This is a genomic window from Rahnella selenatireducens (assembly GCF_046449555.1).
GTDB classification, from domain to species: domain Bacteria; phylum Pseudomonadota; class Gammaproteobacteria; order Enterobacterales; family Enterobacteriaceae; genus Rahnella; species Rahnella selenatireducens.
In genome coordinates this window covers 1-56,183 of record NZ_JBKEZJ010000003.1, presented here as the reverse complement: position 1 = coordinate 56,183, position 56,183 = coordinate 1, and the positions used below count along the sequence as shown (strand labels likewise).

The 56,183-nt window shown below is 53.6% G+C and carries 53 protein-coding genes, 6 tRNA genes and 1 other RNA gene (1 of these 60 running past the window's edge); 39 read left to right on the top strand and 21 right to left on the bottom strand.

Annotation, left to right across the window (positions count from 1 at the left end; all coding sequences use genetic code 11):
* The 10 genes from ACLBVC_RS06085 to ACLBVC_RS06040 form a co-directional block, all read left to right on the top strand.
* Window positions 1-457, top strand: partial view of a respiratory chain complex I subunit 1 family protein gene (locus ACLBVC_RS06085; protein WP_410148892.1) — the 3' portion only. The gene continues 497 nt to the left of window position 1, outside the view; 457 of the gene's 954 nt are visible here — the last part of the coding sequence; its start codon lies off the left edge, out of view; its stop codon occupies window positions 455-457.
* 44 nt (window positions 458-501) lie between these two features.
* Window positions 502-2,226, top strand: coding sequence for a hydrogenase large subunit (locus ACLBVC_RS06080; protein ID WP_410148891.1), 1,725 nt, complete (start codon window positions 502-504; stop codon window positions 2,224-2,226).
* A 15-nt stretch (window positions 2,227-2,241) separates the two neighbouring features.
* Window positions 2,242-2,799, top strand: coding sequence for a formate hydrogenlyase complex iron-sulfur subunit (locus ACLBVC_RS06075; RefSeq protein WP_410148890.1), 558 nt, complete (start codon window positions 2,242-2,244; stop codon window positions 2,797-2,799).
* Window positions 2,796-3,593 (top strand): NADH-quinone oxidoreductase subunit B family protein, encoded by a 798-nt coding sequence (locus ACLBVC_RS06070; protein WP_410148889.1) that lies wholly within the window; start codon window positions 2,796-2,798, stop codon window positions 3,591-3,593. Before ACLBVC_RS06075 ends, ACLBVC_RS06070 begins: the two co-directional genes overlap by 4 nt.
* Entirely contained in the window at window positions 3,593-4,072 is a 480-nt protein-coding gene (locus ACLBVC_RS06065; RefSeq protein WP_410149148.1) for a formate hydrogenlyase maturation HycH family protein, read from the top strand. The genes ACLBVC_RS06070 and ACLBVC_RS06065 overlap by 1 nt, the downstream gene beginning before the upstream one ends.
* Window positions 4,065-4,550: a hydrogenase maturation peptidase HycI gene (gene hycI, locus ACLBVC_RS06060; protein ID WP_410148888.1), complete on the top strand. Its 486-nt coding sequence runs from the start codon at window positions 4,065-4,067 to the stop codon at window positions 4,548-4,550. The genes ACLBVC_RS06065 and hycI overlap by 8 nt, the downstream gene beginning before the upstream one ends.
* Window positions 4,551-4,766: 216 nt before the next feature.
* A complete protein-coding gene (hydN, locus tag ACLBVC_RS06055; protein WP_410148887.1) occupies window positions 4,767-5,312 on the top strand; it encodes an electron transport protein HydN in 546 nt (181 codons plus the stop codon).
* A gap of 23 nt (window positions 5,313-5,335) precedes the next feature.
* On the top strand, window positions 5,336-7,507 hold the full coding sequence (gene fdhF / locus ACLBVC_RS06050; RefSeq protein WP_410148886.1) for a formate dehydrogenase subunit alpha: 2,172 nt from the start codon (window positions 5,336-5,338) through the stop codon (window positions 7,505-7,507).
* Between the two features lie 180 nt (window positions 7,508-7,687).
* Window positions 7,688-10,039, top strand: a complete 2,352-nt coding sequence (gene hypF, locus ACLBVC_RS06045; RefSeq protein WP_410148885.1) for a carbamoyltransferase HypF — start codon at window positions 7,688-7,690, stop codon at window positions 10,037-10,039.
* Window positions 10,040-10,047: 8 nt separating this feature from the next.
* Entirely contained in the window at window positions 10,048-11,073 is a 1,026-nt protein-coding gene (locus ACLBVC_RS06040) for a HoxN/HupN/NixA family nickel/cobalt transporter (protein WP_410148884.1), read from the top strand.
* Between the two features lie 20 nt (window positions 11,074-11,093).
* On the opposite strand, the gene csgC is transcribed toward ACLBVC_RS06040, so the two are convergent.
* The 3 genes from csgC to ACLBVC_RS06025 all read right to left on the bottom strand — a co-directional run bounded on the left by csgC (window position 11,094) and on the right by ACLBVC_RS06025 (window position 12,531).
* Window positions 11,094-11,423, bottom strand: a complete 330-nt coding sequence (csgC, locus tag ACLBVC_RS06035) for a curli assembly chaperone CsgC (protein WP_410148883.1) — start codon at window positions 11,421-11,423, stop codon at window positions 11,094-11,096.
* A gap of 88 nt (window positions 11,424-11,511) precedes the next feature.
* Window positions 11,512-11,988, bottom strand: coding sequence for a curli major subunit CsgA (gene csgA, locus ACLBVC_RS06030; RefSeq protein WP_410148882.1), 477 nt, complete (start codon window positions 11,986-11,988; stop codon window positions 11,512-11,514).
* A gap of 54 nt (window positions 11,989-12,042) precedes the next feature.
* Complete coding sequence (locus ACLBVC_RS06025) at window positions 12,043-12,531, bottom strand: curlin (RefSeq protein WP_410148881.1); 489 nt, start codon at window positions 12,529-12,531, stop codon at window positions 12,043-12,045.
* Between the two features lie 878 nt (window positions 12,532-13,409).
* Between ACLBVC_RS06025 and csgD the strand changes: the two genes are divergently transcribed.
* From csgD to csgG, 4 genes are read left to right on the top strand one after another with little or no spacing between them, the layout of a single operon-like run.
* Window positions 13,410-14,060, top strand: coding sequence for a biofilm master transcriptional regulator CsgD (csgD, locus tag ACLBVC_RS06020; protein WP_410148880.1), 651 nt, complete (start codon window positions 13,410-13,412; stop codon window positions 14,058-14,060).
* 16 nt (window positions 14,061-14,076) lie between these two features.
* Window positions 14,077-14,460 carry a curli production assembly/transport protein CsgE gene (gene csgE, locus ACLBVC_RS06015; RefSeq protein WP_410148879.1) on the top strand — a complete coding sequence of 128 codons (384 nt, stop codon included), beginning with the start codon at window positions 14,077-14,079 and terminating at the stop codon, window positions 14,458-14,460.
* A 60-nt stretch (window positions 14,461-14,520) separates the two neighbouring features.
* Window positions 14,521-14,913, top strand: coding sequence for a curli production assembly/transport protein CsgF (gene csgF / locus ACLBVC_RS06010; protein ID WP_152324726.1), 393 nt, complete (start codon window positions 14,521-14,523; stop codon window positions 14,911-14,913).
* 32 nt (window positions 14,914-14,945) lie between these two features.
* Window positions 14,946-15,779, top strand: coding sequence for a curli production assembly/transport protein CsgG (csgG, locus tag ACLBVC_RS06005; RefSeq protein ID WP_410148878.1), 834 nt, complete (start codon window positions 14,946-14,948; stop codon window positions 15,777-15,779).
* A gap of 52 nt (window positions 15,780-15,831) precedes the next feature.
* Here csgG and ACLBVC_RS06000 read toward each other — a convergent pair whose 3' ends face one another.
* Window positions 15,832-16,284: a nuclear transport factor 2 family protein gene (locus ACLBVC_RS06000; RefSeq protein WP_410148877.1), complete on the bottom strand. Its 453-nt coding sequence runs from the start codon at window positions 16,282-16,284 to the stop codon at window positions 15,832-15,834.
* 216 nt (window positions 16,285-16,500) lie between these two features.
* Between ACLBVC_RS06000 and ACLBVC_RS05995 the strand changes: the two genes are divergently transcribed.
* The 3 genes from ACLBVC_RS05995 to ACLBVC_RS05985 all read left to right on the top strand — a co-directional run bounded on the left by ACLBVC_RS05995 (window position 16,501) and on the right by ACLBVC_RS05985 (window position 19,911).
* Window positions 16,501-18,276, top strand: a complete 1,776-nt coding sequence (locus ACLBVC_RS05995; protein ID WP_410148876.1) for a DUF4153 domain-containing protein — start codon at window positions 16,501-16,503, stop codon at window positions 18,274-18,276.
* A 144-nt stretch (window positions 18,277-18,420) separates the two neighbouring features.
* Entirely contained in the window at window positions 18,421-19,047 is a 627-nt protein-coding gene (locus ACLBVC_RS05990) for a YbhB/YbcL family Raf kinase inhibitor-like protein (protein ID WP_410148875.1), read from the top strand.
* A gap of 6 nt (window positions 19,048-19,053) precedes the next feature.
* The gene (locus ACLBVC_RS05985) at window positions 19,054-19,911 is read left to right on the top strand and encodes a helix-turn-helix transcriptional regulator (RefSeq protein WP_410148874.1); all 858 of its coding nucleotides are present in this window, start codon (window positions 19,054-19,056) and stop codon (window positions 19,909-19,911) included.
* Window positions 19,912-20,005: 94 nt separating this feature from the next.
* Here the strand turns inward: ACLBVC_RS05985 and alaC are convergent, their stop codons facing one another.
* Both alaC and ACLBVC_RS05975 read right to left on the bottom strand, forming a co-directional pair.
* A complete protein-coding gene (gene alaC / locus ACLBVC_RS05980; protein WP_410148873.1) occupies window positions 20,006-21,250 on the bottom strand; it encodes an alanine transaminase in 1,245 nt (414 codons plus the stop codon).
* 133 nt (window positions 21,251-21,383) lie between these two features.
* The gene (locus tag ACLBVC_RS05975; protein WP_410148872.1) at window positions 21,384-21,923 is read right to left on the bottom strand and encodes a GNAT family N-acetyltransferase; all 540 of its coding nucleotides are present in this window, start codon (window positions 21,921-21,923) and stop codon (window positions 21,384-21,386) included.
* 146 nt (window positions 21,924-22,069) lie between these two features.
* Between ACLBVC_RS05975 and ACLBVC_RS05970 the strand changes: the two genes are divergently transcribed.
* From ACLBVC_RS05970 to uraH, 3 genes are all read left to right on the top strand, one after another.
* Window positions 22,070-23,773 carry a LytS/YhcK type 5TM receptor domain-containing protein gene (locus tag ACLBVC_RS05970; RefSeq protein WP_410148871.1) on the top strand — a complete coding sequence of 568 codons (1,704 nt, stop codon included), beginning with the start codon at window positions 22,070-22,072 and terminating at the stop codon, window positions 23,771-23,773.
* Window positions 23,774-23,871: 98 nt separating this feature from the next.
* On the top strand, window positions 23,872-24,621 hold the full coding sequence (locus ACLBVC_RS05965; RefSeq protein WP_410148870.1) for a LytR/AlgR family response regulator transcription factor: 750 nt from the start codon (window positions 23,872-23,874) through the stop codon (window positions 24,619-24,621).
* 240 nt (window positions 24,622-24,861) lie between these two features.
* Entirely contained in the window at window positions 24,862-25,269 is a 408-nt protein-coding gene (gene uraH, locus ACLBVC_RS05960; RefSeq protein ID WP_410148869.1) for a hydroxyisourate hydrolase, read from the top strand.
* A gap of 62 nt (window positions 25,270-25,331) precedes the next feature.
* On the opposite strand, the gene glk is transcribed toward uraH, so the two are convergent.
* The gene (glk, locus tag ACLBVC_RS05955; protein ID WP_104921150.1) at window positions 25,332-26,297 is read right to left on the bottom strand and encodes a glucokinase; all 966 of its coding nucleotides are present in this window, start codon (window positions 26,295-26,297) and stop codon (window positions 25,332-25,334) included.
* A 318-nt stretch (window positions 26,298-26,615) separates the two neighbouring features.
* Here glk and ACLBVC_RS05950 point away from each other — a divergent pair, with 318 nt between their 5' ends.
* The gene (locus ACLBVC_RS05950; protein WP_410148868.1) at window positions 26,616-27,878 is read left to right on the top strand and encodes an ion channel protein; all 1,263 of its coding nucleotides are present in this window, start codon (window positions 26,616-26,618) and stop codon (window positions 27,876-27,878) included.
* Here ACLBVC_RS05950 and ACLBVC_RS05945 read toward each other — a convergent pair.
* Both ACLBVC_RS05945 and ACLBVC_RS05940 read right to left on the bottom strand, forming a co-directional pair.
* Window positions 27,875-28,573: an aspartate/glutamate racemase family protein gene (locus tag ACLBVC_RS05945; RefSeq protein ID WP_410148867.1), complete on the bottom strand. Its 699-nt coding sequence runs from the start codon at window positions 28,571-28,573 to the stop codon at window positions 27,875-27,877. The two genes, ACLBVC_RS05950 and ACLBVC_RS05945, sit on opposite strands and share 4 nt — an antisense overlap.
* Window positions 28,574-28,674: 101 nt before the next feature.
* A complete protein-coding gene (locus tag ACLBVC_RS05940) occupies window positions 28,675-29,148 on the bottom strand; it encodes a multidrug/biocide efflux PACE transporter (protein ID WP_152324494.1) in 474 nt (157 codons plus the stop codon).
* 133 nt (window positions 29,149-29,281) lie between these two features.
* Between ACLBVC_RS05940 and ACLBVC_RS05935 the strand changes: the two genes are divergently transcribed.
* Window positions 29,282-30,169, top strand: a complete 888-nt coding sequence (locus ACLBVC_RS05935; RefSeq protein ID WP_410148866.1) for a LysR family transcriptional regulator — start codon at window positions 29,282-29,284, stop codon at window positions 30,167-30,169.
* Here ACLBVC_RS05935 and ACLBVC_RS05930 read toward each other — a convergent pair.
* Window positions 30,158-31,816, bottom strand: a complete 1,659-nt coding sequence (locus ACLBVC_RS05930; protein ID WP_410148865.1) for an alpha-keto acid decarboxylase family protein — start codon at window positions 31,814-31,816, stop codon at window positions 30,158-30,160. The genes ACLBVC_RS05935 and ACLBVC_RS05930 overlap by 12 nt on opposite strands.
* A gap of 291 nt (window positions 31,817-32,107) precedes the next feature.
* Here ACLBVC_RS05930 and mgrA point away from each other — a divergent pair, with 291 nt between their 5' ends.
* Both mgrA and ACLBVC_RS05920 read left to right on the top strand, forming a co-directional pair.
* On the top strand, window positions 32,108-33,097 hold the full coding sequence (mgrA, locus tag ACLBVC_RS05925; protein WP_410148864.1) for an L-glyceraldehyde 3-phosphate reductase: 990 nt from the start codon (window positions 32,108-32,110) through the stop codon (window positions 33,095-33,097).
* Window positions 33,098-33,356: 259 nt separating this feature from the next.
* On the top strand, window positions 33,357-33,779 hold the full coding sequence (locus tag ACLBVC_RS05920; RefSeq protein WP_195816225.1) for a DUF2502 domain-containing protein: 423 nt from the start codon (window positions 33,357-33,359) through the stop codon (window positions 33,777-33,779).
* Window positions 33,780-33,856: 77 nt separating this feature from the next.
* On the opposite strand, the gene ACLBVC_RS05915 is transcribed toward ACLBVC_RS05920, so the two are convergent.
* Window positions 33,857-35,086, bottom strand: coding sequence for an Nramp family divalent metal transporter (locus tag ACLBVC_RS05915; RefSeq protein WP_410148863.1), 1,230 nt, complete (start codon window positions 35,084-35,086; stop codon window positions 33,857-33,859).
* Window positions 35,087-35,502: 416 nt separating this feature from the next.
* Between ACLBVC_RS05915 and ACLBVC_RS05910 the strand changes: the two genes are divergently transcribed.
* Complete coding sequence (locus ACLBVC_RS05910) at window positions 35,503-36,690, top strand: NupC/NupG family nucleoside CNT transporter (protein ID WP_195816223.1); 1,188 nt, start codon at window positions 35,503-35,505, stop codon at window positions 36,688-36,690.
* Between the two features lie 137 nt (window positions 36,691-36,827).
* Here the strand turns inward: ACLBVC_RS05910 and ACLBVC_RS05905 are convergent.
* Window positions 36,828-36,903, bottom strand: a tRNA-Ala gene (locus ACLBVC_RS05905).
* Window positions 36,904-36,976: 73 nt separating this feature from the next.
* A tRNA-Ala gene (locus ACLBVC_RS05900) sits at window positions 36,977-37,052 on the bottom strand.
* Between the two features lie 353 nt (window positions 37,053-37,405).
* Between ACLBVC_RS05900 and ACLBVC_RS05895 the strand changes: the two genes are divergently transcribed.
* Window positions 37,406-38,197, top strand: coding sequence for a formate/nitrite transporter family protein (locus tag ACLBVC_RS05895; protein ID WP_410148862.1), 792 nt, complete (start codon window positions 37,406-37,408; stop codon window positions 38,195-38,197).
* Window positions 38,198-38,294: 97 nt separating this feature from the next.
* Here the strand turns inward: ACLBVC_RS05895 and gltX are convergent, their stop codons facing one another.
* Window positions 38,295-39,713, bottom strand: coding sequence for a glutamate--tRNA ligase (gltX, locus tag ACLBVC_RS05890; protein ID WP_410148861.1), 1,419 nt, complete (start codon window positions 39,711-39,713; stop codon window positions 38,295-38,297).
* A gap of 263 nt (window positions 39,714-39,976) precedes the next feature.
* On the opposite strand from gltX, the gene ACLBVC_RS05885 reads away from it, so the two are divergent.
* The 5 genes from ACLBVC_RS05885 to ACLBVC_RS05865 all read left to right on the top strand — a co-directional run bounded on the left by ACLBVC_RS05885 (window position 39,977) and on the right by ACLBVC_RS05865 (window position 40,546).
* A tRNA-Val gene (locus ACLBVC_RS05885) sits at window positions 39,977-40,052 on the top strand.
* A gap of 46 nt (window positions 40,053-40,098) precedes the next feature.
* A tRNA-Val gene (locus ACLBVC_RS05880) sits at window positions 40,099-40,174 on the top strand.
* Window positions 40,175-40,217: 43 nt separating this feature from the next.
* A tRNA-Val gene (locus ACLBVC_RS05875) sits at window positions 40,218-40,293 on the top strand.
* Between the two features lie 7 nt (window positions 40,294-40,300).
* Window positions 40,301-40,376, top strand: a tRNA-Lys gene (locus ACLBVC_RS05870).
* Between the two features lie 44 nt (window positions 40,377-40,420).
* Window positions 40,421-40,546, top strand: a non-coding RNA gene (locus ACLBVC_RS05865) — RtT sRNA.
* 83 nt (window positions 40,547-40,629) lie between these two features.
* On the opposite strand, the gene eutC is transcribed toward ACLBVC_RS05865, so the two are convergent.
* Genes eutC through eat form a run of 3 tightly spaced genes read right to left on the bottom strand, consistent with a single transcriptional unit; the run spans window position 40,630 to window position 44,264 of the window.
* A complete protein-coding gene (gene eutC / locus ACLBVC_RS05860; RefSeq protein ID WP_410148860.1) occupies window positions 40,630-41,439 on the bottom strand; it encodes an ethanolamine ammonia-lyase subunit EutC in 810 nt (269 codons plus the stop codon).
* An 11-nt stretch (window positions 41,440-41,450) separates the two neighbouring features.
* Complete coding sequence (locus ACLBVC_RS05855; RefSeq protein WP_410148859.1) at window positions 41,451-42,833, bottom strand: ethanolamine ammonia-lyase subunit EutB; 1,383 nt, start codon at window positions 42,831-42,833, stop codon at window positions 41,451-41,453.
* A 21-nt stretch (window positions 42,834-42,854) separates the two neighbouring features.
* The gene (gene eat / locus ACLBVC_RS05850; protein WP_410148858.1) at window positions 42,855-44,264 is read right to left on the bottom strand and encodes an ethanolamine permease; all 1,410 of its coding nucleotides are present in this window, start codon (window positions 44,262-44,264) and stop codon (window positions 42,855-42,857) included.
* A 256-nt stretch (window positions 44,265-44,520) separates the two neighbouring features.
* Between eat and ACLBVC_RS05845 the strand changes: the two genes are divergently transcribed.
* Both ACLBVC_RS05845 and ACLBVC_RS05840 read left to right on the top strand, forming a co-directional pair.
* Window positions 44,521-45,069, top strand: a complete 549-nt coding sequence (locus tag ACLBVC_RS05845; RefSeq protein ID WP_410148857.1) for a nucleotidyltransferase family protein — start codon at window positions 44,521-44,523, stop codon at window positions 45,067-45,069.
* Window positions 45,070-45,185: 116 nt separating this feature from the next.
* A complete protein-coding gene (locus ACLBVC_RS05840) occupies window positions 45,186-45,524 on the top strand; it encodes a FlxA-like family protein (RefSeq protein WP_410148856.1) in 339 nt (112 codons plus the stop codon).
* Window positions 45,525-45,556: 32 nt separating this feature from the next.
* On the opposite strand, the gene ACLBVC_RS05835 is transcribed toward ACLBVC_RS05840, so the two are convergent.
* Window positions 45,557-46,483 (bottom strand): LysR family transcriptional regulator, encoded by a 927-nt coding sequence (locus tag ACLBVC_RS05835; RefSeq protein WP_410148855.1) that lies wholly within the window; start codon window positions 46,481-46,483, stop codon window positions 45,557-45,559.
* Window positions 46,484-46,581: 98 nt separating this feature from the next.
* On the opposite strand from ACLBVC_RS05835, the gene ACLBVC_RS05830 reads away from it, so the two are divergent.
* Window positions 46,582-47,571 carry a bile acid:sodium symporter family protein gene (locus ACLBVC_RS05830; protein WP_410148854.1) on the top strand — a complete coding sequence of 330 codons (990 nt, stop codon included), beginning with the start codon at window positions 46,582-46,584 and terminating at the stop codon, window positions 47,569-47,571.
* A 54-nt stretch (window positions 47,572-47,625) separates the two neighbouring features.
* Here the strand turns inward: ACLBVC_RS05830 and ACLBVC_RS05825 are convergent, their stop codons facing one another.
* The 3 genes from ACLBVC_RS05825 to zipA form a co-directional block, all read right to left on the bottom strand.
* Window positions 47,626-47,868 (bottom strand): DUF3820 family protein, encoded by a 243-nt coding sequence (locus tag ACLBVC_RS05825; protein WP_410148853.1) that lies wholly within the window; start codon window positions 47,866-47,868, stop codon window positions 47,626-47,628.
* A 1-nt stretch (window position 47,869) separates the two neighbouring features.
* Window positions 47,870-49,891, bottom strand: a complete 2,022-nt coding sequence (gene ligA / locus ACLBVC_RS05820; protein WP_410148852.1) for an NAD-dependent DNA ligase LigA — start codon at window positions 49,889-49,891, stop codon at window positions 47,870-47,872.
* A gap of 71 nt (window positions 49,892-49,962) precedes the next feature.
* Window positions 49,963-50,940 (bottom strand): cell division protein ZipA, encoded by a 978-nt coding sequence (gene zipA, locus ACLBVC_RS05815; protein WP_410148851.1) that lies wholly within the window; start codon window positions 50,938-50,940, stop codon window positions 49,963-49,965.
* A gap of 223 nt (window positions 50,941-51,163) precedes the next feature.
* On the opposite strand from zipA, the gene cysZ reads away from it, so the two are divergent.
* The 5 genes from cysZ to crr all read left to right on the top strand — a co-directional run bounded on the left by cysZ (window position 51,164) and on the right by crr (window position 56,141).
* Window positions 51,164-51,949 (top strand): sulfate transporter CysZ, encoded by a 786-nt coding sequence (gene cysZ, locus ACLBVC_RS05810; RefSeq protein WP_410148850.1) that lies wholly within the window; start codon window positions 51,164-51,166, stop codon window positions 51,947-51,949.
* 233 nt (window positions 51,950-52,182) lie between these two features.
* Window positions 52,183-53,148: a cysteine synthase A gene (gene cysK / locus ACLBVC_RS05805; RefSeq protein ID WP_410148849.1), complete on the top strand. Its 966-nt coding sequence runs from the start codon at window positions 52,183-52,185 to the stop codon at window positions 53,146-53,148.
* 401 nt (window positions 53,149-53,549) lie between these two features.
* The gene (ptsH, locus tag ACLBVC_RS05800) at window positions 53,550-53,807 is read left to right on the top strand and encodes a phosphocarrier protein Hpr (protein WP_013574433.1); all 258 of its coding nucleotides are present in this window, start codon (window positions 53,550-53,552) and stop codon (window positions 53,805-53,807) included.
* A gap of 49 nt (window positions 53,808-53,856) precedes the next feature.
* Window positions 53,857-55,584, top strand: a complete 1,728-nt coding sequence (gene ptsI / locus ACLBVC_RS05795) for a phosphoenolpyruvate-protein phosphotransferase PtsI (protein ID WP_195816211.1) — start codon at window positions 53,857-53,859, stop codon at window positions 55,582-55,584.
* 47 nt (window positions 55,585-55,631) lie between these two features.
* The gene (gene crr / locus ACLBVC_RS05790; protein WP_152324516.1) at window positions 55,632-56,141 is read left to right on the top strand and encodes a PTS glucose transporter subunit IIA; all 510 of its coding nucleotides are present in this window, start codon (window positions 55,632-55,634) and stop codon (window positions 56,139-56,141) included.
* Window positions 56,142-56,183 lie beyond the last annotated feature (42 nt).

Here is a 56,183-nt window from a genome sequence, read left to right as displayed (position 1 = left end):
GGGCGCGATTTCTGCCCGCGTGCTGCACTGGCCGGTATCGTCTTCCCTGACGCTCATTCTGGCCGGTCTGGCCTGCGCGTTTGCCACGTATATCGAAATGGGCAAATTGCCGTTTGATATGGCCGAAGCCGAGCAGGAATTGCAGGAAGGCCCGCTGACCGAATATTCCGGTGCCGCGCTGGGCGTACTGAAAATGGGCATCAGCCTGAAACAGCTGGTGGTGTTGCAGCTGTTTCTCGGCCTGTTCTTCCCGTTTGGGTTGGCAGAACACATCACGCCGGTGGCAATGCTGACTGCCGTGGTGCTGAGCCTGGTGAAGCTGCTGATCGCCGTTTTTCTGGTGGCGATTATCGAGAACAGCGTCGCCCGTCTGCGTTTTCTTAAAACCTCCCGCACCACATGGGCGGGCTTCGGGCTGGCATTTCTGGCGCTGGTTTCCTGGCTGGTCGCAGGCTGACCTGACATTTTTCTTATCCCGCCACGGTGGGAAGAGGCTTTGCAATGAGTGAGTTCAATACCGCATTAAATCAAAACCCGGTCGGCAAACATTATCTTGCCGCGCTGGCGAAGCAGTTCCCGTCAGCGATTTTAGGCAGCGAATGGCAGACCGATACGCAGGCGACGGTGACCATTAAGCTGAACGCGCTGCCGGAAGTGGTCGAGTGGTTGTATTACCAGCAAGGCGGCTGGCTTTCTGTGTTATTCGGCAATGATGAACGCACGCTGTGCGGCAACTATGCGCTGTATTACGTGCTGTCGATGGAACAAGGCGTGAAGTGCTGGATCACTGTGCGCGCCGAAGTGGATCCGGTTTCTCTGGAATTCCCGTCCGTGACGCCGCGCGTGCCCGCAGCAGTCTGGGGTGAACGCGAAGTTCGCGATATGTACGGTTTGCGCCCGGTCGGGTTGCCGGACGAGCGTCGTCTGGTGCTGCCGGATGACTGGCCGGATGATCTCTATCCGCTGCGCAAAGACTCAATGGATTACCGTCAGCGCCCGGCTCCGACCACCGACGACGAAACCTATCCGTTTATTTCGCAAGCCAAAGAAGGCAGCAAAATTGTGCCGATTGGCCCGCTGCACGTCACGTCTGACGAACCCGGACATTTTCGTCTGTTTGTCGATGGCGAAGACATTATCGATGCTGATTACCGTCTGTTTTACGTCCATCGCGGCATGGAAAAACTGGCCGAAACCCGCATGGGCTATAACGAAGTCACCTTCCTCTCCGACCGTGTGTGCGGCATCTGCGGCTTTACTCACAGCGTGGCGTATACCTCGTCGGTGGAAAATGCGATGGGGATTGTGGTGCCGGAACGCGCCCAGATGATCCGCTCAATTTTGCTGGAAGTAGAACGTCTGCACAGCCATTTGCTGAACCTCGGGCTGGCCTGCCATTTCGTCGGTTTTGACTCCGGCTTTATGCAGTTTTTCCGCATCCGCGAGCAGTCGATGAAAATGGCCGAAATCCTGACCGGTGCACGCAAAACCTACGGCATGAACCTGATCGGCGGGATCCGCCGCGACATCTTAAAAGACGACATGATCCAGACGATTGCGCTGGCGGGCAGCATGCGTCGTGACCTCGGTGAGCTGGTGGATATTCTGCTCAGCACGCCGAATACCGAACAGCGCAGCGTCGGCGTCGGCATTCTGGATCCGCAGGTCGCACGTGATTTCAGTAACGTCGGCCCAATGGTGCGCGGCAGCGGCCACCGCCGTGATATGCGTCTGGATCATCCTTATGCCGGTTACGCCAAACTGCCGTTTGAGATTTGCAGCGAAACCGGCAACGACGTCTATTCCCGTCTTAAAGTCCGCATCCACGAAGTTTATAACGCCCTGAATATGATTGAGTTTGGCCTGCAAAGCCTGCCGGGCGGCCCGCTGGCGGTGGAAGGGTTTACCTATATTCCGCACCGTTTTGCCCTCGGTTTCGCCGAAGCGCCGCGCGGCGACGACATTCACTGGAGCATGACCGGCGACAATCAGAAGCTGTTCCGCTGGCGCTGCCGTGCGGCGACCTACGCCAACTGGCCTACGCTGCGCTACATGCTGCGCGGCAATACGGTGTCCGACGCTCCGCTGATCATCGGCAGCCTCGATCCTTGTTATTCCTGCACCGACCGCATGACCGTGGTCGATGTGCGTAAGAAAACGAGCATCGTCGTGCCTTACAAAGAGATCGAGCGTTACGGCATCGAACGCAAAAATTCGCCGCTTTAAGGAATCACTTAAATCATGCTGAAACTGATTAAAAAAGTGCTGAAAACGGGCACAGCCACCGTGGGTTATCCGTTCACGCCGCTGGATCTGGCGCCAAATTTTCGCGGCAAGCCACAGTACACCGCGCAGCAATGCATTGCCTGCGGTGCCTGCGCTAACGCCTGTCCGTCAAACGCGCTGACCATGACCACGGCAGAAGACGGTGAAACCCTGCGCTGGCAGTTGTTTTTAGGCCGCTGCATTTTCTGCGCCCGCTGTGAAGAAGTTTGCCCGACGGCGGCCATTAAGCTGTCGCAGGAATTTGAACTGGCGGTATGGCGTAAAGAAGATCTCTACGAAACGGCGGATTTTCCTGTCTGCCATTGCCGTGAATGCGGCAAACCGTACGCCGTGCAAAAGGAAATCGACTTCGCGCTCAGCGTGTTGCAGGAAAGCGCGGCGCTGAGTGACCGGCAAATCGCCGATCGCCGCGTGCAGTACGAAACCTGCACGTCATGCAAAAAAATGCACAGTCTTTCTTCTACCGACCGTATCGATATCGGCCGCCATATGACCACGGAGGCCCATTCATGAGTCATAACCCGATTGCACCGCGCGACGAAAATGGCCTGCCGGTACCCGTCACGCTTGACGAAAGCATCGCAAAACTGAAATCCACTCTGCTGCACAGCATCCGCCGCTCCGCCTACGTTTACCGCGTGGACTGCGGCGGCTGTAACGGCTGTGAGATTGAGATTTTTGCGGCGATTTCACCGCTGTTTGACGCCGAACGTTTTGGCATCAAAGTCGTCCCGTCCCCGCGCCATGCCGACATTCTGCTGTTCACCGGCGCGGTCACCCGCGCCATGCGTATGCCCGCACTGCGCGCCTGGGATTCCGCACCGGATCCGAAAATTTGCATTTCTTACGGGGCTTGTGGCAACAGCGGCGGCATTTTCCACGACCTTTACTGCGTCTGGGGTGGCACCGACAAAATCGTGCCGGTCGACGTGTATATTCCGGGCTGCCCGCCGACACCGGCTGCCACCATTTACGGCTTCGCGATGGCGCTCGGGTTACTGGATCAAAAAATCAAAGGTCAGCAGCACGACGCCGCAGCAGCCGAACCGGCAGAATTACTGCATCCGGATCTGCCGCAGCCGTTGCGGGTGTTACTCGACCGTGAAGCGCGCCGCATGGCCGGTTACCGATATGGCCGCCAGATTGCCGATGAGTTTATGAATATCGTTGCTGCCCCCGGCCTGCAACCGGTGGAGCAACGGGTTTCAACCTACCTCAGTGAACGCGGCGACCTGCGCCTCACGGAAATTGTCGGCAACCTGCAACAGATTTATCAGCAGGTTCTGCGCGGAGAGGTGCGTCTGTGATGACCTCAGGAAACGACCAGCGCTACGCGCAGCATCAGCCTTTTTCCGGCCATCAGTCCGAAAAGAACAAAGTGATTTTTTACTCGCTGAGCAGCAAATTTGTCGACGAGAAAAGCGCGCAAAAGCGCAGCTCGCAGAAAGTGCAGGAAGTGGTGTATTACAGCCTGGCCATAGGCCATCACCTCGGGGTGATCGACTGCCTGAAATCCCGTCTCGAATGCCCGCTCACCGGCTACCAGCAATGGGTCAGTTGCCTGCCCGAACAGGGCGAAGCCTACCGTAAACTGGCAGGCGTGCAGCGTTTTGGTGAAATCAATATCGACAGCAGCCACACCCATTTACTGGCGCTGGCACTGCGCGATGCCCGCCCCAAAATGAATGAAGAACAGCAGGGCTGGAGCGACCAGCTCATCGCCCTGCTCGGACAAATCGAAAGCGACCCCGCGATGTACCTGATGGTCAGGAGATACGATGCCTGACTCAACTTCCCGCTACGCGCTGCTGTGCGTGGGCAACAGCATGATGGCCGATGACGGCGCCGGGCCCCGGCTGGCAGAACTGTGCGCAGAAAAACCGCTCAGCGGCTGGACGGTGGTTGACGGCGGTGCCGCGCCGGAAAACGACATCGGCTATTTGCGCGAGCTGCGCCCGACGCATCTGGTGATCGTGGACGCCACCGACATGGGGCTGATGCCCGGTGAGATGCGCATTCTCGAAGAAAGCGACATCGGCGAAATGTTCATGATGACCACCCACAATTTGCCGCTGACGTTTCTCATGCAGCAGCTGCGTGAGGATATCCCGCAAATCACGTTTGTCGGCATTCAGCCGGACGTTGTCGCGTTTTATTACCCGATGAGCGAGGCCGTGGAACAGGCCGTCATCCGTTTGCATCAGCTGTTACCGGCGCTGGAACAGGGTATGGGCATCGCGCCTTTTCAGGCCGAAACCGCCTGACCTTGCTGTCGACATAACTGTCGACGCGGTGACGACACAGACATGACGTCAGTGACACGCGTCGTCATCGGCAGGCAAGAGAACCATTAACTAATTGAAATACAGCTATAAAAATTAAAATCTAAAACTGGCATGGTTTATGTATTACCTGTTCAGCAATGTCGTCAGGCCGGTGTCATCCGGCTCCATAAGAAAATCCGGAATCAGGAGATTTACATGAACCGGTTCATCATCGCCGACCCTAAAAAATGCATCGGCTGCCGTACCTGTGAAATTGCCTGCGTCATGGCGCACAGCGATTCTCAGGATATCTCGCTGCTGAATGCCGCCACGTTCGCCCCGCGCCTGCACGTCATTAAAGGCGTGAACCTCAGTACGCCGGTGATGTGCCGCCAGTGCGAAGACGCGCCCTGCGCCAACGTGTGCCCGAATGGCGCGATCCTGCGCACCGGCGACCACGTTCAGGTCATGCAGGAACGCTGCATCGGCTGCAAAACCTGCGTCGTCGCCTGCCCGTATGGCGCGATGGAAGTGGTCACCAAACCGATTTTCCGCCAGAACGGTGCCGCAATGGTTGCCACGTCGGACAAAGCCGAGGCGCATAAATGCGACTTGTGCCACAACCGCGCAGAAGGCCCGGCCTGCATGGAAATCTGCCCGACCAAGGCGCTTTACGCCATCGACCGTAATCACTTACAGGAAATGAACGCAGAAAAACGCCGCCGCGCTGCGCTCGACAGCACATCTCCCCTGCTGTTTTAACTCCGGATAGAGGAAGTAATCACATGAAAAAAGTCACCACTGTCTGCCCGTATTGCGGGGCTGGCTGTAAATTGAATCTGGTTGTGGATAACGGAAAAATCATTCGCGCCGAAGCCGCCAACGGCGTCACCAACCAGGGCGAACTCTGTCTGAAAGGCTATTACGGCTGGGATTTCCTTAACGATACCAAATTGCTGACCCCGCGCCTGACGCAGCCGATGATCCGTCGCCAGAAAGGTGGAAAATTTGAAGCCGTCAGCTGGGATGAAGCCATTCGCTATACCGCGCAGCGCCTGAAAGAAATCAAACAAAAACACGGCCCGCGCGCCATCATGCACACCGGTTCTTCCCGCGGTACCGGCAACGAAACCAACTATGTGATGCAGAAATTTGCCCGTGCGGTCATCGGCACCAATAACGTCGACTGCTGCGCCCGCGTGTGTCACGGCCCGTCCGTCGCCGGTTTGCAGGCAACGCTCGGTAACGGCGCGATGAGTAACTCCATCGGCGATATCGAGAATTCAAAATGTCTGCTGGTGATCGGCTATAACTGCGCGGACTCCCACCCGATCGTCGCGCGCCGCGTGATCAAAGCTAAAGAAAAAGGCGCACAGATAATCGTCTGTGACCCGCGCCGCATCGAAACCGCACGCATTGCCGATCAGCATTTGCAAATCAAAAATGGCTGCAACATGGCGCTGGTGAATGCATTCGCCCATGTGCTGATCGAAGAAAACCTGTATGACCACGATTACGTGGCGAAATACACCGAAGGCTTCGAGGAATACCGCAAAAACGTGGCCGGCTATTCACCGGAAGCGGTTGCAGAACAAACCGGCGTTTCAGCACAGCAAATCCGTCAGGCGATGCGCACCTACGCCGCTGCACCTTCTGCCACCATCATGTGGGGCATGGGTGTGACTCAGTTTGGTCAGGCCGTGGATGTGGTGAAAGGGCTGGCCGGGCTGGCATTACTGACCGGTAATCTGGGCCGCGCCAACGTCGGTGTCGGGCCGGTTCGCGGACAGAATAATGTGCAGGGTGCCTGCGATATGGGCGTTCTGCCGAATGAATTCCCCGGCTATCAGGCCGTCACCGACGCAAAAGTTCGTGCGAAATTCGCCGATGCGTGGGGCATTGACGTTAACCAGATGGACGCTGAAGTCGGCCACCGCATCACCGAAATCCCACACCTGGCAATTGAAGGTCACGTGAAAGCCTACTACATCATGGGCGAGGATCCGTTGCAGACTGAAGCTGATTTAGGTCTGGTGCGCAAAGGCTTCGAGGCACTGGACTTTGTGGTTGTGCAGGACATCTTCATGACCAAAACGGCGGAACAGGCTGATGTCATTTTGCCTGCCACGTCATGGGGCGAACACGGCGGCGTGTTCTCTTGTGCCGACCGCGGCTTCCAGCGTTTTGAGAAAGCCATCGAACCGAAGTACAACGTCAAACGCGACTGGGAAATCATCAGCCTGCTGGCGACAGAACTCGGTTATCCGATGCATTACAACGACAACCAGGAAATCTGGGACGAAATGCGTGAGTTGTGCCCGCTGTTCTACGGCGCAACCTACGAAAAAATGGGCGAACTTGGGCACGTTCAGTGGCCTTGTACCACCCTCGAAAGCCCGGGAACGCAGTACCTTTACGCCGATAATCGCTTCGATACGCCAACCGGTAAAGGCCAGCTGTTTGCCGCACCGTGGCGCGCTCCGGCAGAAGTGCCGGATGACAGTTATCCGCTGGTGCTGTGTACCGTTCGCGAAGTCGGCCATTATTCCTGCCGTTCAATGACCGGTAACTGCGCCGCTTTGCAAACGCTGGCCGACGAACCGGGCTTCGTACAGATGCACCCACAGGACGCCGAAGCACTGGGCATCCGTGACCAGCAACTGGTCTGGGTCGCCTCACGCCGCGGCAAAGTCATTTCACGCGCCAACTTCAATGAACGTATCAATATCGGCGCGGTGTACATGACCTATCAGTGGTGGATTGGTGCCTGTAACGAACTGACGCAGGACAATCTGGATCCTGTTTCCAAAACGCCGGAAACCAAGTATTGCGCCGTTAACGTTCAGCAGATTGCCGATCAGCGCTGGGCGGAAAACTACGCACAGCAAACCTACAGCGACATGAAGGCGCGCCTGCGCAGTGCCGTTGAGGATGTAATCCCGGTGGTGGAAGTTTAGTTTTCCCCTCCCCTGCGAAGGGGGAGGTTTTTAAGCTCCCTCCCCTCTCACGAGGGGAAGGTTGGGATGGGGTATGGGTCTGAACGGTCACAATCTCAGTTGCCTGCTAAACCCCCTCCCAACCTACCCCTTCGCAGGGGGAGGAGCGCACCCAAATCCCTCAAGATTCGATGAGGCTGTATGTTTGATTCTTACGTGATTCGTATCTGCGGCAAGGTTCAGGGCGTCGGTTTCCGGCCTTTTATCTGGCAACTGGCGGACCGGATGCAGCTTCGCGGCGAAGTGTGTAATGACAGCGCGGGCGTGGAAATCAGACTTTTTCAGCCGGTGGATATCGACGCGTTTATCGCTCAGGTAAAACGCGAATGTCCGCCACTGGCGCGCATCGACAGCGTGAGTGTGGGTCATTTCGACTGGCAAACTCCCCCGCACAATTTCTCCATCACAATCAGTCGCCGCCAGCAGATGAGCACCCAGGTGGTGCCCGACGCGGCGACCTGTCCGGAATGTCTGAAGGAAATCACCTGCCGCGGCGACCGCCGTTTCGGCTATGCCTTCACCAACTGTACGCATTGCGGCCCGAGGTTCACGATTATCCGCGCGATGCCTTACGACCGCCCTTCCACCTGCATGGCGGAATTCATGCTGTGCCCGGCATGTTTGCAGGAATACCAAAACCCGGCCGACCGGCGCTTTCACGCACAACCGGTCGCCTGCCCGGACTGCGGGCCACAAGTGCGTGTCACGCGGCAAAACGGCGAAACGCTGGCGCAGGGAAATGCAGCGCTCAGTTGCGCCGTAGCCGCGTTGCAGGCGGGTGAAATTATTGCGATCAAAGGGCTGGGCGGTTTCCATCTGGCATGCGATGCCACACAACAGAGTGCAGTTATGCGGTTGCGGGAACGTAAAAACCGCCCGTCAAAACCGCTGGCGGTGATGCTGCCGGATACCGGCTGGCTGGCGCAATGCAGCCGTGAAGACAGCCCGCAGTGTGCGTTGCGCGAAATGCTCAGTTCCCCTGCCGCGCCGATTGTGCTGACGGAAAAAAACGCCAACTCGCCTTTATGCGCCGCCATTGCGCCGGAACTGGATGAAGTCGGATTGATGCTGCCGTTTACGCCGTTACATCATTTGCTGATGCAGGCCTGGGGTACGCCGCTGGTGATGACGTCGGGGAATGCCGCGGGGCGTGCGCCGGTTTTAAATAATGACGATGCACTTCGTCAGCTCGGCAAAATTGCCGACGTCTTCCTGTTGCATAACCGCGACATCGTTCAGCGCGCCGATGATTCACTGGTTCGCCTGACGCCGCAGGGCACCGAAGTTCTGCGTCGTGCGCGAGGTTTTGTGCCGGACGCGCTGCCGCTGCCCGCCGGTTTCGATACCCAGCGGCCGGTGCTGGCGCTGGGCGGTGATCTCAAAAACACGTTCTGTCTGGTGCGCGACAATGAGGCCATTCTCAGCGCGCATTTTGGCTCGCTGGCAGACAGTGATATTGCCCGGCAACAGCAGCAGGCGATTGAACATTTTCAGCAGCTTTATGAATGCACGCCGGTGGCGATTGCCCGCGATGCGCACCCGGCTTATGTCAGCCACGCGCAGGCTGAAAACCACGGAATACGGGTGGTTGACGTATTTCACCATCACGCGCATCTCGCGGCGTGTCTGGCAGAAAACGGCTGGCCGCTGGACGGCGGAAAAGTCATCGGGCTGGCGCTGGACGGGTTGGGTTACGGCATTCCGGCGGGCAAAACAGGGGCGCTGTGGGGCGGTGAATGTTTGCTGGCGGATTATCTGCATTGCGAACATTTAGGAGGTTTACCTGCCGTCGCGCTGCCCGGCGGCGACCTCGCGGCGCGTGAACCTTGGCGCAATTTGCTGGCGCAGTGGCAGGCTTTCGTGCCCGGCTGGCAGTCGCTGCCCGAAGCGCGGGTGCTGTATGAACATCCGTGGCTTCCGCTGTCGAAAGCCATCGCCGCCGGAGTGAATTCGCCGCTGGCCTCTTCCTGCGGGCGACTGTTTGATGCCGTCGCTGCCGCGCTCGGCTGCGCACCGGCGCAACTGAGCTGGGAAGGCGAAGCCGCCTGCCGGCTGGAGACGCTGGCTCACCGCGCGGAAGGCATTTCGCATCCGGTTACGCTCCCGCTGTGCCATACATCCGGTGGTGTTTTTCTGGATTTAGCCACTTTCTGGCAGCAGTGGCTCGCCTGGCAGGCACAGCCTGCTGCACGGGCTTTCGCTTTTCATGACGCACTGGCGCAGGGTTTTGCCGCCCTCGCCCGTTTTCATTGTGCCCGCACCGGTATCCGTACCGTCGCGCTCGGCGGCGGTGTTTTGCATAACCGCCTGCTGCGCCAGCGTTTGCACCATCATCTGTCGCCCTTGCGGGTGCTGATGCCGCAAAACATTCCGGCCGGTGACGGCGGGCTGGCGCTGGGTCAGGCCGTGGTCGCCTGTGCGCGCCTTCAGTTCTCTTCTTTTATTTCTGCTTCTGTTTCAGCTTTTGTTGCAACTTCTTTATCAAAACAATAAGGATCCCCATGATTAGCCGTGACATTTTCCACACACACCGCCGCGCTTCCTGGCTTTTGACCGGTCTGGTGGCTATTAATTTACTGGCCTGGGCCTGGGCATTTCTGGTGTTTCGTCATCATGCGGCACTGATGGCGGCGGCGTTGCTGGCTTACGGCTATGGCCTGCGGCACGCAGTCGATGCGGATCATATTGCGGCTATCGATAACGTGACCCGCAAGCTGATGCAGCAGGGTCAGCGGCCGGTAGCGGTCGGGGCATTTTTCTCGCTCGGGCATTCCAGCATAGTGGTGCTGGCCTGCGTCGCGATTGCCGCCACATCGCTGGTTTTCGGTAATAAAATCGGCTGGCTGCATGATTATGGCAGCACCATCGGCACGCTGGTTTCTGCACTGTTTTTACTGATGATGGCGCTGTTGAATGCGCTGATTTTACGGGACGTATATCGCCGTTTTCAGAAAGTAAAACAGGGGCAGACTTTCACGGATAAAGAAGAGCTGAATCAGGTTCAGGGCGGCATCATGAGCCGGATTTTCAGTTTCTCGTTTAATCTGGTGAATAAAAGCTGGCAAATGTATCTGGTCGGATTTTTGTTCGGGCTGGGGTTTGATACCGCCACGGAAATTGGTCTGCTGGGCATTTCCGCAGCGGGCGCGTCTTCCGGGATGTCAGTCTGGAGTATTTTGATTTTTCCTGCGCTGTTCGCCAGCGGCATGGCGCTTGTCGACTCGCTCGACAATTTTGTTATGGTGGGCGCGTACGGCTGGGCATTTGATAAACCGGTTCGCAAGCTTTATTACAATATGACCATTACGGCCACCAGCGTATTTATCGCCCTGTTTATCGGCGGGCTGGAAGCACTCGGACTGATGGCGGACAAGCTGGATTTGCACGGCGCATTCTGGCGCGTTGTCGGAGAACTCAATGACAATATGGGTAGCGTCGGGTATGCCGCCGTGGCAATTTTTGTGGTGTTCTGGGGCATTTCCGCCCTCAATTATCGCCGCAAAGGCTACGACAGTCTGGCGGTATAGCCCGGTAAACGCGGTCAGAATTACGCGTCATTGGGCAGCGTCAGCTGTTTTTCCAGCCGCAGTTTATCGCCGTCAGTGACCGTAATCATGATTTGTGTTTTGCCGCCGGGCTGCACGGCAAAACGCATTTGCCCGAGTGGCTGCGCCTGGCTGGCGGAAAGATTCATGTTCTGGCTCTGGCGGCTGATGCTGGTTCCGGCGGTGCTTTCTTGCGAAACGGACACCGCCACCTGACAGGCGCAGGCTTTGGTGAGACTGACCATCGGCGTTACGGTGTAGGTTTGGGCGTCATTATGGGTGTCGAACCAGAGCTGGTTGGACATCACGGCGGCAATCAGAAGTAAGTGCATCACATTTATCCTCTGGATCCAGTCGAAAAAAAACAGGGCTCGTGCCCTGTTTTTATAGCACCTCCCCCGTGAAAGCGGGAGGAGACGATCAGTTCTGGTTGGCGTAAGCCAGGTTACCCGTACCAACCTGGGTAATGCTGGTCAAAGTACCGTTAGCACCTTGTGAAGCCTGAGCGTAGTTACCTGAACCATTCTGGGAAACCAGAATTTTACTGGCGTTAGCACTCTGAGATGCATTGGTGGTGTTGTAATCACCTTTCTGCACGACGCTGAGCAGGCTGCCGTCGCCGGTCTGATTGGTGCTGGCAGTATTTCTGTAACCATTCTGGTCAATACTGGTCAGAGATTTTTGCGCACCAGACTGAGTGGCGTTTGCCAGGTTAGACGTTCCCTGTTGGTAAATCTGAATTTCAGAATTCCACTGGGTGGCCGTGAATGTCGGCACCGTTGATGGTGGATTTGACGGAGGAGGATTGCCATGGCCATTACCACCACCGTAACCCCCTGCAAATGCACTGCCACTGACGACTAAAGCGGAGACTGCCACAATTTTCCAAAGTTTCATGATGCTACCCCATTGGTTTAATATCGGATGTCATGTCATAAGAACGTGTGTTTGTTAATGCTGTGTCACTCTAATCGCCATTCCTGACGAGTTTTGTACGACACCGCTGCTCTGGTTCGTACCATTCTGGCGAATTTCCGTCACACTCCGGCCTTTTTGCAGAATGTAAGCCGTATTGCCAAAATTTTGTTGCGTAATGGATGCATCCCCGCCGCCGTTTTGCGATATGTAGGCAAAATTATCGCTGCCGCTTTGGGAAATATCAGCGTTATTCCCATTACCTCTCTGATTTACCACCGCGGTATTTTCTGTACCTATTTGACGAATAACGATTGAACTCCCGGAACCCGTCTGATTGGTATAGGCCGTATTACTATTACCGTTCTGGTAAATCGTTGATGAATTCCCTGATGAATTTCTCGCGCCAGCAAAATATTGCTCAGGACTATCAGAGTTTAAATCTGAATACCCCATGTCAGATTGTTGTGCGTGAACGACCCAGGATATGGAAAGCAACGCCAGGGTCAGTAATGTCTTCTTCATTTCGTCACCTTTTTAAATCCGGCGCCAGGTAATATGCTCACCGGTTTTATTGCTGCTGACGAATTGATTATGGTGTTTCGTCCGAATAAGAAACTCACCCGCACGTCGTATTTTAATTCTCAGCTTCATCAAAAAGTATGAGAATGCACTTCTCATGCGGATTGACCAGAACATTACAGTAAAAGGTCAGCGCCGCTAATCTACCCCATGGCATTAATCCTAAACTGCTTAAAAACAGACCTGCAAATAATCACACAAATGCAACTATTCTTAATCGGCTACTGACATTCATTTGGCGATAAAAGAGATCTTTCGCACATTTCCAACCCTTAACATTGCTCGTAAAGACCCTTTTAAGCTTGCTTCGCCCCGCATTCTCTGGTCGCAAAAGGGCTTTAGTAAAGCCTCACCTAAGCTAAATCAAATGTATGAGAGGCTGATATTGGGTTTATTAACGATGAATCATGCAGACCGTTGCTGTTTCAGGAGGGATATTTGCGTTAAGTAATCCTTAAATTCGCAGCCTTAACAAGGGTGAACGTTAAGATTGTGTAAGGGCATTACTTAAATTCCCTTTAAGCTGGGCGCTGTAAAATTAATGCAATACATAAAGAAAACTTTATACATTTTGCGTTACATTTTGAAACATAAATAAGCCTTGCGTAAGGGAAACCAAAAGCTAAATTGAGTCTGTACCGCACATAAAACGACCTGAAATATTATGTGCATCAGGTTGTGTATAATTTCATTTTTTAGATATACACAGCAAACATACAGCTATAGATTTAGCAAAATAAAATCACAGTCTATTTTCTGCCTGTTTTAATTAGCAGGTAATGGCCGGCTGTGGCGATAATAAATCAGGGCAGGGTTTCATTATGAGTAATGAAGCAGCAATCAATAATAATATTCTCTTATTAGTGACCAAACCATCATTACAAGCCAGTGCTTTATTGCAGCAATTAAAACAACAACTTTACGTGAATACCCGGTTGCACAATATTCATAAGTTACTGGAGGATCAGTATCTTCAGGAGACATTAATTCTCTTCGATATGATGGAAGCTGATCGCCGGACCATTGAGTCCTGGCAGTCTGCCATTAACCGCTATCACAGCAGCGTGAAGTTATTACTGCTGAATACGCCTGATAATTACCATTTCCGTGAAATTGAAACCTGGCCAAGGATCAGCGCCGTTTTTTACCTTTCGACCGATGAAGAGCATCTGGTGGAAGGCATCAGAAGCGTGATCCGCGGGGAATGCTACTTCTCCCAGGGGTTCGCCAGCTATCTGATCAATCAGTCCGGCGCTTTCCGCCATCTTCACAGTGAAGACACCGGTCTGACCCACCGTGAAAAAGAGATCCTGAATAAGTTACGTGCTGGTGCGTCAAACACGGAAATCGCACGTCTGCTGTTTATCAGCGAGAACACCGTCAAAACACATCTTTATAATTTATTCAGGAAAATTTCCGTCAAGAACCGTACTCAGGCGGCTTCCTGGGCTAATGACAATCTCAAGCGCTGACATCATGACTCCTTGTATGAAATCGTTCTGGCTCTGGCTGGCGCTGCTTTGTTCTACCTGCATACATGTCCAGGCCGCTGATGTACGGGATCCGGGGTTGATTACCGACCGCACAGTGACGTCGGTGGGTCACGATTTTTATCGTGGTTTTACCGACCGCTGGGATCAGAACTACCCGGAAACCATCACTATTTCAGAAAGACCCAGCGCCCGCTGGGGCAGTTGGATCACCATAAAAATAGGTCAGGACACCTTGTATCAGACTCTGCTGTTTCCGAACCGTCGCAATTTTAATAAGGACATCGATACCGCCATTGCCGGGGTCACGGAAGCCTTATCACGGCGGCAGTTAGACAAAGCACTACTTGGCACCGGGGATCTCGCCCATGACGAATTTTAATGCACAGCCTCTTTTAAGGAGAGCATCGTGAATATTCCAGTCTCTGTCCCACGTTCGGTGATGCTGCTGGCATTGCTGACGGCGTCCCCGTTGTCCTGGGGCGGCAATATGGTTTTCCAGTTCATCAACCCGAATTTCGGCGGCAACCCGAATAATGGTGCGTTTCTGCTCAATGAGGCGCAGGCGCAAAACTCGTATAAAGACCCCGATGCGTATGATTTCGGTACGTCCAGTACTTCAGCGCTGGATAACTTTACCGCGTCTATCCAGTCGCAATTACTGGGCAGTCTGATGGGTAACGTGAATCAGGGGAAACCGGGGCGGCTGGTGACACAGGACTTTATTGTGGATATCCAGAATACCGACGGTCAGCTGGTGATGAATGTCACCGACCGCAAAACCGGCAAAATTTCCACTATTCAGGTTCAGGGTTTGTCTGCAACGACTAACTGATTCCGATGACCAATAAAAACAGGAACAACATCATGCGCAGCTATTTATTACTCATCGCAGTTTTTGTGCTGAGCGGGTGCCTCACAGCAGCACCGAAAGAAGCCGCCAAACCCACATTATTGCCGAGAGCACAAAGTTATACGGATCTGACGCATCTCCCGTCACCACAAGGGCGAATTTTTGTCTCGGTTTACAATATTCAGGATGAAACGGGCCAGTTCAAACCGTATCCGGCGAGTAACTTCTCGACGGCGGTGCCGCAGAGCGCCACGGCCATGCTGGTTTCCGCATTGAAAGATTCGAAATGGTTTATTCCTCTGGAACGTCAGGGGCTGCAAAACCTGCTGAATGAACGCAAAATCATCCGTGCCGCACAGGATAACGGCAGCGTCGCTATCAATAACCAGCGCCCGCTGTCCTCTCTGGTGGCCGCGAACATCCTGATTGAAGGCTCGATCATTGGCTATGAAAGCAATGTGAAATCCGGCGGGATCGGGGCACGTTATTTCGGCATCGGCGCCAGCACGCAATATCAGCTGGATCAGATTGCGGTGAACCTGCGCGCGGTCGACGTCAATACCGGGGAAGTGTTGTCATCGGTAAATACCAGCAAAACGATTCTGTCTTATGAAGTGCAGGCCGGGGTGTTCCGCTTTATCGATTACCAGCGTCTGCTGGAAGGCGAACTCGGTTACACCACCAACGAACCGGTGATGCTGTGCCTGATGTCGGCCATTGAGTCGGGTGTGATTTATCTGGTGAACGACGGTATCGACCGCAATCTGTGGCAGTTGCAGAATCCTTCGGATATCAATTCTCCGATCCTGCAGCGCTACAAAAACAGCGTTGTCCCCACCGAATCCTGATGTCGGTGGTTGGCGAAGGGAAGTGGCTGGTTGAAGCCACTTCCCTTCTTTTTTAAGACGCTTCTGCTTTCACTGTCTGCCGGTAATTGGTGACGCGCTTTTTGTCCTCAAGATTAAAGTCCGGATCCAGGTAAATACTGACCCGTTTTATCAGCAAATCCTCGAACACAAACACCGTGCAGAAATGATGGCGGCCCGCTTCGGACGTCGGCCAGCGGTCGCCGTTTTGCATCACGCCGCGCATCTGTCCTTCCAGCACAATGGTGTCGCCATCACTCAGAAAGGCGAAAGCATCCTGAATATGCTGAATTTTGTCTATCTCCAGCGCAAAGCGTTTACCCAGCTCTCCCAATGACGATTTACCCTGGGCGGTACCAAATTTCGGGAAGAACAGCACGACGTCTTCGGCAAAGAGATCTAACAATGAAGCATCAGCCTGATCCAGTTTGGCGTAGAAATTCTTAACGATTTCAATGCGTTTTTCTTTCAGTTCGTGTTCAGCCATTTTCACCTCGAAATTCTCCATCCAATAGTTAATCCTAGTGACTGCCGCTGATTTTGCCAGTTATGCGGTGAAGCTCACAAAATTGCCGGCACCGTTCTGAGAAGAGTTTTCTGCACTCAGCCGCGGAATTCTCTACACTGACAAGCATTTTCTGATCATGTCCCCTTACACTTTGGAGAGTCACGGATGCCTCAGTTCAACCGGGCAGGAAGCGCAATGCACCCTGTTCCTTCGCCCGCACGTGCTTTTATCATGGCGATATGCCTGTTGCAGGGCCTGCTGCTGTATTTCTTTTTCTCTGCCCCGGAAACACCCGCGCTAATTCGCTTTACGCATAATATCTACGGGCAAACTATGGCACTGGTATTACCGGTGCTGATTTCGCTGGCGGTCACGCGGCTGAAAGACGGCCGGTTCTGGGCAAGTATTGTCGTGTTCACCCTGCTGCTGGCCGGTCTGGCGGCGTGGGCAAAAAGTAATATTTTTGGAAATATGACGGACAGCATTCTTGTTCCGTTCCAGCTGTCACTGGGGTTGCTGACGTTCTTTATTTTGCCGTGGCTTCAGGTTCAGGTTTTCCCGCCACAGACGCGCTACCGCTACATCCATCTGGCGGCCTGTTATAGCCAGAATATTCTGTGCGTGATGTTAACCGTTCTGCTGATGCTGCTGGCCGTTGCGGTGGTCGCGCTGTGGGCGGCGCTGTTCCGGCTGATTGGCATCGACTACTTCCACCAGCTGTTTTACGATACGCCGCTGGTCGGCTGGCTAGTCTACGGCGTACTGCTGGGCATCAGTATTGTCACCTGCCGCACCCAGTCTTCGCTGATGAATACAACGCGAAACATCATCCGTTTCATCCTGAAAGGCCTGCTGCCGCTGGTGGCCTTCATCGCGCTGATATTCCTGTTTGCGCTGCCGTTTACAGGCCTGAACGCGCTGTCTCAGGCGTGGTCGGCGGCAAGTCTGCTGACCACCATGGCATTGAGCGTGCTGATCCTGGTGAATGTAGTGCGGGAAACGGACAGCCCGGTGAAGCCTTATCCGCGCGCCATCCGGCTGATGGTCAACGCGGCGATTTTGCTGCTGCCGGTGTATGCCGCGCTGGCGCTGTACGCCACCGGTCTGCGCGTCTTACAGTACGGCTGGACGCCGTCGCGGATCTGGGCGATGCAGATTATTGTCGTCACGCTGATTGCGTCGGTTTGCTACAGTTTTTCCGTTATTGATAAGCGCCCGGACTGGCTGCCGCGCATTACGCAGTTCAACAAACCGCTGTCGCTGCTGGTGGTTTTGCTGGTGATTGCCTGTAACAGTCCGCTGCTGGATCCTTACCGCATCAGCGTGAATAGCCAGATTGCGCGGCTGGACAGCGGGAAAACGCAGGCTAAAGATCTCTCGCTGAATCTGCTGCGTTTCGACACTGGCCGCCGGGGTAACGAAGCGTTGGAGAAGCTCCTGCAGCACCCGGCATTCACCAGCGATCCGCGTTTGCAGGCGGAGTTGAAAAACAGGATGGCGCAGACGTCCCGCTGGGGCGCTTACAGCGTAAAAGATGCGGAAAACGCCGCAAAAAACTACCGGATTGAAGACGCAAAAAAACAGATCCTGCTGGCCAAAGGTGCGACGCAGCCGGATGATTCCTGGTGGAAAAGCCTGCCTGAGCTGGAAAATTACCGCAGTACGCTGCGCGATTGTCTGAGCCTGGAGGGCGCGTGCATCATCAATACACTGGATCTGAACAACGATAAGCAGAAAGAGATTTTCTTCTGTAATACGTTTGATACGCCGCCCATCAACTGCCGGATTTTCGCCCGTCAGGCCGGAAAATGGGCACAAACCGGAGAGCTTTATCTGTATGAAGGGAAGGATAAAGACGCGCTGATTCAGGCGCTGCGTAACGGGGAGGTCAGGCCTGTGCAACGAAAATGGGCCGACGTGCAGATCGACGGCAAGCGTCGGGTGATCCACTACAACAGCGATAACGAGTGATTTTCCCCTGCACCCGTCATATTGACTTCTTCGGTCAATATGACGGGTAAAGTGAACAATTTGAGCGGTAATGTCATTTTTAAGACGACGTATCGCGATAGAATCACGACACACCCCAGTACATTCACATGCAGAGGATCCCCCATGAAATTGATCAGTCAGAATTTTGAGAACGGTGCACCGATGCCGGGCGAACTGGCATTTGCCGTTCAGGATGCACAAAACCACCTGGCCCTTTCCTCCAACCGTAACCCGCACTTAGCCTGGAGCGACGTACCGGAAAACACCCGTTCGTTTGCGCTGGTTTGTGTGGATCCGCATGTGCCGAGCCGTCCGGACGACGTGAATCAGGAAGGCAAAGTGGTTTCCGCCTCACTGCCGCGTATCGATCTGTTCCACTGGCTGCTGGTGAATATTCCTGCTGATACCCGTGAGATTGCCGAAGGCAGCCACAGCGACAGCGTGACGCCAAAAGGTAAACCGGCGTTGCCCGCTGAAGCCGGAATGCGTCACGGCATCAACGGTTATACCGCGTGGTTTGGCGACGACGAAAATATGGGCGGCGATTACTATGGTTACGACGGAGCCTGCCCGCCGTGGAATGATGAGATTGCACACGATTATGTGTTTACGCTGTACGCGCTGGATATACCTGAGCTGGAATTGCAGGGTAAATTCTATGGCCCGGATGTGCTGGCCGCCATCGACGGACACGTTCTGGCGCAGGCCAGCCTGACCGGAACTTACACCTTAAATCCGGACGTGAAGTAATGCCCGATGGCAGGCGAAACCATGCACCCTGAAGCGCGCGGCAATGCAGGAAATCTTCTGCCAAACCAACTGCCGGTCATCCACGACCGGCTTTTTTCGCTGGCGCAACCTTATCTGCAACAGCCGCATCAGGTGTCCAATTTCCGGTTTTTCGAGCCATCGCTGCTGCGGGTTAATTACGGGCAACTGACGCTGAGTCAGGAGCATGAAATCCCGGTGACGCTGGGGAACTCGCCACATTTGATGGTGATTTCGCAACATACGCAGGCGCAGGTCAGTAAAACCGTCAGTGCAGAAAGCGGGATTTTCTCGTCTCTTTTCCTCGGGTTTTCGCCTGCGCTGATCGCCGGGTTTTACCGCGACAACGCCCCGCTGCTGACGCCTCTGACGCCGCTTAACGGTTTTCAGATCCTGCCGCTTGACGATGAATTACAGGAAACGCTGGATTATTGTCTGCATGGTCTGAAAAATCCGGCCAGCACGGCGGTGCAGCAAAACCGTCTGACCGGCGTGCTGATCGCACTGGCAGAACGCGGAATTTTATTCATGCCGCGCGCAGGTGAACCGCTGGGCACCCGTCTGACCACGCTGCTGGCTTCCGCGCCGGAATTTGCCTGGACCGCCGCCAGTGCCAGCCAACAACTGGCCATGAGTGAAGCCACTCTGCGGCGGCGGCTGGTGGAAGAGCAAATCAGTTTCCGGACATTGTTGCAGGATATCCGCATGCATCACGCCATGACGCTGCTGCAAACCACGCGCTGGAGCCTGTCACAAATCGCCGATGCCTGCGGCTATCGCGCCAGTTCGCGGTTTTCCCTGCGTTTTCGCGAGCGGTTTGGCTGTTCACCTGCTGACATCCGTTAAACAATGAGTCGTTAATTAAAAATTCATCTATAAAAAAAACCAGTCACCTCAGATGACTGGCTTTTATGTTTTCCGCTTTTAACGCATCAGAAAATTATTCAGATTCAGCCGGCGGTTCGTTACCGGCTTTTTTCGGTGCCAGCAGGCCATCGGCGCGGAACATCGCTTTAATGCCGCGCACCGCCTGACGGATGCGATCCTGATTTTCGATTAATGCGAAACGCACATGGGTATCGCCATAGTCACCGAAACCAATGCCCGGCGACACACAGACTTTCGCATCCGCCAGCAGGCGTTTGGCGAATTCCAGCGAGCCTAAATGGGCATACGCAGGCGGGATTTTCGCCCAGACGTACATCGACGCTTTCGGATTTTCCACCATCCAGCCCGCCTCGTGTAGCCCGCGCACCAGCACGTTACGGCGCTGGCGATATTGTTCGGCAATGTCTTTCACGCATTGCTGGTCGCCTTCCAGCGCCGCAATCGCCGCTACCTGCAACGGGGTAAATGTGCCGTAATCGTGATAACTCTTAATACGCGCCAGCGCGCTGACCAGCTCAGGATTGCCGACCATAAAGCCGATACGCCAGCCTGCCATGTTGTAGCTTTTGGACAGCGTGAAAAATTCCACCGCGATATCTTTTGCGCCCGGCACCTGCATGATCGACGGCGCTTTCCAGCCGTCATAAACGATATCGGCATACGCCAGATCGTGGATCACCAGTACGTTGTATTGTTTTGCCAGCGCCACCACGCGCTCGAAGAAATCCAGTTCCACGCATTGCGCCGTCGGGTTTGACGGGAAACCGAGGATCATCATTTTCGGACGCGGGATGGTTTCGCGAATGGCTTTTTCCAGTTCGGCAAAGAAATCCACACCTTCTGCCAGCGGCACGGAGCGCACCTGCGCACCGGCAATCACTGCGCCGTAGATATGGATCGGATAACTTGGGTTTGGCACCAGAACGGTATCACCGTGATCGAGCGTCGCCAGCATCAGATGCGCCAGCCCTTCTTTTGACCCGATGGTGACGATAGCTTCGCTTTCCGGATCGATTTCAACCTGATAGCGGTCGGCATACCAGCGGGAAATCGCCCGGCGCAGACGCGGAATGCCGCGGGATGTCGAGTAACCGTGTGTGTCTTCACGCTGCGCAACCTGCACCAGTTTTTCCACGATGTGTGGTGGTGTCGGGCCGTCAGGATTCCCCATACTGAAATCGATGATGTCCTCGCCACGGTGGCGTGCGGCCATTTTCAGCTCAGCTGTAATGTTGAAGACATAAGGGGGAAGACGATCAATACGCGAAAAACGACGGGGTGAACTGGAATCAGCCATAATTTCCTCTGGGATACGTAAGCGCCCGGACCGTCCGAGCGACGCTGGCCGCGTTGCGGCCTTCAACGAACATATCGCAGAGGAAAAAATCTGTCGAGAGATTGAGCAACATTTTTTTAACTACGGGGATTTTTCACTCAGCGCGCGTATCGCTGGCAAGCAGCCCCAGCAGCCAGTCGTTTTTCCATTCAACGCCAATGCGGTAGCTGTCACGCAGCCTGCCTTCATACTGAAAACCGCATTTCTCCAGCACACGTCGCGATGCGTCGTTACCTTCCAGCACGTTGGCCTGCAAACGGTGGAATCCGCACTGGTCGAAAGCAAAATTTAATACTTCTCGTAATGACTCGACCGCATAGCCTTTGCGCTGATGTTCCGGTGCCAGAATAAAGCCCACTTCCGCCTGCTGATACGGACGCCAGTCGGGGAAAAATCCGGTCAGCCCCACCGCCACGCCGGTTTCTTTTTCGCGGATCAGCAGGCAGAGCCAGAAATCGCAATAGCGATCCCAGTTGCCAAGACGCTGTTCAAAACGGCTGTGAACCTGCGCGGGCGTTTCGATATCGCCGATAAAACGCATCACTTCCGGCGTCTGGTACAACTGCAAAAAGAACGCCCAGTCGTCAGTCTGGATTGGCTGCATCGTAAGCCGCGGCGTTGATAACGAGATCATTTCTGGCTGTTCTCCATTTTTAGTAAGCGTTTTGGATCTGGACCGGACCGCATTCCGTCCTTTGGTGGTGAATCTCTGACCTTTTATTTATAATAACGGCTGAATCCATTTGGCACAGATATGTATTACTGTGCAGAGAAATCACCATGCCTCACATGTTTGATATGCTGCTGGCGGTCTTTGACCGTGCGGCGCTGATGCTCATCTGTCTGTTCTTTCTCACGCGTACCCCGCTGTTCCGTAAACTGCTGCACAAAGAAAATGATAACCATACGGCGCTGGAACTGGCGGCGGTTACCGCGATTTTCTCGCTGTTTGCGATTTTCGGCACACTTTCGGGGATCAACGTTGAAGGCTCGCTGATTAACGTGCGGACTATCGCCATTATGTCCGGCGGCATTCTGTTCGGGCCGTGGGTCGGTATTATTACCGGCGTGATTTCGGGTACCCACCGTTTTCTGATCGACATTCACGGGCCGACGTCCATCCCGTGTCTGATCACCAGTATTACCGCCGGTTTTCTGTCTGGCTATATCAATAAAAAAGTCAAAAAAGCGCTGCACTGGAAAGTCGGTATTCTGGCCGGCATGCTGTGCGAAACGCTGACTATGATCCTGATTTTACTGATGGCCCGCCCGTTTTCGCTCGGGCTGGATATCGTGATGAATATCGCCGCGCCGCTGATCCTTGGTGCCAGCTCGATTGGTCTTATCGTGATTCTGGTGCAAAGCGTCGAAGATGAAAAAGAGGTTATTGCCGCCCGGCAGGCGCGGCTGGCGCTGGATATTGCCAATAAAACGCTCCCCTATTTCAGGAATATCAATGCTGAATCGTTAGACAGCATCTGCCGGATTATCCGCGATGATATCGATGCCGATGCCGTCGCCATTACCGATACCAGAAACATTCTTGCATACGTCGGTACGGGCGCGGAAGAATACAATATCGGCCACGAAGCGCTCAGCGAGATGACCAAAGCCACGCTTGAAAGCGGCCAGATTACCGTCAAAAATAACGATGAGATGCACCGCACACCGCAAATCCATTCACTGATTATTATCCCGCTGTGGGAAAAAGGCGAAGTGACCGGTTCCCTGAAAATCTATTATTGCGACCCGCACCGCATAACCTATTCGCTGAAAGTCATGGCGATCGGACTGTCGCAAATTATGTCGACGCAGATGGAAGTTTCGCGCACCGAGCAACTGCGCGAGATGGCGAATAAAGCCGAAATGCGCGCCCTGCAAAGCAAGATCAATCCGCATTTTCTGTTTAACGCGCTGAATGCGATTTCGTCTTCAATACGCGCCCGCCCTGACGTTGCACGGCAGCTGATCATCAATCTTTCCCGTTACTTACGTTATAACCTGGAACTGAACGATGAGCTGATTGATCTGCGCAAAGAACTGCATCAGGTGCAGGATTACATCGCCATCGAGCAGGCGCGGTTTGGCAGCAAGCTGACTGTGATTTATGACATTGATGACGATATTTCGGTGAAAATTCCCAGCCTGCTGATCCAGCCGCTGGTGGAGAATGCTATCGTCCACGGGATCCAGAAGTGCAGCGGGAAAGGTGTGGTGGTGATTTCAGTCAAACATCAGCCCGACGGCGTCAAGGTTTCTGTCAAAGACACCGGCCACGGTATTAACCAGGAAACCATTGACCGTGTTGAGCGCAACGAAATGCCGGGGAATAAAATCGGCCTGCTGAATGTGCACCACCGCGTTTCGCTGTTGTACGGTCAGGGGCTGACAATCCGCCGCCTTGAACCGGGGACAGATATTTCATTTTTAATTACCAAGGCCTCTTCCGCTGTGGCAAATGCCCTTGAGAGCAAAATAGCCTGAAGCGGAAGATCTGTGCAGTCACTGTTCGCAAATTATCATTTTTTTGAAGCATTTAACCTGCCGCCCGCGTTTCGGGCGAATGCATCGGGGAATATTCCATGAAAGCCATTATCGTCGAAGATGAAATACCGGCTCAGGAAGAACTGAGTTATCTGATTAACACGCACAGCAACATCGAAATTGAAGCGATATTCGATGACGGGCTGGATGTGCTGAAATATCTGCAAACGAATGAAGTCGATGCAATTTTCCTCGATATCAGCATTCCTTCGCTCGACGGCGTGTTGCTGGCGCAAAATATCAGTAAGTTTGCACACAAGCCTTACATCGTGTTTATCACTGCCTACAAAGAACACGCCGCCGTAGCTTTTGAAATCGAAGCGTTTGACTACATTCTCAAGCCTTATCACGAATCCCGCATCGTCACGATGCTGCAAAAACTCGAATCACATTTCCAGCGCGACAGCCAGAATAAACAGGAAGCCGCCGCGCCCGCCCCCAATAATGCGCCGCGCGTCAGCCACAGCATTAATCTCATTAAAGATGAGCGCATTATCGTGACGGATATTAACGATATTTATTACGCGGCCGCGCAGGAAAAGGTGACGCAGGTGTATACCCGCAAAGAAGAATTCACCATGCCGATGAATATCACCGAGTTGTGCAACCGCCTGCCGGAAGAGCATTTTTTCCGCTGCCACCGTTCGTATTGCGTGAATTTGTCGAAAATCCGCGAGATTGTGCCGTGGTTTAACAACACCTACATTTTGCGGTTAAGTGATTTGGATTTCGAAGTACCGGTCAGCCGGAGCAAGGTAAAAGAATTCAGGCAGTTAATGCGGTTCTGATGCAGGGCAGGTGCATTTTTGAGGCGGGGAAGGTGCTCTGTCACTCTCTGAATCTGAATTATTACAAAAATGTCATCAACCCGTCATCTTGGGGTTAGTCAGGAAAAAGTAGACTTTGTTTCGTCAAGGCAGAGGATATTTCGTACTTTCTCATGTCTGCGATGAGGAAAATCAAAAATATAACTCTGCAAAATATTCTGCGTTATTAACAAATAACATTGAGTTCAAAAGGACGAACATATGTTTAAAAAGAAATTATTACTCGCCGGTATAATCAATGCTCTGTGTCTGACATCTGCCTTTGCAGCAAATCCTCTCAGCGTCCATGTTTTAAACCTGCAAAACGGCCTGCCGTCACAGGGTGTAAACGTATCGCTCGAGAAGCAAGAAGGTAACAAATGGGTGCAGTTAAGCAGCGGGGTAACCAATGAACAGGGAAGAATTCCTGCACTGTATCCCAATGAAAATGTGATGGAAAAAGGCAATTACAGGGTGACGTTTAAAACCGGAGAATGGTTTGAAAAGCATCATACCGCTTCTTTTTTCCCGGAGATCCCGGTTATTTTTAAAGCAGATGGCTCAGTGCCTCACTATCACATTCCTCTGCTTGTCAGTCCTTACGGTTTCTCGACTTATCGCGGGAATTAATAACAGAAAAGAAATAATGATTGTCCTGACTCTCCCCTTCACAAAGGAGAGTCAGGATCACATTAAATCGTTATACCAATAGACTGACGCAGATAAGCTCCCGCGCCTAACAATCCCGGCTGATCGTGGGTGATCAGGAACACCGGAATATCCATCAGATAATCTTTGAAACGCCCTTTGTCTTCAAACGCCGCACGGAAACCGGAGGCTTTGAAGAATTCCAGGAAGCGCGGCACAATCCCGCCCGCGATGTACACACCGCCAAACGTCCCCATGTTCAGCGCAAGATTGCCGCCAAAACGCCCCATGATGACGCAGAATAATGACAGCGCGCGGCGGCAGTCGACATTTTCGTCTGACAGCGCCAGCTCGGTGACGTCTTTAGGTTTGAAGTTTTCCGGCACGCGGTTATCGGATTTAACAATAGCGCGATACAGATTCACCAGCCCCGGCCCTGACAGAATGCGTTCCGCAGAAACGTGGCCCATTTCGGTGCGCAGCTGTTCCAGAATAATGTCTTCTTCTTCGCTGTTTGGTGCGAAATCAACGTGACCGCCCTCGCCCGGTAAACTCATCCACTGTTTGTTGGCGTGGATCAGATGCGCAACGCCGAGGCCGGTGCCCGCGCCGTAAATCACCGCCGGTTTGCCGTCCTGCGCTTTTTTACCGCCAAACTGCAGCAAATCCGCTTCTTTGAGCATCGGGATCGCCATAGAAACGGCGGTGAAATCGTTAATCACCTCCAGATGTTTCAACCCGAGGCTTTTCTTCATTTCTGCAATGGAGAAGGCCCAGGTGTGGTTAGTCATCGCAACCCAGTCACCGGTAATCGGGCAGGCAATCGCGATACATGCATCCTCAACTTCCTGTTGCTGCTGCGAGAGGTATTCACGAACCGTGGCTTCGAGGCTGTCATATTCCAGCCCGGAAAAAGTCTTCGACTGAGAAATCTCGCCGCTGTCTAAAGCGCAAAGCGCCAGGCGACAGTTAGTGCCCCCGACATCGCCCACCAGGGAGTATTTGGTCATGTTATTCTCCACAAAAGTAAATTCGTTATGCTGCGCACCCGCGCCAAAAGTTGCTGTGCTAAAGAGTACGCTGCCAGACGCGCTGATGTAACCTGTACATCCACTAACGCGCCGGCGAAAGCCTGCCAGCGGGGCAAAGCTTACAGATTCGTGTGGGCAAAATAGCGGTAATTGCTATACGCTGCAACGCAGTTTTGAACCAACGCACATTTATGCGGCATGTCACACAAAATAATGTCGACCGCCAGTAAACAGACCTTGCTGAGATTCATCTAAGCTATTAGGGCAAACAAAACTATAGAATAAGGAAATACTTGCATGTTTCATCCCCGCGCCAGACTCATGCTGGCTTTTGCGTTGCCCGCGATCGTGATCGGTGTGCTGTCGAGCCTGATTCTGGTCGTCATTATGATGCTTGCCGGTGCGTTGCAAACTTTGCTTTGGCAAAACATTCCCGCAGTTTTACATCTGAATACCCAGTCTGCTGGCTGGACAATGTTTATGCTGACGCTGACGGGCGTCGGCGTGGGCGCATTAATCAAGTATATGCCAGGTCATGCGGGACCCGATCCGGCCTCTGAATCGCTGATTGGCGCGCCCGTGGCAATCAACGCTTTACCGGGGCTGGCGCTGGCACTCATGCTGGGGCTGGCGGGTGGCGTCAGCCTGGGGCCGGAACATCCGATTACCGTCATTAATATTGCGCTGGTGGCAGCGCTCGGCGCTCGCCTGATGCCCAAAGTGCCCACCACAGACTGGGTTATTCTGGCCGCAGCGGGGACTATTGGCGCACTGTTCGGCACGCCAGTTGCGGCGGCGCTTATTTTCTCGCAAACGCTCGGCACCAATAAAGATGTCCCCCTTTGGGACCGGTTGTTTGCCCCGCTGCTCGCCGCAGGTGCGGGGGCGATCACCACCGATCAGTTTTTCCAACCCGATTTTTCGCTGAGCATTCCGGCATATGACAGCTCGCGCCTGATTGATGTTTTCAGCGGTTCCGTGGTGGTGTTAATTGCCATTGCGCTGGGGATGCTCGCCGTCTGGTTATTCCCGCATATGCACCGGCTGTTCAACAATATTCAGAACCCTGTACTGCGGCTGGGGCTCGGCGGGTTTATGCTCGGGCTGCTGGCGCTGATTGGCGGGGAAATCACGCTGTTCAAAGGGCTGGATGAGATGAAAGAACTGGCCCATTCGAATCAGTTTTTTGAGATGGGGCCACTGCTGGCGATTACGCTCACCAAGCTGGCGGCCTTGGTGGTCGCGGCGGCGTGCGGTTTCCGTGGCGGACGCATTTTCCCGGCGGTATTCGTCGGGGTTTCGCTGGGCCTGATGTTGCATCAGTACGCCCCGGATGTTCCTGCGGCGATCACCGTTTCTTGCGCCGTGATGGGCATGGTGTTGGTGGTCACGCGCGATGGCTGGCTCAGTCTGTTTATGGCTGCTGCCGTGGTGCCGGGGCTTAAATTGCTGCCGCTGCTGTGTATCGTGATGTTACCGGCCTGGCTGATGCTGGCCGGTAAACCGCTAATGCAGGTGGCGAAACAGTCAGTACGACGTCAGGATCCTGACGCCGATTAATGTTCTTTCAGGGCGAACTCGGCCGCTGCCAGCGCGTGAATGGCGGTGGTGTCGAAAACGGGAACGCCCGCGTCTTCAGCGCCCACCAACAGGGTGATTTCGGTACAGCCGAAAATAATCCCTTCCACGCCCTGCTGTTCCAGGCTGGCAATAATCCGCCGGTATTCCTCGCGTGATTCGTCCCGGATAATCCCCAGACAGAGCTCTTCGTATATGATCCGATGGATGATTTCGCGATCACCGGCATCCGGCGTCACGACATCAATCTGATGCTGTTCCTGTAAGCGCCCGCGGTAAAAATCCTGTTCCATGGTGAAACGCGTGCCCAGCAGGCCAATTTTCCTGAGCCCCTGCGCTTTGATTTTTCCGGCGGTGGCATCGGCAATGTGCAGCAACGGCAGGCCGCCAATCCGCTCAATATCCCCGGCCACTTTGTGCATCGTATTCGTGCAAACCACGATGACATCGGCTCCGGCGCGCGCCAGCGAGCTGGCCGCGTTGCCAAGAAGCTCGCCCGCCTGCTGCCAGTCACCGGCCATTTGCAGCTTTTCAATCTCGTAGAAATCGACGCTATAGAGGAACAGTTTGGCCGAGTGTAATCCGCCCAACTGTTGTTTCACGTGTTCGTTAATCATCCGGTAATACGGCACGGTGGATTCCCAGCTCATGCCGCCAATCAACCCTAACGTTTTCATTTCTTCTTCCCTTTTGTCTGCGTGACAAAACCATAACCGACAAAAAGCCCGCAAACAAAGAAAATGTCTGCGGGCTTTTTTTGGGCGAAGGCCAGCGGGAATTAATGCTTGGCCGGGCAATCCTGAACCATTTCGCGACGCTGCATCCAGCGCTGACGCAGCGTGTCGTACAGCCAGTTATACGCCACGGTGTACGGCAGGAAGAACAGGAAGAACCCGATTTCCAGCATAAATGCGTCGAGCAGGCCGATACCCAGCCACAGCGCGGCAATCGGCAGGCCAATCAGAATGAACCCGCCCTCGAAACCCAGCGCGTGAGCAATACGGATTTTCAGCGTTCGCACCACGCGGGTCACCGGCCAGAATTTGTCGAAGAAGGTGTTGTAAATGATGTTCCACACCATCGCCGTCGTCGACAACATGATAGCCAGCGCGCCCATTTCCCAGATCGGTTTATTCAGCGCCCATGCGGCGACCGGGGCTGAGATCAGGACGGCCAGCGTCTCGAAGCCGACGGCATGGAAGATGCGCTCGCCCAATGTTTTCTGAGATGAATTGCGTGTTTGCTTAGACATAAAAACCTGCCTGATTCCTGGTAATTAATGGGTGACGGTTGTCACAGGTGGGCATTATCATCACTAAATGAGATGGATAAAAGATAGTAAGTATCGATAAAATAGATGGATTGAAATCACAGGAGGGTTGCTTATGCGCTATTCACCGGAAGCCCTGACGGCGTTTGTGGAGGCGGCCGACGCCGGATCTTTCTCCGCCGCCGCGCGCAAATTGCGGAAAAGCCAGTCGACAGTCAGCACGGCTATTGCCAATCTGGAAGTGGATTTAGGCGTGACGTTGTTCGACCGTCAAAGCCGCCATCCGGTGCTGACGCCCGCCGGGCAGCGCGTACTGAGCCATGTTCAGGCCATTTTGGCCGCCAGCGAGCGCCTTGATGAGCTTGCCGTGCGTTTATCCACGCAGTCTGAAACCCGTCTGACGTTTGTGCTTTCCGATACCTATCAGCCGACCCATCATGAAGCGCTGCTGCGCCGGTTTGAGCAACGTTATCCGGATATCGAATTTGAGTGTCAGATTGCCGAAGATCAGGACGTCATCGAGCTGTTGCAATCAGGTCGCGCGCATATCGGCATGGTGGAAGCGCAGGCAAGTTATCCGCCAGATATTGGCGCGGCGCGTCTGCCCGAGCAGACGGATATGTCGATTTTTTGCAGCCGTGAACACCCGCTGGCGAAAATTGAGAGCCTGCAACCCGAGCAGTTACACACGTTTCGGGAGCTGTGTTTGCAGCCTTACAGCCGTCGCGAGATGCCGCGCGCGCAGGGCCAGGTGTGGTCTGCGCCCAGTTATCTGATGCTTTTGGAAATGGCGGAACAGGGGTTTGGCTGGGCGACGCTGCCGCACTGGCTGGTGAAGCAGTTCGGGCATGACAAACTGGTGACGCTGCCGTTGCGCGGCTGGCCGAAAAAGATTTCTGTGGATGCAGTGTGGAGCAAGAATAACCAGCCCGGACCGGCGGGAAGCTGGTTCATCGACCAGCTGATTGACCCGCCGGAAACGGACGAAGATTTATTGCCCTGAGTTACGTTTCGCCAGCGATTTTGTCACCGAGCTTAACAGTTCGGGGATGTCCATTTTCGGCAGAACCACTTCAATCCAGGCCATCTGGCGATGCGCACCGGCTTTTTCCATCGCCTCTTTCAGCGCCTGCGGAGAATCAGCCCGCGCGGTGAAAACATCTTTGCCGCCAAACGCCGACGGGAACTGCGTCCAGTTCCACTGCGCGATGTCGTTGTAGCGCTGCGTTTCGCCGTGGATCGCCCGTTCAACCGTATAGCCGTCATTATTAATGACGAAAATCACCGGCGGCAAACCATAGCGGATCGCCGCGCCCAACCCCTGAAGGGTCAGCTGCGCAGAGCCGTCGCCGATAAGCAACACCACGCGGCGCGCGGGAGCCGCAATCTGTACGCCAAACGCGGCGGGCAGCGTAAAACCAATCGAGCCCCACAACGGCTGGACGACAAACTGGCAATCTTCTGGCAGGTTCAGCGCCGCTGCGCCAAAACACGCGGTGCCCTGCTCAGCCACCAGAATATCGCCCGGTTGCAGGAAATCCTGAATCTGCTGCCAGAATTCGTATTGCCCGAAATGCCCTTCGTGCGAGGGAGGCAGCGCCGTGCGTTTCACCGGATAAGGTTGCCAGCCGGAAGCCAGTTCCGCGGTCAGACGATGCAGGACGCTGACGGTTTTAGCCATCGGCAACTGGTGGAAAATCTGTTCACCCACGCGGGCAGAAAATGGCTGGAGATCAATGCATTTGCCGTCGGGGAGTTGCTGGGTAAATCCGGCGGTGATCGTATCGGTAAATTTCACCCCGACGTTAATCACCACATCAGCGCCTTCAATGGCCTCGCGGGTTGACGACGCGCTGGCTGCGCCGGAATAGGTTCCGGCGAAATTCGTTTGCTGCTCGTTAAACAGCCCTTTACCCATCAGCAAGGTGGCGTGCGGCAGCGGCACTTCTTCCATCCACTCTTCCAGCGCGGCTTTGACGTCGAAGCGGTCGGCAAGAAAATCCGCCAGCAGAGAAACGCGTCTTGCGTCGCGCAACTGAGTTTCAGCGGCGGCAACAAAAGCTTCCAGAGAAGATGGCGAAAATGGCGGCTGACGTGTAGGAACCGGATGAGCCCGGGTGCTGACCGGCAACGCAGCGACGTCACTGGGCAGCAAAATATAGCCCGGACGCGAGTGGTAGCTCACTTCTTCAATCACGCGGTCAATTTCAGACAACGCATTTTCCGGCGTCAGCGCGGCTTGCGCGACGCTGACCGGTTGCGACATCCGCATGAAGTGGCCGAAATTGCCGTCACCCAGCGTGTGGTGCATCAGTTCGCCTTTCCACTGCGAGGCCAGCGCCGGTGACCCGACGATATGGATCACCGGAACATATTCGGCAAAACTGCCCGCAACGCCATTGAGCGCGCTCAGTTCGCCCACGCCAAACGTCGTCAGCAGCGCGCCGATACCCTTGGTGCGCGCATATCCGTCTGCACCATACGCGGCGTTAAGTTCATTGGTACAGCCGACCCAGGTGATTTGCTGATGATTAATCACGCTGTCGAGGAATTTCAGGTTGTAATCCCCCGGCACGCCAAACAGCTCGGAGATCCCACTGAATGATAAGCGGTCTAAGAGATAGTCACCTACGGTATATTCATTATCCATGACGATCCTCTGTTAAAAATAGAGTAAGCAGTTAATCCCACTAGCCTAAGTATTACGCCAAACCGGGGAATAGGATATTTATTATTCGAAATAGAATGTGGAAACGCAGAGTTACAGCCTTGCACTGAGATCACGCAGGCGTTTTAGTTCAGCAGTTACGATAATAGAGCGGGAATAAGGATTGTTCCGGATGTGATCTGAATATCTGGAAATGATTGTGAAAGCGCATACACTAAAAAGGCTTTTTACCTCATTCTTACATGATTCATACAATTTAAAAGAAAGGTCTCTATGCCGTATTTAGCGAGTCCAAACCGTTACGAAAAGATGGAATACCGCCGTTGTGGTCAGAGCGGGCTAAAACTGCCTGCTGTTTCCCTTGGCCTCTGGCATAACTTTGGGGATAACGCCCATTTTGAAAATGGCCGGAAGCTTATCCGCCACGCTTTCGACCACGGGATCACACATTTTGACCTCGCCAATAACTACGGTCCGCCTCCGGGTTCTGCCGAACAGCATTTTGGCCGTATTTTGCACGAAGATTTGCTGCCGTACCGCGACGAGCTGATCATCTCTTCCAAAGCCGGTTACACCATGCGGGACGGCCCTTACGGCGACTGGGGCTCGAAAAAATATCTGGTTGCCAGCCTGAATCAAAGCCTGAAACGTATGGGCCTGGATTACGTGGATGTCTTCTACCATCACCGTCCGGATCCTGACACGCCACTGGAAGAAACCATGGCAGCGCTGGATCTGATCGTGCGTCAGGGTAAAGCCCTGTACGTCGGATTATCCAATTATCCGGCAGACCGCGCCAAAGAAGCGTTTGAGATCCTCAAACAGCTCGGCACACCGTGCCTGATCCATCAGCCAAAATACTCGATGTTCGAACGCTGGGTTGAAGCAGATTTGCTCGATACGCTGGCGGATAACGGCGTGGGTTCGATTGCCTTTTCGCCACTGGCGGGCGGCGTGCTGACGGATCGTTATCTGGCGGGCATTCCTGAAGATTCCCGCGCGGCCAGCGACAGTAAATTCCTGACCGCCGACCAGCTGACGGAAGAGAAATTGGCGAAAGTGCGTAAGCTGAATGACATTGCGCAGGCGCGCGGGCAGAAACTTTCCCAGATGGCGCTGGCCTGGGTGCTGCGTGGCGACCGCGTGACGTCCGTGCTGATTGGTGCCAGCAAAACCGGGCAAATCGATGATGCGGTTGGCATGATTGCTAACCGTCATTTCAGCACGGAAGAACTGGCAGCCATCGAAGCTATTTTAGTGTAAACGGTTACCCAACTCCCCCCCAAATTATACGAATTGCGTCAAGGCGGCAATTGAAAGAATCCCGGTCACTTACACGGGTAAGTGACCGGGGTGAATGAAAGCAGCCAACGCAGAGGCGGCTCGTATGATGACGGGGGAGGATCCGTAAGGTTTTCGTTAAGGCAGGTAAATCAATCAAAACAGGATTGTAAGCAATAGAACCCGCTCCCTCTTCCCCTTATAACTGTCAGCATAAATTATAAGGAATCTGGGGCCGTCTATGATTAAGCCAATACTTCTCGGAACATTGCTGTTCGCTTTGCTGCCTGCCGCCGCGCCAGCTGTTCAGGCCAGCAATTTTAGCCTCAATACACCCGGTCTTTCGATCAGCATTGGCGACCGTGACCGTCGCGGTTATTACTGGGATGGATACGACTGGCGCAACCCGAGCTGGTGGAACAGTTACCGTGGCCACAATTATGGTCACCGTGGCCCGCGCGGGGATTACTGGGACGGCTACCGCTGGCGCGATCAGGGCTGGTGGAATCATCGCCATCCGCCACGTCGTCCGATGCCGCCGCCGCGTTATTACCATGGAGACCACGGACGTCCGCATTATGACCACGGGCGTGGTCCGGACAGAGGTCGCGGCCATGATCGCGGACACGGGCACGATCGCGGGCATGACGGCCATCATCACTGATTCAGCGGATAGCAGAAACAAAAACGGGACAGCGCAAACTGTCCCGTTTTTTATGGCTTTAATCTTTCAGCCGGAAATTATTTCAGCATACCGATCAGCAAGTAGAGATTAAGGCTGACGACAATCAGTACGATGATGCGCCCCGCCCACTGCACGGTTTTGGTATTCACCATTTCGCCCATCAGGCTGCGGTTGCCGGTAAACGCCAGCAGCGGCAACAACGCCAGCGCAATCCCGAAACTCAGCAGCACCTGGCTCATGACCAGAATTCGCGTCGCGTCCAGCCCCATCAGAATCACGATAAAAGACGGCATCATGGTGACCGTGCGGCGCACCCACAGTGGAATGTAGAATTTCACAAAGCCCTGCATCACCACCTGACCAGCCAGTGTACCGACCACGGTAGAGGATAAACCGGCGGCGACCAGGCTAAGGCCAAATGTCGTCGCGGCGGCGTGGCCGAGCAGCGGTTGCAGCGTCAGATAAGCTTCATCGAGTTCACTGATCCCGCTGTGCCCGCTGAAATGGAACGCGGCAGCGGCGGTCGCCATCATTGCCAGATTAACGAAACCGGCGATGGTCATTGCGAGACCGACATCGAGTTTTGTCGCGGAATAACGCTGTTCTTTCGATGCCTTTCCGCCTCGCTGAGTCAGCGAAGAGTGGAGATAAATGACATGCGGCATGATGGTCGCGCCCAGCACACCGGCGGCAAGATAGACGGAATCGCTGGTGGGCAGCGCAGGGATCAGCATGCCTTTGCCCAGCGCCACCATGCTTGGCTGCGAAAAGAACAGTTCAACGATATAGGCGGCGGCCACAAACAGCAGCAAACCGGCGATAACCAGTTCCAGCGGTTTTTGCCCACGTTTTTGCAGCCCGAGGATAATAAAGGTGGCAATCCCGGTGAGCACGGCGCCCTGAAGCAGCGTGACCCCGAGAAGTAATTTGAAGCCGATCGCCGCGCCGATAAATTCGGCGAGATCGGTCGCCATCGCGATGATTTCTGCCTGCACCCAGTAAGCCCAGACGGCAGGACGCGGGAAACGGTCACGGATGTGTTCGGCGAGGTTTTTACCGGTGGCGATACCCAGTTTGGCAGATAATAACTGGATCAACATCGCCATAACGTTGGCCCAAACCACCACCCACAGCAACTGGTAACCATACGAGGCACCGGCCTGAATGTTAGTCGCAAAGTTGCCCGGATCGATGTAACCGATGGCGGCAATAAACGCCGGTCCCATCAGTGAAAGCTTCATCTTTCTGGCTGCGCGGCCTGAAGATTCGGCCCGGCTGTTCAGCATAGTCAGTTAACCCTTACGTTTGTTACGCTTACATAAATCATATCTAATTGATAATGATTATCAAGTGCATTTAGAATGATCTGAGTAATTACTCTGATAGGCAGTAGCGTAAGCGGCAAAGTGTGAACTGAGTGGTTAATCATTCTGTGAGCTTTCAGAAAGACTTACAGAACGCTTTTTCCTAAAACAGACATTTACTGGCCAGATTCGGAACGCATTACGGCACATGATAAAACTAGCACAAGAATGCTAACTGTGCTTAGTTTTATTAACATCTTGATTTTTTGTGTGATAGGCCTCGATTTGTTGCAATTCGTGTCCGTAATTTCTATATTTGCAAGCGACTTCACGTTTTAAATGTACGCGTTACATAGAATGTCCGTCGAAATATAGCCTGCCTCTAATTTGGAGCACCCATGTCCCGAATATTGCACTTTGTATTAGCGTTGGCCGTTGTCGCTGCACTCGCTTTACTGGTGAGCCGTGACCGGAAGAATATCCGTTTACGTTTCATTGTTCAGCTGTTGGTCATCGAAGTCTTATTAGCCTATTTCTTCCTGAACTCTTCAATCGGTTTAGGTTTTGTGAAAGGCTTCTCAGACTTGTTTGAGAAATTATTAGGATTCGCTGCGGAAGGGACCGGCTTCGTATTTGGAGGCATGAGCGATAAAGGATTAGCGTTCTTCTTCTTGAAAGTCTTGTGTCCGATCGTGTTCATTTCTGCACTGATCGGTATTTTACAACACATTCGCGTACTGCCTTTCGTCATCCGTATCATCGGTACGGTCTTGTCGAAAATTAATGGCATGGGAAAACTGGAATCTTTCAACGCCATCAGCTCCCTGATTTTGGGTCAGTCAGAAAACTTTATCGCGTATAAAGATATTCTGAGCAAAATGTCTGAAAAACGTATGTACACCATGGCAGCCACAGCCATGTCGACAGTGTCTATGTCGATTGTGGGTGCGTACATGACCATGCTGGAACCGCGCTTCGTTGTTGCTGCGCTGGTGCTCAACATGTTCAGTACCTTCATCGTACTGTCGTTAATCAACCCTTATAAAGTTGATTCAGAAGAAGACCTGCAAATCGGTAACACGCATCAGGGTCAGAGCTTCTTTGAAATGCTGGGTGAATACATCCTGGCCGGTTTCAAAGTGGCGATCATCGTTGCAGCCATGTTGATTGGTTTCATCGCACTGATTTCCTGCCTGAATGCGCTGTTCGACGTGGTGTTCGGTATCACCTTCCAGGGCGTGCTGGGTTATGTCTTCTATCCATTCGCATGGATGATGGGTGTGCCAAGCCACGAAGCCTTGCAGGTCGGCAGCATCATGGCAACCAAACTGGTTTCCAATGAATTCGTTGCGATGCTGGATCTGCAAAAAGTAGCGACCGAACTGTCACCACGCGGTGTGGGCATCCTGTCCGTCTTCCTGGTGTCTTTCGCGAACTTCTCGTCTATCGGTATCGTGGCCGGCGCTATCAAAGGCCTGAACGAACACCAGGGCAACGTGGTTTCACGCTTCGGCCTGAAACTGCTGTACGGCTCAACCCTGGTCAGCGTGTTGTCAGCTTCTATCGCGGGTCTGGTACTGGCGTAAGCAAGCAGCAACAGAAAGACAAAGAAAGGCGCTCCGGCGCCTTTTTTTATGTCTGCAATTCAGGGAACAAAAGGGGCAGGACCGAAAGGGATAGAACAGAAAGCAAAAAACCCGCCGAAGCGGGTTTCTTTAATATTTGGTGGAGATAAGCGGGATCGAACCGCTGACCTCTTGCATGCCATGCAAGCGCTCTCCCAGCTGAGCTATACCCCCACACGAGGTCGTCCACATTGTACTTCTTGTGTTCCCTTTTGAGGAACAAACCAACTGACTCTGGTAAGAAAGTTGGTGGAGATAAGCGGGATCGAACCGCTGACCTCTTGCATGCCATGCAAGCGCTCTCCCAGCTGAGCTATACCCCCAATTCATGCCCGTAAAAACGGGTGAACGGGGCGCATAATATGAAACGCAGTCTGGCCTGTCAACGGCTAAATCCGTTTCTGGAATCAAGCGCTGAAAAAGCCGCCAAATCTCGCATTTCACAGGGAAAAAAGCCCTGTCCTCACGGAAATTTCCCGCAGGATGCATTGTTTTACAATTTGCCCGTCAGCCCGCATTCCAACTAGCTTTTTGATCTGCATAAGCATTTTCTTAACATCTATGTCCGAATGATTAATGGAATGTTAGCAGACTATGAAAATCGTCTTGTTTTGGGATAAATCTCAGAATAGACTGCTCGCGCAATAATCATAACTTACACCATTCGAGCTATCTCATGTCCTTGTATTCACCTAAAGAAATCGCAACCATCGCTGTCACGGCAGGCGTTAATAAAAGCCATGCTTCCGTGTTGAATTTGTTAATTTTGGGCTTCCTGGCTGGCGCATTCATCGCCACCGGTTTCCTGCTGGATCTGCACGTAATAGGGACGTTACCTGCATCCTGGGGTTCATTCAGTAACTTGCTGGGCGCCGCCGTATTCCCGGTGGGTATCATCCTGACCGTCTTAGCAGGGGGAGAACTGCTGACCGGTAACATGATGACCTTACCGATCGCCTGGTTTGCACGTCAGATCAGCCTCTACGCCGTTCTGCGCAACTGGTTCTGGGTCACCCTCGCTAACCTGCTTGGCAGCCTGGCCGTGGCCTATTTCTTCGGTCACGTTCTCGGTCTGACCGAAGGCGCGTTCCTGAGCAAAACCGTCGCCACCGCCACCGCAAAAGTGAATGCAGACTTTATGCACACCTTCATTTCCGGTATCGGCTGCAACTGGCTAGTGTGCCTGGCGATCTGGCTGGCCTTCGCCAGTAAAGAAGTCGGCGGTAAAGTGATCGGGATGTGGTTCCCGGTGATGGCGTTCGTGGCGATCGGCTTCCAGCACGTCGTTGCAAACATGTTCATCGTGCCTGCGGCAATTTTTGCCGGTGCGCTAAGCTGGTCACAGTACTTCCCGAACTTCGCAGCCGTATTCCTCGGCAACGCGGTCGGCGGCGCGGGCTTCGTGGGTCTGATGTATTTCCTGGCCTACCGCCCTACCGTTGCAGCACCTGCGACTGAACAACGTTAATTCGCTCTGACGTTTACTACACATTAAAAAAGCCAGCCGGTTTCCCGCGCTGGCTTTTTTTTACTTCATCACTCTTGAGAATGAATCGAAAGAAAACTTACTGCTGCTGGGTTTCACGCTCAGCGATAAAGGCTAACGCCATGTCGATACGCGCCAGCACACGGCTCTGACCGATAGCGTGAACCGTTACGTCAACGCCCGGAGACTGACCGGCACCGGTGACAGCAACGCGCAGTGGCATGCCGACTTTACCCATCCCGACTTCCAGTTCATCCGCCGTGCCCTGAATCGCATGGTGAATGTTTTCAGCCGTCCAGTCAGTAATCGCAGCCAGTTTCGCGCGAACCACTTCCAGCGGCTGACGAGCCACAGGACGCAGGTGTTTCTTCGCCGCATCGGCATCGAATTCTGCGAAATCTTCGTAGAAGTAACGGCAGGACTCCGCCATTTCTTTCAGTGTTTTGCAACGCTCGCCCAGCAAGGTCACGATTTCGAACAGCTGCGGACCGTTACGGGTTTCAATACCAGCCTGCTCAACGTGCCACAGCAGGTGCGTCGCGACGTATTGCGGATCCATCGTATTGATGTAGTGATGGTTCAGCCATTGCAGTTTCTCAGTGTTAAACGCACTGGCAGATTTGCTGACGTTTTCCAGAGAGAACAGTGCTTTCATTTCGTCACGGCTGAAGATTTCCTGATCGCCATGGGACCAGCCCAGACGCACCAGATAGTTCAGCAGCGCTTCCGGCAGATAGCCATCATCGCGATATTGCATAACGCCGACCGCGCCATGACGTTTGGACAGTTTTTTGCCGTCGTCGCCCAGAATCATGGAAACGTGCGCGTAAACCGGTACCGGTGCGCCTAGCGCTTTCAGGATGTTGATCTGACGCGGGGTGTTATTGATATGGTCTTCGCCACGGATCACGTGGGTAATTTCCATATCCCAGTCATCCACCACAACGCAGAAGTTGTAAGTCGGAGAACCGTCGGTACGGCGGATGATCAGATCATCAAGCTCGTCGTTGCTGAATTCGATCGGGCCGCGGATCTGGTCGTCGAAAATAACAGAACCTTCCTGCGGGTTACGGAAACGCACCACGCAAGGCTCATCAGCGGCGTGATGTTCGTGGCTGTCGCGGCAACGACCGTCATAACGCGGCTTCTCGTTATTGGCCATCTGATGTTCGCGCAGCGCTTCCAGACGCTCTTTAGAGCAATAGCATTTATACGCCGTGCCATTTTCCAGCATTTCATCAATCACCGCGTTATAACGGTCAAAGCGTTTGGTCTGGAAATACGGGCCTTCATCCCAGTCCAGATTCAGCCAGTTCATGCCATCCATAATCGCGTCGATCGCTTCCTGAGTGGAACGTTCGAGATCGGTGTCTTCGATACGCAGCACAAACTCACCGCCAAGGTTGCGGGCAAAGAGCCAGGAATAGAGCGCGGTACGGGCGCCACCGACGTGCAGGTAGCCGGTCGGGCTTGGGGCAAAACGGGTTTTGATTTTCATCTGGGTGCAACCTTAATAACGCAACGCTGAATAACGTCGCTATCAATTAACAAAAAGTGGCTGACATTCTACCACTCTGCCCTGATTCCTCAACGCTGATACAGGGGCAGTGACCTTGTTTAAGGCCATGAATGCGTAAAGAATCGACTACGCGGGCGAGAAACGCGTCAGGTTGACTAAAAATAAACCGAACGATCATTTTTGTTTTTAAAAAGCGTTGACGTTATTTCAAGTATCCCTATAATGCGACTCCATCACGACGGGGGCGATTAGCTCAGTTGGTAGAGCATCTCCTTTACACGGAGGGGGTCGGCGGTTCGAGCCCGTCATCGCCCACCACTCTTTAAGAGTGCCGCGTTGTGATAAGTAGGAAGAATTGAGAAATGGGCGATTAGCTCAGTTGGTAGAGCATCTCCTTTACACGGAGGGGGTCGGCGGTTCGAGCCCGTCATCGCCCACCATTTCTCAGCAAGTTTCTTCTTACATGGGGAAGTACCCAGAAGTGGGCGATTAGCTCAGTTGGTAGAGCATCTCCTTTACACGGAGGGGGTCGGCGGTTCGAGCCCGTCATCGCCCACCACTTCTGCGGGCCGTTAGCTCAGTTGGTAGAGCAGTTGACTTTTAATCAATTGGTCGCTGGTTCGAATCCAGCACGGCCCACCAATTCAGAGAAAAGCGCCTTTAAGCGCTTTTTTCGTTTCTGTTATCCGGAAGTTAAACCGTGATGGAGGCGAACCAGCTGCTGGTTCGAGCCGAGCGAAGCGAGACGACAACGCGCCAGCGTTGCCCGCAGGGTGAGGCCGAAGGCCGAATCAATCCAGCACGGCCCACCGCTCTTTACAGACGGGACGTAGAGAAAAGCGCCTTTAGGCGCTTTTTTCGTTTCTGCCATCCGGAAGTTATATCCTCCCCTCCGCTATTCCAGTTTGAACATCGGCACGACTTTATTGTGTAGTGCGGGATTATCGCTTTCGTCTTTCAGATTCACCCCGGACAGCTGGCGGTGGAATGATTGTTCGAGCAGCCACGCAAGTTTAAATGCCGCCTGCGGGTAGTCCAGCCCTTCCGGACGCACGTTTGAAATGCAATTGCGTTCTGATTCCAGCCTTTTGGTGTGCGGCCCCCAGGTCATATAAATCCCCAGGCTGTCCGGTGAGGATAACCCCGGACGTTCTCCAATCAGAATCGCTACCGCTCTGGCTTTCATCACCTGCGCAATGTCATCGCCTAATGCCACACGCGACTGATGCGCCAGCACCACGGGCCCGAGTTTCAGCCCAAGCGTCTGTAAATACGGCAACAGTGCTGCGATGAGCGGAACAGCCTGACGATGCACGGCCTTGGACGACAAACCGTCGGCGACGACCAGCACAATATCGGCCGGTTCATCCGCCTTTTCATTCAATGCCAGACGGCTGCTTTCCGAAAGTTTACGCCCCAGATCTGGCCGGCACAGATACGTTGCCCGATCAGGCGCGGCGCTGGCGACGGTCAGCGTTTGCAGCCCCAGTGCTTCGAGTTCGGGTTCCAGCTGCTGACTGTCAAAAGGCTGATGTACAGCGTCACGCGCCTGCGCATGCGCTAGACCAAAGCGCAGCAGTTCATCGGTGGGCAAACTTGAGCCCGTGCGCCCCAGTGCGATACGCGCCGCGGTAAATTGCCGCAGCGTTTCCCACGGGTTGCTATGCACCAGCGGCGAAAGTTCTTGCCCTTTTTCTTTGCTCATCACAACGGGCCTCAGATTAATTGCGGTAACTGGCGCAGTAACGGATGCGATGCGCGGGTGTCCTGCAACGCGCCCTGCGGATCAATAATTTTCATTTTCTCCAGCCAGACGGCAAATTCCGGCGCATGTTTCAGCCCCAGCAGTTCGCGGATGTACAGCGCGTCGTGGAAAGAGGTGCTCTGATAATTGAGCATGATGTCATCCGCGCCCGGCACACCAATCAGGAAAGTCAGCCCGGCGGTGCCCAGCAGCGTCAGCAGCGTATCCATATCGTCCTGATCGGCTTCGGCGTGGTTGGTGTAACACACGTCGCAGCCGAGCGGCACGCCCAGCAGTTTTCCGCAAAAATGGTCTTCCAGCCCGGCGCGGATAATTTGCTTACCGTCATACAGATATTCCGGCCCGATAAAGCCGACCACCGTATTAATCAGTAACGGCGAAAAATGCCGGGCAATGGCGTACGCGCGCGCTTCGCAGGTTTGCTGATCGACACCAAAATGCGCATTTGCCGACAGACAACTGCCCTGCCCCGTTTCGAAATACATGACGTTGTCACCCAGCGTCCCGCGTTTCAGACTGAGCGCCGCCTGTTGCGCTTCAGCCAGCAGCGCCAGATTAATGCCAAAACCGGTGTTCGCCGCTTCCGTTCCCGCAATCGACTGAAAGACCAGATCGACCGGCGCACCGCGCTCGACCAGCTTGATAGTATTGGTGACGTGCGTCAGTACGCATGATTGCGTCGGGATCTCGAACCGCGAAATGATGTCATCGAGCATATAATTGAGATTTTCCAGCAACGGCAAACTGTCACTGGCGGGATTAATGCCAATCACCGCATCGCCGGAACCGTAAAGCAAACCGTCGAGCATGCTGGCCGCAATGCCCTGCAAATTATCGGTAGGATGATTAGGTTGCAGGCGCACGCTCATGTGCCCCGGCAGCCCGATCGTGTTGCGGAACCGGGTAATCACCCGGCATTTTTTGGCGACCAGAATCAGATCCTGATTACGCATCAGCTTGCTGACCGCCGCCGCCATTTCCGGCGTAATGCCCTTTGCCACGGCGGCCAGCGTGAAGCTGTCAGTTTTTTCACTGAGCAGCCAGTCACGGAAATCACCCACAGTCAGATGGGAAATCGCGGCAAACGCCGCGACGTCATGTGTATCAACAATCAGCCGGGTGACTTCATCCTCTTCATAGGGCACCAGCAGTTGTTGCAGGAACGTCTTGAGCGGAACCTCCGCCAGCGCCATTTTTGCCGCCATACGCTCTTCCGCGCTGGTGGCTGCCACTTCAGCCAGATAATCCCCCGACCGCGCCGGGGACGCTTTTGCCATCAGTTCGCGTAAATCCGCAAACTGATAGCGGCGGTGGCTCAATGTCGTCTGAAACATAGCACTCCTTAGCAGGCCGGATTATTTGCCATTTTTGGCCGGAACCGGCTGTAGCCCGCGTAATTGCAGATCTTCAGCGGCATCGGCGCGAGCCTGATGGGTCAGGCGGAACCAGGCGTAAGCCAGCAACATCATGGCGGCGAAGATCATAAACAGTAAGGTGTTGTAGTAGATCATAGCGATAAGACAGACTACTGCCAGAACCAGCGCCAGTGCCGGCGCAAAAGGATAGAGTGGCGCACGGAACGGACGGATCAGGTTCGGTTCGCTGCGACGCAGTTTGAACAATGCGGCCATCGAAATGATGTACATCACAATCGCGCCAAACACCGACATTGTCACGATATTCGCCGTCAGCGGTTGCCCGCCAATCACAATCAGTGAATCAGAGAAAATCGCCGCAATCCCAACCACGCCACCGGCAATAATGCCCAGATGCGGCGTCTGGAAACGCGCATTCACACTCGACAGCCGTTTAGGCAGATAACCCGCCCGCGCCAGCGCAAAAATCTGCCGTGAATACCCCATGATGATGCCGTGGAATGACGCGATCAGGCCGAACAGCCCCAGCCACACCAGCATGTGCAACCAGCCGCTGTTGCTGCCGACAATCAGTTTCATCGCCTGCGGTAACGGGTCGTTGATGTTCGAAAGCTTGGTCCAGTCGCCCACGCCACCGGCAAACAGCATGACGCCCAGCGCGAGAACGGTCAGGGTCAGGATCCCACCGATAAACGCTTTCGGAATGGTGCGCTGCGGATCTTTGGCTTCTTCTGCGGCCATCGATGCGCCTTCAATTGCCAGGAAGAACCAGATGGCGAAAGGAATGGCGGCGAAAATGCCGGAGAATGCTGCCGGGCTGAAGGTATCGCTGCCCGCCCAGCCGCCGTGTACGAAGTTCGCCATCTCAAAGCCCGGCGCAACGACGCCCATAAAGACCAGCAATTCAAATATCGCCAGCAGCGTCACCAGCAATTCAAACGTTGCCGCAATGCTGACGCCCAAAATATTGAGCACCATAAAGACGATGTACGCGCCAACCGCCACCCATTTCGGCTCAATTGCCGGAAACTGCACGTTGAGATAGGCACCAATCGCCATGGCAATCGCGGGTGGCGCAAAAACAAATTCCACCAGCGTGGCAAATCCGGCAACAAATCCACCCGTCGGACCAAACGCGCGGTAAGCGTAAGCGAAAGGCCCGCCCGCATGCGGAATCGACGTGGTGAGCTCGGTGAAGCTAAAAATAAATGCACAATACATGGCGGCAATCACCAGTGCGGTGATAAGAAATCCCAGCGTGCCCGCCTGCGCCCAGCCGTAACTCCAGCCAAAATATTCGCCGGAAATAACCAGCCCGACGGCAATGCCCCAAAGTTTAAAACTGCCCAGCGTACGCTTTAAAACAGGTGTGACTTTCGTGGTTTGCATATGTGATCCCCTGCCCGGTGATAATGCAATTATTGTTCAAAGAGTATTTCAGCTGTCTTGCCCGCAGGGGATATTGCAAAGGCTGTACCACTTAAGAAATCCAGAACCGGCGCGGCCTGTAGCCCACCCTCTCGCATTTTTGCTTCATTTTGGCGCGAAGACGGAAAATGCATTGCCCGAAACGGTGCGTGGGAAAATGTCATCCACAGACGCTACAATTTGAGCTCATCAAAACGGGAGGTTTCGCGTGACGGAAATGGAACAACAAATTATAACCTGGCTGGCCGAGGAGCCGCTGCACCTGAAAGCGCTGTTGCAGGTCAGGGAGCTGGAACTCAATGATGCATGGCTGGCGGCGGGGTTCGTCCGCAATCTGGTCTGGGACCGGCTGCATGGCTACGCGCAGGCCACGCCGCTCAATGACATCGACGTGGTGTATTTCAGTCGCGAAGATTGCAGCGCACAGGCCGACGAACGTTACGAACAACGTCTGATAAAAGGTTCGCCCGAATTACCCTGGTCGGTGAAAAATCAGGCGCGCATGCATGAGCGCCACGGGCACGCGCCCTATTCTTCCAGCGCAGAAGCGATGAGCCATTGGGTGGAAGTAGAAACGGCGATTGGCGCGAGGATGAATGCTGACGGACTGATTGTACTGAACGCGCCTTTAGGGCTGGAGGGGCTGTTTGCCTTTAGTATCACGCCGAATCCGCGCCACGGCATTCCGGCTGTTTTTGCGCAACGCGTAAATGACAAAGGCTGGCTGACATTGTGGCCTGAGCTGAAAGTGCAAGAAATACGTTAACATTGTAAGGAATATGAAAACTCAATAAAGCCGGGCTGATGGCTGCCGATACCTGTTAAGCACTCTTACGTGCAAAATTTGATGAAAACACCGTTATAACAACACAGTGAGGCATTATGACTACTATCAGCGCCACCAGCAGTTCGGTGAGCCCGGCGTCCACCAGTGACTCCGGCAGCTCAAGCCAGATTGCTCAGTTAACCAAACAGATTGCGAAGCTAACTGAACAGGTCAAAAACCTGAGCAGCTCCGGCGGCAGCTCTGAAGACGTTCAGCAACAACAGGAACTTCTGCAACAACAGATCGAATTGCTGCAACAGCAAATTGCGCAAATCGAACAACAGCAAGCTCAGAAAGCACTTCAGCAGCAACAACAGCAACAAGCCGCCGCTGAAACGAAGAAAGAAGGCGTGAACAAACCGTCCGACACGAACGCCATCGATATCTACGTCTGATCGAAGTAAATATCCAAACAGCCAGCAAGGCGTCAGAAACCGAAAACGCCCTGCTGGTTGCGTTTTTCCCTCAGTAAATCCGCCTGCTCTTTTACGACCTGCCAGATGGCCTGTGCCGCCGGCGAGAGCGACCGGTTCTTACGTTTTACCAGCATCAGCACCCGGTTAATTTCAGGCACCAGCGGTTTTATGGCCAGACGGCTGCCTTCCGGCATCGGAAGCGCCAGTGCGGGCAACACGCTGATCCCGATCCCTGCTTCAACCATCGGGAATAACGTGGCCGGATGACCAATTTCCTGCGCGATTTCTGCTTTCACTTTCTGCGCTTTCAGTGCGCCGTCGATGAGTATGCGGCTACCTGACGCGTAATCCTGCAACACCAGTTTGCAGCCGTTGAGCGACGGCCAGCTGACAGCGGTTTGCGCAGCAAAAGGATGATCCTCGCGGCAGAGCAGCAAAAAAGGCTCATGCAAGATCGGTTCACAGTCGAGATCCGTACTCTCACCGGGATCGATCACAATACCGAAATCCACTTCTGCATTTCTCACGCTGCTCAGCACCAGCTGCTGCGCCTGATCACGCAGTAATATCCGAATATCCGGGTATTGCTTCTGACCGCTGGCGATACATTGTGGCATCAGTTGCGCGGAAATGGTCTGGCTGGAGGCGATTCTGACGCGGCCATTGTGCTGTGTTCCGAAACTCCGGGTATCGAGCAGCATCGCGTGCAGTTCGTCGAGCAACGGCTCCACCCGCTTTGACAAACTCAGCCCCGCGCTGGTCAGCACAACTTCGCGCGTTGTGCGGTCCAGCAAGCGGACACCCATTTCGGCTTCCAGCTCTTTCAAACTGTGACTGACGGCTGACTGTGAAAGACCGATCGCTTCCCCTGCCCGGCTGAAGCTGCCATAGCGTGCTACCGCAACAAAAACCCGAAGCTGCCTGAGAGAGTAATTCATGAATTTTCCACATCAATGGATTAAATAAATCAATTTTTTAATTGTATCGCAAACGCTCAAAATAGCGGAATTCCATTACGACTTCTCAGAGAATCCGCATGCGCTTCTTACCCGATCGTTTCACCTTAACGCTAATCGCCACTGTTTTACTCGCCACATTCTTTCCTGCCAGCGGGATGTTTGTTGCCTTTTTCAACAACCTGACCATTTTCGCCATCGGCTTGTTGTTCTTTATGCATGGCGCCAAACTGTCGCGCGAAGCTATTTTTCAGGGCAGCAATAATTGGCGGCTACATTTATGGGTGATGTTCAGTACGTTTATTCTGTTCCCGATCCTCGGCCTGCTGTTCCAGTGGTGGCATCCGGTTGACGTCAGCCCGCAGATTTACAGCGGGTTTGTGTATCTGTGTATTTTGCCAGCGACCGTTCAGTCAGCTATCGCATTCACTTCTCTGGCGGGAGGAAACGTCGCGGCGGCGGTGTGCAGCGCCTCAGCGTCCAGCCTGCTGGGCATTTTTGTTTCGCCGCTGCTGGTCAGTTTGCTGATGCATGTTCAAGGGGAAACGAGCAACGGGCTGGAGCAGGTCGGGCATATTGTACTGCAACTGCTGGTGCCGTTTATCGCCGGGCATTTGCTGCGTCCGCTGATTGGCGGTTTTGTGGAACGTCACCGCAAGATGATCGGCAAAACCGACCAGACGTCGATCCTCCTGGTGGTGTATTCAGCGTTCAGTGAAGCCGTCACGCAGGGGATCTGGCATCAGGTGGGCATCGGTTCCCTGCTGTTTATCGTGGCGTTCAGTCTGGTGCTGCTGGCCTTCATTCTGGTGATCAATACCTACGCCGCGCGCTGGCTGGGATTCAGTAAACCGGATGAAATTACCATTGTGTTCTGCGGATCGAAAAAGAGTCTGGCGAACGGCATTCCGATGGCCAATATCCTCTTCCCGGTGAGTGCGATTGGGATGATGGTTCTGCCGCTGATGATTTTTCATCAGGTACAGCTGATGACCTGTGCGGTGCTGGCGAAACGCTATCAGAAAAAACAAAAAGAAGTGGCGCTCAGACAGATGCAGGTGACCGAGTAATGTCAAAAATAAACGCGCTGAAATCAGCGCCTTTATTATCAGGATGAAGTGTTGTTAATCGTCCGTGCCGCCCAACCCCGGTCCGTTGCGGCGCAACGGATTAATCAGGCTTTGCAGCCCTTCGCTTTTAATCGCCAGCGTCAGCTGCATCAGTTCGCCGAGTTTCCCCTCCGGAAATTCATCTTTGCGGGCGAACCACAGCAGATATTCCTCAGGCAAATCAATTAGCACCCTTCCGGCATATTTGCCAAAAGGCATCACCGTATTGGCGATTTTAATCAGATCTTCTTTTTCCATTTTAGTCGCCCAGCAGGCGGATCATCTCCGCTTCGTCGATGACTTCGATGCCCAGTTCCTGCGCTTTCGCCAGTTTTGATCCCGCCGCTTCACCGGCGATCACCAGATCAGTTTTCTTTGACACGCTGCCGGACACTTTTGCCCCCAGCGTAGTCAGACGATCTTTCGCTTCATCGCGCGACAAAACAGACAACGACCCGGTCAGCACCACGGTTTTACCGGCGAACGGACTGTCGATTTCTTCAGGCACAATGACCTGAACGTCCGGCCAGTGAATGTTAATTTCCGGGCTCAGCAATTCGTCGATCACCTGCTGGTTATGTTCTTCGGACAGGAAATTCACGACGTGTTTCGCCACAACATCACCGACGTCCGGCACGGTTTTCAGCGATTCAATATCCGCGGCTTTCAGTGCGTCGACTGAGCCGTAATGCGCTGCAAGATTGGCTGCCGTGGCTTCGCCCACTTCACGGATGCCCAGCGCATACAGGAACCGCGCCAGCGTGGTTTCTTTGGCTTTTTCCAGCGCATTCACCACATTTTGGGCTGATTTCGGCCCCATGCGATCCAGCCCGGTGAGCTTGCCGGCGGTCAGACGGAACAGATCAGCCGGATTTTTGACGTACTCTTTTTCCACCAGCTGATCGATAATTTTGTCGCCCATACCGTCAACGTCCAGCGCGCGGCGGGAGACGAAATGCTTGAGAGCCTCTTTGCGTTGCGCACCACAAATCAGGCCAGCGGTACAACGGGCAACGGCTTCGCCTTCGACACGCTCAACGTCTGAATGACAGACCGGACAATGCGTCGGGAAAACCACTTCACGGGCATCCTCCGGACGTTCATCCAGCACGACGCCCACCACCTGCGGAATAACATCCCCGGCGCGGCGGACGATCACAGTATCGCCGATACGCAGGCCAAGGCGCTCAATTTCATCTGCATTATGCAGTGTCGCATTGCTGACCATTACGCCCGCCACCAGCACTGGCTCCAGACGGGCAACCGGTGTAATCGCGCCGGTGCGTCCGACCTGAAACTCGACGTCTTTCACCAGCGTAATCTGTTCCTGCGCCGGGAATTTAAACGCCGTTGCCCATCGCGGTGCGCGCGCCACAAAGCCCAGCGTTTCCTGAATATCCAGAGAATCAATTTTGACTACCACGCCGTCGATATCAAAACCGAGCGACGGGCGATCGGCTTCAACCTGACGGTAAAACGCCAACACGTCGTCGCTGCCGGTACACACACGGACGCGATCGCTGACCGGCAATCCCCAGGCTTTAAGCTGTTGCAGACGATCATAATGACTGCGTGGCAGTCCACCGCCTTCCAGCAGCCCCACGCCGTAGCAGAAGAAAGTCAGCGGTCGTTTGGCAGTGATGCGCGGATCGAGCTGGCGCAAAGAACCTGCCGCCGCATTACGCGGGTTAGCGAACACTTTCCCGCCGGTGCGTCGTGCTTCTTCATTCATCGCTTCAAAGCCCGGCTGCGGCATAAAGACTTCGCCACGCACTTCCAGGCGCTCAGGAATATTGTCACCGTGCAGACGCAGCGGAATGGCGCGGATGGTGCGCACATTGGCCGTGATGTTCTCGCCGGTTGTGCCGTCACCGCGCGTTGCCGCCTGCACCAGTTCGCCATTTTCATACAGCAAACTGACCGCCAGACCGTCGAGCTTCAGCTCACAGCAGAATGTCAGCGGTTCAGTGGTTTTCAGCCGGTCCTGAACGCGTTTATAAAACGCCAGATAGCTTTCTTCATCGAAAACGTTGTCCAGCGACAGCATCGGCACACGGTGTTTCACCTGCTCAAAAGCCGATAGCGGCGCGGCACCCACGCGCTGAGTCGGTGAGTCAGCGGTAATCAGTTCAGGATGCGCGGTTTCCAGCTCGCGCAGTTCGCGCATTAACCGGTCATATTCGGCATCCGGCACTTCCGGGGCATCCAGAACGTGATACTGATATTCGTGATGACGCAGCTGAGTGCGTAAATGATTGATCTGTTGTTCGATAGTGGCCATGACTCACCGTGGAGATAAAAAACCCCCGGCAAGCGGGGGTTAGGGGAATGGGTGTTTCACGAACGCCAGAATCAGGCGGTCGCCTCGAGGACCTCACGGATCCGCGCTTTGTAAGTTTCCAGCTTCTGCGGCGTAATCATACGACGCTCATCATCAAGCACCATCGCACCGACATCATCGGCAATACGCTGGGCTGACTGCAGCAGCAATTTGAAGTTCTGATGCGCATCGCCGTAGCAAGGCACCATCATGAACAACGTAACGCCAGGGGTGGAGAAGTCGGACATATTGTCAGGATCAAACGACCCCGGTTTGACCATATTGGCCAGACTGAACAATACCGGACCGCTGCCAGCAGGGCTGACGTGACGATGGAAAATATTCATCGCGCCAAACTGGAAGCCGGACTGAAGCACGCTGTTAAGCAACACTTCACCGCCAATCACGCCGCCCTGATGCGCTGCAACGTGCAGAACCAGAACAGTCTCTTTCAGTTTAGCTTTCTCTGCCGGCGCTTCTTCAGCAGGTGCAAAAGGCGCAGGCTGAGGTTCAGCTCTCGCAGCCGGTGCGGCCTCGGCATGAATTTCCTGCGGTGGAACCGGCGCGTGCGGTTTTACCTCAGGGGCAAAATCAGCGACAGGTTCGTGACGCAGGGCCTCAGGTTCAGCGGCGGAATAACCACTGAGCAACGGATCTTCCTGCACAGCATGCTGTTGCGGACGAACGGTTGGTTGAGGACGGGCAACAGGCGCTGGCTGCTCAGGCGTAACCTGCGGCTGACGTGGCGGTGCAGTCTGTTCCGGTTCTTCGTCATACTGACCGAAAGCCGGTTCATCCTGAGGATAAGCAGAACGCACGCGCACTTCCCCCACTCCATCGACAAAATCATCAGACGGAGATTGCTCCCGTTCTTTTTTCACACGTTTAGCTGGGCGATCACGAAAAAGCGAAGAGCGTTCTTTACGGCTGGTCCACAAACCGTGTAACAACAACGCTATTATGGCGATCGCGCCAACAACGATTAATATCAGACGCAAATCCTGCATCATTGCTATCTCTGTTGTTCTAATTCATTGCCACCACGGCAAACATTCACAATATTAACTCTATTTGCCCACGTAGATAAGTGCAAGTCTCGACTCTACTTTCTGCTAATAAATAGGGTAGTTGCACCTTTTTTTGCTGTTTTTTCAGCCAATCCACTGCTAGCCAGTGGAAAATCATACCGATATGATAGCCCATGTCATTCAACTCAGAGAGAAAATTTCGTTTATGACTTCATCGCAAAGCGCCAGACAAGAAAACGGCGTGCATTATTTCAAACAGGGCTGGACGCTCATTTCCTTACCCGGGATACGACGTTTTGTGATTTTACCGCTGGCCGTGAACGTTGTCCTGATGGGCGGCGCGTTCTGGTGGCTGTTTACCAAACTGGGAGAGTGGATCCCGGCAATGATGAGCAAAGTCCCGGCCTGGCTCAGCTGGCTGGATTATCTGGTCTGGCCGATCGTCGTGCTTTCCGTGCTGCTGGTGTTCAGCTATTTTTTCAGCACGATTGCTAACTGGATAGCCGCGCCATTCAGTGGATTACTCGCGGAACAGCTCGAGGCACGCCTGACCGGAAAACCGCTGCCTGACAGCGGTATCTGGGACATCATGAAAGATCTGCCGCGCATTATGAAACGCGAATGGCAGAAACTGGCGTATTACCTGCCCCGCGCGGTGCTGTTGTTTGCATTGTATTTCATTCCAGTGATTGGCCAGACTATCGCGCCGGTGCTGTGGTTCTTCTTCAGCGCGTGGATGGTCGTGATTCAGTATTGCGACTACCCGTTCGACAACCACAAAGTCAGCTTTGCCGATATGCGCCGCTCGCTCGGCAGCAACAAAATCGACAACATGCAGTTTGGCTCGCTGGTCAGCCTGTTCACGATGATCCCGGTGTTGAATCTGGTGATCCTGCCCGTCGCCGTTTGCGGAGCCACCGCCATGTGGTGCGACCGTTACCGCGCGGTGTATGTAAAAAATAATATCGATGTTAATACCACGCGAACATAGCGGCGCAATCCGCATCCCGACCCTTTTTTTCCTCAACAGCCGCCTCCGTGCGGCTGTTTGCTATGCTTGACTTTTTTATCCCAAACTTATTTCTTAATAACGGATCGGTATAGCAAATACCAAAACCTTACTTCACTCGGAAAGCCGTTCGCGTATGCTTTTCTGATTCCCACTAATTTCATAGTGTTGAAAGCTTCACACCGTGAATATTTCATACAGTTAAAGGACGGGTTATGAGCAAGATCTATGAAGACAATTCATTAACAATTGGCCACACGCCACTGGTTCGCCTGAACCGCATCGGTAATGGTCGCATCCTGGCTAAGGTCGAGTCGCGTAACCCGAGCTTCAGCGTCAAATGCCGTATCGGCGCAAATATGATTTGGGATGCCGAAAAACGCGGCATTCTGAACAAAGATATCGAACTGGTAGAACCGACCAGCGGGAACACCGGGATTGCACTGGCGTACGTTGCAGCCGCGCGCGGTTACAAACTCACGCTGACTATGCCGGAAACCATGAGCGTTGAACGCCGTAAGCTGCTGAAAGCACTGGGTGCAAACCTGGTTCTGACTGAAGGCGCGAAGGGCATGAAAGGCGCGATTGCGAAAGCCGAAGAAATTCAGGCCAGCGATCCGGATCGTTACCTCATCCTTCAGCAGTTCAGCAACCCGGCCAACCCGGCGATCCACGAACAAACCACCGGCCCGGAAATCTGGGAAGATACCGATGGCGCGGTTGACGTGCTGATTGCAGGCGTCGGCACCGGCGATACTATCACAGGTACAGGTCGTTATCTGAAAAGCAAAAAAAGCAGTGTCACGCTGGTAGCCGTTGAGCCAACCGATTCTCCGGTAATTACTCAAACGCTGAATGGCGAAGAAGTGAAACCAGGTCCGCACAAAATTCAGGGTATTGGTGCCGGTTTTATTCCGGGCAACCTGGATCTGGAACTGCTGGATCGCGTCACGCTGATCACTAATGACGAATCTATTCAGATGGCACGCCGCCTGATGGATGAAGAAGGCATCCTGGCGGGGATTTCTTCCGGTGCAGCTGTAGAAGCCGCAGTGAAATTGTCAAAAGAACCGGAGTTTGCTGATAAAACTATCGTCGTTATCCTGCCATCTTCCGGCGAGCGCTACCTGAGCACCGCATTGTTTGCAGATTTGTTTACGGAAAAAGAATTGCAACAATAATGCCACATCCTTAAAAGCGATTAAAAAAGCACCTTTCGGGGTGCTTTTTTGTGGGCTACGTCAAAGTTTATACCACTCCATCATTGATTTTACGCGCCAGGTTTAGTATTTAACCGGACAATTATTTCGCTGCGTGAAATTAATCGCTTCCATAACGCCGCCCGCTGAATCGATTTACCGATTTGTTACATGAGGGAAAAAAACGGCATAATGGCGGAATAACAGGAAAGCTTGGATCTAGGGCAAAGTGTTTTATCGCTGAGTGCGCTATTTTCTCTTTTCTGTTGCATCTGAACCTGCCCCTGAACCATAGTCAGGCGCTAATCTCTACAGGCTAAAGTGAAGCCTATAAGCTAAACTTTAGTCCCACAACATTACTTTAATAAGTTGGGGAAACAACAATGTTCCAGCAAGAAGTTACTATTACCGCTCCTAATGGTCTGCACACTCGCCCTGCTGCACAGTTCGTGAAAGAAGCCAAAGGTTTTGCTTCTGACATCACCGTGACTTCAAACGGTAAAAGCGCCAGTGCTAAAAGCCTGTTCAAACTGCAAACTCTGGGCCTGACCCAAGGTACCGTTGTGACCCTCTCAGCTGAAGGTGAAGACGAGCAAAAAGCCGTTGAACACTTGGTAAAACTGATGGCAGAGCTCGAGTAACAACAGCCGCTCTTATATAGTTTAAACCAGTCAAGAGAAAGGTAGGGTTATGATTTCAGGCATTTTAGTATCTCCCGGTATCGCTTTCGGCAAAGCACTTCTGTTGAAAGAAGATGAAATAGTCATCAACCGGAAAAAAATCTCTCCTGATCAGGTTGATCAGGAAGTTGAACGTTTCCTTGCTGGCCGTGCGAAAGCATCAGCCCAGTTGGAAGTGATCAAGACCAAAGCCGGTGAGACCTTCGGTGAAGAGAAAGAAGCCATCTTCGAAGGCCACATCATGTTGTTGGAAGACGAAGAGCTTGAACAGGAAATCATAGCCCTCATCAAAGACGAGCACGCTTCTGCGGATGCGGCTGCTTTCTCTGTGATTGAAGGCCAGGCGAAAGCCCTGGAAGAGCTGGACGATGAATACCTGAAAGAACGTGCGGCTGACGTACGTGATATCGGTAAACGTCTGCTGCGCAACATTTTGGACATGGCTATCGTTGATCTGAGTTCAATCCAGGACGAAGTTATTCTGGTTGCGACCGATCTGACGCCATCAGAAACCGCACAGCTGAACCTGAACAAGGTTCTGGGCTTCATTACTGATTTGGGTGGTCGTACTTCTCACACCTCAATCATGGCACGTTCACTGGAACTACCTGCCATCGTCGGCACCAGTGATGTGACCAAACAAGTCAAAAATGATGATTATCTGATCCTCGACGCTGTAAACAATAAAATCTATGTCAACCCGACGGCAGACGTTATTGATGAGCTGAAAGCGGTTCAGAACCAGTACATCTCTGAAAAAGACGAACTGACCAAACTGAAAGACCTGCCGGCGATTACGCTGGACGGCCATCAGGTGGAAGTTTGTGCCAACATCGGTACCGTGCGCGACGTCGCCGGTGCAGAGCGCAATGGCGCTGAAGGTGTCGGCCTGTATCGTACAGAATTCCTGTTCATGGACCGTGACAGCCTGCCTACCGAAGAAGAGCAATTCCAGGCATATAAAGCCGTTGCTGAAGCGATGGGTTCACAGGCAGTTATCGTACGTACCATGGACATCGGCGGTGATAAAGACCTGCCGTACATGAACCTGCCAAAAGAAGAAAACCCATTCCTGGGCTGGCGTGCAATCCGTATCTGTCTGGACCGTAAAGAAATTCTTCACGACCAACTGAAAGGTATTCTGCGTGCTTCTGCGTTCGGCAAACTGCGCATCATGTTCCCGATGATCATTTCTGTTGAAGAAGTGCGTGAACTGAAAGCAGAACTCGAAATGCTGAAAGTTGAGCTGCGTGAAAAAGGCCAGGCATTCGATGAAACGATCGAAGTCGGCGTGATGGTTGAGACTCCAGCGGCTGCTGTGATTGCTCATCATCTGGCGAAAGAAGTCGATTTCTTCAGTATTGGTACAAACGATCTTACCCAGTATACTTTGGCGGTGGATCGCGGTAATGAGCTGATTTCTCATCTGTACAACCCAATGTCTCCGTCTGTACTTGGTTTAATTAAACAAGTTATTGACGCATCTCATGCTGCCGGTAAATGGACAGGGATGTGTGGCGAGCTAGCCGGTGACGAACGTGCTACACTTCTTCTATTGGGCATGGGGTTAGATGAGTTCAGCATGAGTGCTATCTCTATCCCACGCATCAAGAAAATTATTCGCAATACAAACTTCGAAGATGTGAAAGCGCTGGCAGATCAGGCCCTGGCCCAACCTACGGCGCAAGAGTTGATGAACCTGGTTAACAAGTTCATTGAAGAAAAAACACTCTGCTAATTGCGCGATGCTGTAAAGCTGCCCAAATTAATGCTTAGGAGAAGATCATGGGTTTGTTCGATAAACTGAAATCATTGGTTTCGGATGATAAAAAAGACGTTGGCATCATTGAAATCGTGGCGCCGCTGTCTGGTGAAATTGTCAACATTGAAGACGTGCCTGACGTTGTTTTCGCTGAGAAAATCGTAGGCGACGGTATTGCTATCAAACCAGCGGGCAACAAAATGGTTGCTCCGGTTGACGGGACTATCGGTAAAATCTTCGAAACTAACCATGCTTTCTCAATCGAATCCGACAGTGGCATCGAACTGTTTGTTCACTTCGGTATCGACACCGTTGAACTGAAAGGCGAAGGCTTCAAACGTATCGCCGAAGAAGGTCAGCGTGTTAAGAAAGGCGATTTGGTAATCGAATTTGATCTGGCCCTTCTGGAAGAGAAAGCGAAGTCTACCCTGACTCCGGTTGTTATCTCTAACATGGACGAGATCAAAGAGCTGATTAAACTGACCGGTAGCGTGACTGTGGGCGAAACCCCAATCATCCGCATCAAGAAGTAATCAGCCCGAAGAAATAAGAAGTTAAAAAACGGCGCCTTGTGC

Bases quoted from the DNA above. Each gene is read 5' to 3' on its own strand.
- ptsI (WP_195816211.1), top strand. From the start codon at position 53,857: ATGATTTCAGGCATTTTAGTATCTCCCGGTATCGCTTTCGGCAAAGCA.
- ACLBVC_RS05935 (WP_410148866.1), top strand. From the start codon at position 29,282: ATGCGCTATTCACCGGAAGCCCTGACGGCGTTTGTGGAGGCGGCCGAC.
- eat (WP_410148858.1), bottom strand. From the start codon at position 44,264: ATGCAAACCACGAAAGTCACACCTGTTTTAAAGCGTACGCTGGGCAGT.
- ACLBVC_RS05840 (WP_410148856.1), top strand. From the start codon at position 45,186: ATGACTACTATCAGCGCCACCAGCAGTTCGGTGAGCCCGGCGTCCACC.
- cysK (WP_410148849.1), top strand. From the start codon at position 52,183: ATGAGCAAGATCTATGAAGACAATTCATTAACAATTGGCCACACGCCA.
- ACLBVC_RS05940 (WP_152324494.1), bottom strand. From the start codon at position 29,148: ATGTCTAAGCAAACACGCAATTCATCTCAGAAAACATTGGGCGAGCGC.
- ACLBVC_RS05910 (WP_195816223.1), top strand. From the start codon at position 35,503: ATGTCCCGAATATTGCACTTTGTATTAGCGTTGGCCGTTGTCGCTGCA.
- ACLBVC_RS05930 (WP_410148865.1), bottom strand. From the start codon at position 31,816: ATGGATAATGAATATACCGTAGGTGACTATCTCTTAGACCGCTTATCA.
- ACLBVC_RS05845 (WP_410148857.1), top strand. From the start codon at position 44,521: ATGGAACAACAAATTATAACCTGGCTGGCCGAGGAGCCGCTGCACCTG.
- hydN (WP_410148887.1), top strand. From the start codon at position 4,767: ATGAACCGGTTCATCATCGCCGACCCTAAAAAATGCATCGGCTGCCGT.
- hycI (WP_410148888.1), top strand. From the start codon at position 4,065: ATGCCTGACTCAACTTCCCGCTACGCGCTGCTGTGCGTGGGCAACAGC.
- uraH (WP_410148869.1), top strand. From the start codon at position 24,862: ATGTTTAAAAAGAAATTATTACTCGCCGGTATAATCAATGCTCTGTGT.
- alaC (WP_410148873.1), bottom strand. From the start codon at position 21,250: ATGGCTGATTCCAGTTCACCCCGTCGTTTTTCGCGTATTGATCGTCTT.
- ACLBVC_RS05920 (WP_195816225.1), top strand. From the start codon at position 33,357: ATGATTAAGCCAATACTTCTCGGAACATTGCTGTTCGCTTTGCTGCCT.
- csgC (WP_410148883.1), bottom strand. From the start codon at position 11,423: ATGCACTTACTTCTGATTGCCGCCGTGATGTCCAACCAGCTCTGGTTC.
- hypF (WP_410148885.1), top strand. From the start codon at position 7,688: ATGTTTGATTCTTACGTGATTCGTATCTGCGGCAAGGTTCAGGGCGTC.
- ACLBVC_RS05965 (WP_410148870.1), top strand. From the start codon at position 23,872: ATGAAAGCCATTATCGTCGAAGATGAAATACCGGCTCAGGAAGAACTG.
- csgE (WP_410148879.1), top strand. From the start codon at position 14,077: ATGAAATCGTTCTGGCTCTGGCTGGCGCTGCTTTGTTCTACCTGCATA.
- eutC (WP_410148860.1), bottom strand. From the start codon at position 41,439: ATGAGCAAAGAAAAAGGGCAAGAACTTTCGCCGCTGGTGCATAGCAAC.
- ACLBVC_RS05825 (WP_410148853.1), bottom strand. From the start codon at position 47,868: ATGGAAAAAGAAGATCTGATTAAAATCGCCAATACGGTGATGCCTTTT.
- csgF (WP_152324726.1), top strand. From the start codon at position 14,521: ATGCTGCTGGCATTGCTGACGGCGTCCCCGTTGTCCTGGGGCGGCAAT.
- ACLBVC_RS05990 (WP_410148875.1), top strand. From the start codon at position 18,421: ATGAAATTGATCAGTCAGAATTTTGAGAACGGTGCACCGATGCCGGGC.
- ACLBVC_RS05995 (WP_410148876.1), top strand. From the start codon at position 16,501: ATGCACCCTGTTCCTTCGCCCGCACGTGCTTTTATCATGGCGATATGC.
- ACLBVC_RS05855 (WP_410148859.1), bottom strand. From the start codon at position 42,833: ATGTTTCAGACGACATTGAGCCACCGCCGCTATCAGTTTGCGGATTTA.
- ACLBVC_RS06040 (WP_410148884.1), top strand. From the start codon at position 10,048: ATGATTAGCCGTGACATTTTCCACACACACCGCCGCGCTTCCTGGCTT.
- ACLBVC_RS05975 (WP_410148872.1), bottom strand. From the start codon at position 21,923: ATGATCTCGTTATCAACGCCGCGGCTTACGATGCAGCCAATCCAGACT.
- ACLBVC_RS05970 (WP_410148871.1), top strand. From the start codon at position 22,070: ATGCCTCACATGTTTGATATGCTGCTGGCGGTCTTTGACCGTGCGGCG.
- csgG (WP_410148878.1), top strand. From the start codon at position 14,946: ATGCGCAGCTATTTATTACTCATCGCAGTTTTTGTGCTGAGCGGGTGC.
- cysZ (WP_410148850.1), top strand. From the start codon at position 51,164: ATGACTTCATCGCAAAGCGCCAGACAAGAAAACGGCGTGCATTATTTC.
- ACLBVC_RS06000 (WP_410148877.1), bottom strand. From the start codon at position 16,284: ATGGCTGAACACGAACTGAAAGAAAAACGCATTGAAATCGTTAAGAAT.
- csgD (WP_410148880.1), top strand. From the start codon at position 13,410: ATGAGTAATGAAGCAGCAATCAATAATAATATTCTCTTATTAGTGACC.
- ACLBVC_RS05950 (WP_410148868.1), top strand. From the start codon at position 26,616: ATGTTTCATCCCCGCGCCAGACTCATGCTGGCTTTTGCGTTGCCCGCG.
- ACLBVC_RS06075 (WP_410148890.1), top strand. From the start codon at position 2,242: ATGCTGAAACTGATTAAAAAAGTGCTGAAAACGGGCACAGCCACCGTG.
- ACLBVC_RS06025 (WP_410148881.1), bottom strand. From the start codon at position 12,531: ATGAAGAAGACATTACTGACCCTGGCGTTGCTTTCCATATCCTGGGTC.
- crr (WP_152324516.1), top strand. From the start codon at position 55,632: ATGGGTTTGTTCGATAAACTGAAATCATTGGTTTCGGATGATAAAAAA.
- ACLBVC_RS05985 (WP_410148874.1), top strand. From the start codon at position 19,054: ATGGCAGGCGAAACCATGCACCCTGAAGCGCGCGGCAATGCAGGAAAT.
- ACLBVC_RS06065 (WP_410149148.1), top strand. From the start codon at position 3,593: ATGACCTCAGGAAACGACCAGCGCTACGCGCAGCATCAGCCTTTTTCC.
- ACLBVC_RS05830 (WP_410148854.1), top strand. From the start codon at position 46,582: ATGCGCTTCTTACCCGATCGTTTCACCTTAACGCTAATCGCCACTGTT.
- csgA (WP_410148882.1), bottom strand. From the start codon at position 11,988: ATGAAACTTTGGAAAATTGTGGCAGTCTCCGCTTTAGTCGTCAGTGGC.
- fdhF (WP_410148886.1), top strand. From the start codon at position 5,336: ATGAAAAAAGTCACCACTGTCTGCCCGTATTGCGGGGCTGGCTGTAAA.
- ACLBVC_RS05835 (WP_410148855.1), bottom strand. From the start codon at position 46,483: ATGAATTACTCTCTCAGGCAGCTTCGGGTTTTTGTTGCGGTAGCACGC.
- ACLBVC_RS06080 (WP_410148891.1), top strand. From the start codon at position 502: ATGAGTGAGTTCAATACCGCATTAAATCAAAACCCGGTCGGCAAACAT.
- glk (WP_104921150.1), bottom strand. From the start codon at position 26,297: ATGACCAAATACTCCCTGGTGGGCGATGTCGGGGGCACTAACTGTCGC.
- mgrA (WP_410148864.1), top strand. From the start codon at position 32,108: ATGCCGTATTTAGCGAGTCCAAACCGTTACGAAAAGATGGAATACCGC.
- ligA (WP_410148852.1), bottom strand. From the start codon at position 49,891: ATGGCCACTATCGAACAACAGATCAATCATTTACGCACTCAGCTGCGT.
- ACLBVC_RS05915 (WP_410148863.1), bottom strand. From the start codon at position 35,086: ATGCTGAACAGCCGGGCCGAATCTTCAGGCCGCGCAGCCAGAAAGATG.
- gltX (WP_410148861.1), bottom strand. From the start codon at position 39,713: ATGAAAATCAAAACCCGTTTTGCCCCAAGCCCGACCGGCTACCTGCAC.
- ACLBVC_RS05895 (WP_410148862.1), top strand. From the start codon at position 37,406: ATGTCCTTGTATTCACCTAAAGAAATCGCAACCATCGCTGTCACGGCA.
- ACLBVC_RS06070 (WP_410148889.1), top strand. From the start codon at position 2,796: ATGAGTCATAACCCGATTGCACCGCGCGACGAAAATGGCCTGCCGGTA.
- zipA (WP_410148851.1), bottom strand. From the start codon at position 50,940: ATGATGCAGGATTTGCGTCTGATATTAATCGTTGTTGGCGCGATCGCC.
- ACLBVC_RS05945 (WP_410148867.1), bottom strand. From the start codon at position 28,573: ATGAAAACGTTAGGGTTGATTGGCGGCATGAGCTGGGAATCCACCGTG.
- ptsH (WP_013574433.1), top strand. From the start codon at position 53,550: ATGTTCCAGCAAGAAGTTACTATTACCGCTCCTAATGGTCTGCACACT.